This is a genomic window from Pseudomonas sp. A (genome assembly GCF_056270345.1).
The window spans coordinates 5,236,178-5,293,848 of record NZ_CM149873.1 but is presented as its reverse complement, the minus strand read 5'-3'; the positions used below and the strand labels follow the sequence as shown (position 1 = coordinate 5,293,848).

The following is a 57,671-nucleotide window of genomic DNA, read 5'->3' as shown; positions in this document are numbered from 1 at the left end:
GCGTCGGCTGGCATCCTTGCAGCAGACCAGCATCACCGCGTCGAGGTACTTGTGCAGCACATGCTCACGCAGCAGCACGATGTAGCCGTCGGGCAGGAAGTCGTGGGTGGCGCGCACCGACGCCTCCCACACCCGCACCAGTTCGGGGTAGTCGCTCAGGTGGGGCGTTTGCAGCGTGACGGTGGGCGACATCCTGTGATCCTCGGGGTCATTGAGGAAAACATAGATGTAAAAGGCTGCCCCGCCAGTGGGCTGATGCCAGTCAGTTAGCGCTTCATCGCACTTATTGGGGCTGCTTTGCAGCCCTTCGCGGGTAAACCCGCTCCCACAGGATCGCGCAAACGCTGAATCGAGCGCTGTACTTGTGGGAGCGGGTTTACCCGCGAAGGGTCGCGCAGTGACCCCTATTGGCTTAACTGACTGGCATTAGCCAGTAGGCGGGGTATCTTCAGGCGAGCATCGATCAGACGGGCTCGGCCCACATGTCGTACTCGTCGGCATCGACGATGCGGCAGCGGACCTTGTCGCCCGGCTTGAAGCCGTGGTCGCCGTCGATGAACACGCTGCCGTCGATTTCCGGCGCGTCGAAGAAACTGCGGCCGACCGAGCCCTGCTCCTCGACTTCGTCGATCAGCACCTCGATCTCCTTGCCGATGCGCTGCTGCAGGCGCGCGGCGCTGATCGCCTGCTGGTGCGCCATGAAGCGATCCCAGCGCTCCTGCTTGACGTCGTCCGGCACTTCATCGAGGCCCAGGTCGTTGGCCGGGGCGCCTTCGACCGGCGAGTACTGGAAGCAGCCGACGCGGTCGAGCTGGGCTTCGCTCAGCCAGTCGAGCAGGTACTGGAAGTCCTCTTCGGTCTCGCCGGGGAACCCGACGATGAAGGTCGAGCGGATCACCAGCTCAGGGCACTGCTCGCGCCAGCTCTTGATGCGTGCCAGGGTGCGGTCTTCGAAGGCCGGGCGCTTCATCGCCTTGAGCACCTTGGGGCTGGCGTGCTGGAACGGGATGTCCAGGTACGGCAGGATCTTGCCGGCGGCCATCAGCGGAATCACGTCGTCGACGTTCGGGTACGGATAGACATAGTGCAGACGCACCCAGGCACCCAGGCTGCTCAGGGCCTCGCACAGCTCGAGCATGCGGGTCTTGACCGGGCGACCGTTCCAGAAGTCGGTCTTGTACTTGACGTCGACGCCGTAGGCGCTGGTGTCCTGGGAGATCACCAGGATCTCCTTGACGCCAGCCTTGACCAGGCGTTCGGCCTCGCTCAGCACTTCACCGACCGGGCGGCTGACCAGCTTGCCACGCATCGACGGGATGATGCAGAAGCTGCAACTGTGGTTGCAGCCTTCGGAAATCTTCAGGTAGGCGTAGTGGCGCGGGGTCAGCTTGATGCCTTGCGGCGGCACCAGGTCGATCAGCGGGTTGTGGTCCTGGCGTGGCGGCACCACCTCGTGCACGGCGTTGACCACCTGCTCGTACTGCTGCGGACCACTGACCGACAGCACACTCGGGTGCACGTCGCGGATATTGCCTTCCTCGACACCCATGCAGCCGGTGACGATGACCTTGCCGTTCTCCTTGATCGCCTCGCCGATCACTTCCAGCGACTCGGCCTTGGCGCTGTCGATGAAGCCGCAGGTGTTGACCACCACCACGTCGGCGCCATCGTAGGTAGGCACGACTTCATAGCCTTCCATGCGCAGCTGGGTCAGGATGCGCTCGGAATCGACCAGGGCCTTTGGGCAACCCAGGGAAACGAAGCCGACCTTTGGGGTGGCGGGAGTGGTGGACATGGCTAACCTCGGTATTGAATACAGGTCGCCCGGCTGGAATCGCGGGCGATCTTGACGGGCGCTTTTTGGCGCCTCTGATCAAAAAGTGCGCAATTCTAGCGAGCGCAAGGTCGCTTTACCAGCAGAAATACGACGAACGCTGCGCTATGCTTCGCGCCGTTGCGCCGGGGCTTCCGGGATGGCCCGGCGCGGGTAGGAATTCAACCGGTCTAGATGGCCGTCTGCGGGAGTGGTCGATGGTTCAGGCAAGCAGTCACGCCGAAGGCGGGCAGGGCGCGGCACGGCCGCTGGGCCTGTTGGTGGCCGCCGTGGGGGTGGTCTATGGCGATATCGGCACCAGCCCGCTGTACACCCTCAAAGAGGTCTTTACCGGTGGTTATGGCGTACAGGTCAACCATGACGGGGTGCTGGGCATCCTGTCGTTGATCCTCTGGTCGCTGCTGTGGGTGGTGTCGTTCAAGTACGTGATGTTCATCCTGCGCGCCGACAACCAGGGCGAGGGCGGCACCATGGCCCTGACCGCGCTGGCGCGGCGGGCCACGGCGCAGTACCCGCGCTTGCGCATGCTGATGGTCGGCTGCGGTCTGGTCGGCGCCTCGCTGTTCTACGGCGACAGCATGATCACCCCGGCGGTGTCGGTGTTGTCGGCGGTTGAGGGCATGGGCCTGGCCTTCGAGGGCATCGACCACTGGGTGGTGCCGATCTCGCTTGTGGTGCTGGTGGCGCTTTTCCTGGTGCAGAAGCACGGTACCGAGAAGATCGGCAAGCTGTTCGGCCCGATCATGGTCACCTGGTTCGTGGTGCTGGGGGCACTGGGGGTACACGGCATCTCGCAGAGCCCGGAAGTACTCAAGGCCTTCAACCCGGGCTGGGCGCTGAATTTCTTCATCGTTCATCCGGGCATGGGCGTGGCCATTCTCGGTGCCGTGGTGCTGGCGCTGACCGGCGCCGAGGCCCTGTACGCCGATATGGGCCACTTCGGCCGCAAGCCGATCGCCCGCGCCTGGTTCGCCCTGGTGCTGCCAGCGCTGGTGCTCAACTACTTTGGCCAGGGGGCGATACTGCTGCAAAACCCGGAGGCGGCGCGCAATCCGTTCTACTTGCTGGCGCCGAGTTGGGCGCTGCTGCCGCTGGTCGGGCTGGCCACCATGGCCACGGTGATTGCTTCCCAGGCGGTGATCTCGGGGGCCTTCTCCCTGACCCGCCAGGCCATCCAGCTGGGCTACGTGCCGCGTATGCAGATCCAGCACACCTCCAGCGACGAGCAGGGGCAGATCTACATCGGTGCGGTGAACTGGGCGCTGATGGTTGGCGTGGTGCTGCTGGTGATCGGCTTCGAGTCGTCCGGCGCCCTGGCCGCAGCCTATGGCGTGGCGGTGACCGGTACCATGCTGATGACCACCATCCTGGTCTCGGCGGTCATGCTGCTGCTGTGGAAGTGGCCACCGGTGCTGGCGGTACCGCTGCTGGTGGGCTTCCTGTTCGTCGACGGGCTGTTCTTCGCCGCCAACGTGCCGAAGATCGTCCAGGGCGGTGCCTTCCCGGTGTTGGCGGGGATCGTGCTGTTTGTGCTGATGAGCACCTGGAAGCGCGGCAAGCAGATCCTGGTCGAGCGCATCGACGAGGGCGGATTGCCGTTGCCGGTGTTCATCGGCAGCATCCGCGTGCAGCCGCCGCACCGGGTCGAGGGCACCGCGGTGTTCCTCACCGCCCGGCCTGATGCCGTGCCCCATGCGCTGCTGCACAACATGCTGCACAACCAGGTGTTGCACAGCCAGGTGGTGCTGCTGACGGTGGTCAGCGAAGACCGGCCACGGGTGCCGGAGCAGGAGCGGTTCGAGGTGGAGGCCTATGGCGACGGGTTCTTCCGGGTGCTGCTGCACTTTGGCTTCATGGACGAGCCGGACGTGCCGGCGGCGCTGAAACTGTGCCACCTGGACGAACTGGACTTCAGCCCGATGCGCACCACCTACTTCCTCAGTCGGGAAACGGTGATCGCCTCGCGCCTCGAGGGCATGTCGCGCTGGCGCGGGAACCTCTTTGCGTTCCTGCTGAAGAACGCCAACGGCAATCTGCGGTTCTTCAACCTGCCGCTCAATCGGGTGATCGAGTTGGGGACGCAGGTCGAGATTTGAGGGGCACCCCTTTCAAGGTTCTTGCGTTTTTTGGGGGTATGACCGCTCCAGTTCAAGATTGCCGGGGCTGCTTTGCAGCCCATTCGCGGCACAAGGCCGCTCCTACAGAGGGACGAGGTCGCCTGTAGGAGCGGGCTTGTCCCTTTTCCTATCATTTCTCAGCGACGTTGGCCTTTCCCTGGCGGGTCTCGATCTCGCCGATCAGGCGCTTGGCCAGCGCCGGGTAGTTCTCGTCGAAGTGATGGCCGCCCGGCAGCTTCATGCGCTCGCCCACGGCGGTCTTGTCGGTGCAGCCGCTTTCGTCGGTCTCTTCCACACCGTAGATGCACACCACCTTCGCTGCCGGCAGCCTGGCCATCTCCGGCCCGGTCGGCGCCTCCTGACCTTCCTTGCCCAGCCAGCCCTCGACCTCGATCTCGAAGCTGCCGCTGCGGGCGAAGGCCAGCAGGATCACCGCGTCGATGCGCTTCTGGTCTTCCTCGGAGAGGCGGTTGTAGATGGCCGGCAGCACGTCGGCGCCGAACGAGTAACCGGTCAGCACGAAGCGCTTGGTGCCCCATTTCTGGCGGTAGTGCTGCATCAGTTCAGAGAGGTCGGCGGCGCTCTGTTCCGGAGTCTTGTGCTGCCAGTAGTAGCGCAGGGTGTCGATGCCGACCACCGGGTAGCCGAGTTTGGCCATCTCGCCGGCCACGTCGCGGTCCAGGTCGCGCCAGCCACCGTCGCCGGAAAGGAACAGGGTCACGGTGTCGGTGGTCTGCCCAGCCGGGACTTCCACCACCGGAATCGCCAAGGCGTTGCCGTCGTGGCCGACCAGGGCCTGGGTCAGCTGGGCCTTGAGCACCTGGGGCAGGTGGATGTCGTAGTCGGCGATGCTGGTCTCGGCGTTGGCCTGGTCGCGCACGAAGGCGGCGCTGGCGTCATCCGGGTTGTCGTTCCAGGCCACGTTCCAGTGGCCGTGGGCGGCGGACTTGGGCAGGGCGGCCTGGCAGCCGGGTTGCTCGAGGGTGAAGTCCACCGAGATCGCCCGGGCCTTGTCGTCGCCCTGCGCGGCCAGCCAGCGCCAGGCCTGGGCTGCGCCCGGGCCGATGCCGGCGACCAGAGTCGGCTTGTCGGCCAGGCGGGTGAGGGCCTGGTCCATCGCCGCCTGCTGCTTGGCGCAGTCGGCGGGCGGCAGGATCACCTGCACCAGCTGGGCCTCGCCGGCCTGGCTCAGGTCGAGCAGCTGCTTGTCGGTCAGGGCCTGGTCCTGGGGCACGCCGATGGCCACCCGGGCCTTGGCATGCACGCCGGGGGTGGCGCGGGTCAGGGCGCTGCCGTCGTCGAGGGTGAGGTGTTCCAGGCGCGCCTCGGGCGCCGGCCGGGTCCACAGCCAGAAGGCCGCGCCGCCGGCCAGCACGGCCAGCAGCAGGGGAATCAGTACGTACAGCCAATAGCGTCGGATCATCAACGTTTCACCAATCCAGTCAGGCCGCCAGCGATCAGGGCGGCGGTGTCAGCCAGTGCCACCAGCGGGTCGAGCCCGGCCGGCACGGCCATGTAGCGGGGTTCCCAGTCCGGCTGGAACTTGTCCTTGAAGCGCCGCAGGCCCTGGAAGTTGTAGAGCTGCTCGCCGCGCTGGAACACCATCGAGCCCAGGCGCTGGGTCAAGGGGGCGCCACGGCGCGGCTGCAGCCCGGAGAGGGGGACCATCCCCAGGCTGAAACGGCCATAGTCATGGCTCTTGTAGTGCAGGATCAGGCCGACCATCATGAATTCCATGGTCAGTTTCGGCGCCTCCGGGTGCGCGCGCATCAGGTCGAGACTGGCCAGCTCGTTGCTGTGGGTTTCCAGCAGGTTGGCGAAGGCCACCGGACGGCCCTGGAAGCGGATCAGCGCGATGCGGAAATGCTGCAGGTATTCGGGGCTGAAGCGGCCAAGGGAGAAACCTTTCTCGCGCACGTTCTTGCCGCCGAGCCAGGCGTCGGAGATTTCCTTGAGCTCGGCCAGTGGCGCCTGGCCGGGTTCATGGATCTCCAGGCTCAGGCCGTCGCGTCCGCCTCGGTTCCAGGTGTAGCGCAGGTCCTTCATCTCCTTGCCCTTGGCATCGATGTCGAAGCGCCGCAGGTCGACCCGGGCCTCTTCGCCGAGCTTGATCGCGGTCAGGCCGATGTCCATGTAGAACGGCAGGTTCTCCGCGCGCACCTGGTAGAACACCGGGCGCGCATGGTGCAGGTCGCACAGGTCGCGGAACTGCCAGATCATCTCGGCGCGCTCCTGGGCCGGGCCGATCGGATCGTACAGGGCCACCAGACTACGACCGCGGCGGGCATACATGAGGAAGGCGTTGTCGTTGGGGTGGAACAGCAGCGCCTTGTCGCCGGTCAGGGCCAGGCCGCCATCGGGCTGGTCGGAGGCCAGCAGGATGCGGTTGGCGCGTTGCAACTCGTCCTCGGTCGGCAGGTGGATGACCGGGCGGGCGGTGCGCAGTAGCCAGGTCAGGGCGACGATCACCAACAGCACGGCGCTGCCGAGGGCGGCACGCAGGCCGCGCGGCGCGTCGGCGTCGAGGGTGAACTGCCACCACAGCTTGTGGGTATAGGGCACGTCCTGGTAGGCGAACAACAGCAACCACACCGAGGCGCCGACCACGCAGGCGCTGGCCACCAGGTACACCGGCGAGAACGGCAGCTCCAGCAGGCGGCTGGGGCGGTAGAACGAGCGGCGGAACAGGGCGAGCAGGGCAGCGGTGAAGCACATTAGGCTGGCTTCTTCCCAGTCGAAGCCCTTGAGCAGCGACAGCACCGCGCCCACCAGCAGCAACACCGTGGTCAGCAGCCAGGCGGCCGACAGGCGCCGACGCAGACCCTGGGCGAGCAGCAGGCAGAGCACGCCGATCAGGCTGGCGCCGAAGTGCGAGGCATCGATCAGGCGGTGCGGAATCAGGAAGCCCATGTGTTCCAGGCGGCTGTCGATTTCCGGGGTGGCGCCGGAGAACAGCAGCACCACGCCGGAGAGGAACACCAGGATCGCCAGCACCGGCGCGGCCAGCCCCGAGGCGGCGCGGATCGCCTGTTGGGTGACCATCAGGCGGCGGGCCTCGTTGGCCAGCAGCAGCACACAGGCCACCAGCAGCGGCATGACCACATAGATCAGCCGGTACAGTAACAGTGCGGCCGCCAGCGGCGCGGCACCCAGCTGGTTAGCGAAGGCTGCCAGCAGGATCGCCTCGAACACGCCGACGCCGCCCGGCACATGGCTGAGCACGCCGGCGGCGAGGGCGAGCAGGTAGACCAGCACGAAGGCGCCGAACGGCGGCGCTTCTGGCAGCAGCAGGTAGAGCACGGTGGCGGCGGCGGCGACATCCAGCGCGGTGATCAGCAGTTGCAGCGCGGTCAGGCGCGCACCCGGCAGGCGCAGGGTGCGTCGGCCGAATTGCACCATCAGGTTGTCGGCCAGCGGTTGTTCAGGCAGGCGCCGGCGATACAGGCCCATCACCAAGGCGGCGGCGGCGACCAGCACGGCGATCGCGATACCGCCCAGCAGCGGAGCGGGCAGACGCAGCGCGGTCGCCGCCGCAGACAGGTCGCTCAACGTGGCCAGTGCCGCCAGTGGCGGGAGAGCGCAGCCCAGCGAGAGGCTGGCGAATACGGTCATGCGCGCGACTTCCGCGGCGCCCAGACCCTGGCGCGCATAGAGGCGATAACGGACCGATCCGCCCGACAGCATCGACAGGCCAATGGCGTTGCCGATGGCGAAGGCGCTGAAGCCGCCCAGCACCAGGGTGCGGGGCGGCAGTTGCACGGCCGCGTAGCGACTGGCCGACCATTCATAGCCCAGCAGGATCACGAAACCGACCATGGTGGCCAGGACCGCGCCGAGCAGTGCATTGGCCGGCACGCTGAGCATGGCCTCGTGCAGGGCATAGATGTCCAGTTCGCTCAGCAGGTGGCGACAGGCGATCAGGCCCATGGCGAACAGCACCAGGGTCACTGCCAGCCCCAGTGGTTGGCGGTACTTGCTCAGGCGCTCCAGCCAGGGCAGGCGCTGGGCAGCCGTGGGCAGGGCCGCCGTCAGCGGTGCCTGGGTTTCGGGAGTGGGGGCGGTCATGGGGTGCCTCGTGCGGTCAGCGCGAGGTGCAGGCAAGGTACGGCCAAGTGAAAGTCCCTTTGGAAAAACGTATCCGAATATTACTCCGGGCCGACGGCTTAATCTGTTTCAGGATAGTTAAAGATAGTTCATTCAGCCGCAGGGGCGCGGCAAGGGAGGCAGGTAGCGGGGAAGGGGCAATTGGCTTTTACGGGGCCGGAATGCAACAAACCCCGCACTATCTTGCGATAGGCGGGGCTTGTTCTGACGAATATGGTTGCGGGAGCCGGATTTGAACCGACGACCTTCGGGTTATGAGCCCGACGAGCTACCAGGCTGCTCCATCCCGCGCCTGTGGGATCGAATTCTACGGATTTCGTACTGAGTGTCAAGCGTTACTATTTGATTTCTCGAAAGTTTTTACTGATCGAGAATCTAAAGGCAATAAAAAAGGCCACTGTCGAAACAGTGGCCTTTTCTTGAATCTGGTTGCGGGAGCCGGATTTGAACCGACGACCTTCGGGTTATGAGCCCGACGAGCTACCAGGCTGCTCCATCCCGCGCCTGTGAGATCGAATTCTACGGATTTCCTTCGTGGTGTCAAGTATTTAGTTCAAAAAAACCTTTTTTGTTCAAACCCTTAGCGCTTCAGATCGGGGTGCGCCTCAGTCGCGACGGGGCTTTCAGGCCGATCGTCCTGCACAGACTGTTTAGTGGTGGGGGCATGGGATACTATCTGTATGAATTTACAGTAGTGGCTGTCGTCCATGTCCCTGCGCAAGATCATCCATATTGATTGTGACTGTTTCTACGCCGCCATCGAGATGCGTGACGACCCGCGCCTGGTCGGTCGCCCCATGGCGGTGGGTGGCCAGCCGGGGCAGCGCGGGGTGATCGCCACCTGTAACTATGAAGCGCGTGCCTATGGCGTGCGTTCGGCGATGGCGTCCGGACATGCCATGAAATTGTGCCCGGACCTTGAGATCGTCAAGCCGCGCTTCGAGGCCTATCGCGAGGCGTCGCGGGAGATCCACACGATCTTTCGCGATTACACCGAGTTGATCGAGCCGTTGTCCCTGGATGAAGCGTACCTGGATGTCAGTGACAGCCAGTGGTTTGCCGGCAGCGCCACGCGGATTGCCGAGGACATTCGTCGGCGGGTGGCCCAGCAACTGCACATCACGGTGTCCGCCGGGGTGGCGCCGAACAAGTTCCTGGCCAAGATCGCCAGTGACTGGCGTAAACCCAACGGGCTGTTCGTCATCACTCCGGATCAGGTGGAAGAGTTTGTTTCCCACCTGCCGGTGGCGCGCTTGCACGGGGTTGGCAAGGTGACGGCGGACAAGCTCTCGCGCCTGGGGATCGACACCTGCCTGTCGCTGCGCGACTGGTCGCGGCTGGCGCTGGTTCGCGAGTTCGGCAGTTTCGGCGAGCGGCTGTGGGGGCTGGCGCGGGGGATCGACGAGCGTGCGGTACAGAACGACAGCCGGCGGCAGTCGGTGAGTGTCGAGAACACTTACGACCAGGACTTGCCTGATCTGAACAGCTGCCTGGAAAAACTGCCGGAGCTACTGGTCAGCCTGAACGAGCGGATAGCGCGGATGGACAGCAGCTATCGGCCCGACAAGCCCTTCGTCAAGGTCAAGTTCCATGACTTCAGCCAGACCACGATGGAGCAGGCGGGGGCGGGAAGGGATCTGGAGAGTTATCGGCAGTTGCTCAGCCAGGCGTTTGCCCGGGGTGGCAAGCCGGTGCGGTTGCTGGGGGTGGGGGTGAGGCTGCGTGATCTGCGCGGGGCGCATGAGCAGTTGGAGTTGTTCGACGATAAATAGAAGAGGGGCCGCCTTGCGGCCCATCGCGGGGCAAGCCCGCTCCTACAAAGCCAACACAGGACCTGTAGGAGCGGGCTCGCCCCGCGATGGGCTGCAAAGCAGCCCCTTTTCTGTTTACTGCACGCCCGGATCGGCTACCAGGCGCCCGGTGGCCTTGGTCAGGGTCTGCAGGAATTCCTGCTGCAGTTCCGGATCGTTGCGGGTCAGCTCGATCAGGCTCTGCTCCAGTTCACTGGCTTCTTCTTCCAGTCCCAGCTCCGACAGGCGCTTGACCCGGTGCACCCACTGGCCGACATCATCGTCCTCGAGATCGTCGAAGATCAGCTCGTGAGCCTCGAGCAGCTTGCCACGCAGGTTGCCACTGACCAGCAGGCTGGCGTCGCCGCGCACCTGGTTTTCCTCGTCGGCCACCTGCAGGTGCAGGGTGCCGATATGGTTGAGGTTCTGCTCGGAGAACGGGCTGTCGAGCAGGTTCAGGCGCAGCACACCGTTCTTGTCGGTGGTCAGCTCGTGGGTCATCTTGCCGGCTTTGACCTCAACCAGGCGCTCGTTCCACGGCAGGCTGATGGACTCCTCGCGCTTGCCCTTCTCGACCTCGTCGATACCGGCCAGGTTCTGCTGGGCGCGACCGTTGGACGGCACGTTCATGAACGGGTTGACGCCTGCCACGCCATAGCTGAGCCAGTCGTGGGTGACGCTGTCCGGCAGGTTGCCCAGGGCGAACACGTTGACCACATTGGCGCCGATACCGGCCACCACCGCTACCGCGCCAAGCGGGATCTCGTAGATCTCCCGCCAGGGTTGGTAGGGGGTGTAGCGGTCGTAGCGGCGGGTCACCTCGAACTCGGTGACCTCGAAGCGCTTGAGTTCATGGATGCGTACACGCCGTTGCGGAAGCTCCATCACCTTCGGCTCGCCGACGTCGATCTGCAGACTGTGCTCGAGCAGCTTGCGCTCGACGCGCTCCTCGTGGTCGCTGCGCTGGGACATCTGGTTGGCGCAGCCGCTGAGGAACAGGGCGCCGCACAGTGCGGCGCCCCCCAGGGTGTAGGTACTTCGCTTGGACATGATCACTCGCGTAACGGGTTATCAGCGGCGGATTTGGGCCTGCAGGAAGGACAGCGCGTCCGCGAGCGGCAGTGCCTGGGCCTCCGATTCGGTGCGGTGCTTGTACTCCAGGTTGCCTTCGGCCAGGCCGCGGTCGCTGACGACAATGCGGTGCGGAATGCCGATCAGCTCCATGTCGGCAAACTTGATGCCGGGGCTGGTCTTCTTGTCGCGGTCGTCCAGCAGCACTTCGAAGCCGGCAGCGGTCAGTTCGGCATACAGCTTGTCGGTGGCTTCGCGGACCACATCGGTTTCGTAGCGCAGCGGTACCAGAGCGATCTGGAACGGTGCCAGGGCGTCGTTCCAGATGATGCCTTTTTCGTCATAGCTCTGCTCGATGGCGGCAGCGACCACGCGGGACACGCCGATGCCGTAGCAGCCCATGGACAGCACGACAGGCTTGCCGTTCTCACCCAGCACCTGGCACTTGAGCGCCTCGCTGTACTTGGTGCCGAGCTGGAAGATATGGCCGACTTCGATGCCGCGCTTGATTACCAGGGTGCCCTGGCCGTCCGGGCTCGGGTCGCCTTCGACCACGTTGCGCAGGTCGGCAACTTGTGGAACCGGCAGGTCGCGCTCCCAGTTCACACCGAAGTAGTGCTTGTCGTCGATGTTGGCGCCGATGCCGAAGTCGCTCATCAGGGCGACCGAGCGGTCGATGATGCACTCCAGCGGCAGGTTCAGCGGGCCGAGGGAGCCTGCGCCGGCACCGATGGCGGCGCGCAGCTCGGCGTCGGACGCCATCACCAGCGGGTCGGCGACCTGCTCCAGCTTGGCGGCCTTGATCTCGTTGAGTTCGTGGTCGCCACGGACGATCAGGGCGACCAGCTTGCCTTCCTCGGCGCCATGCACGATCAGGGTCTTGACGGTCTTCTCGATCGCCAGGCCGAAGTTTTCCACCAGTTCGGCGATGGTCTTGGCATTCGGGGTGTCGACCAGGCGCAGCTCTTCGGTCGGGGCCGGGCGCACGGTTTCACGCGGGATGGCCTCGGCCTTCTCGATGTTGGCGGCGTAGTCGGAGCTGTCGCTGAAGATCACGTCGTCCTCGCCGGAGGAGGCGAGCACGTGGAATTCATGGGAGTAGCTGCCACCGATGGAGCCGGTGTCGGCCTGCACCGGACGGAAGTCCAGGCCCAGGCGGGTGAAGATGTTGGAGTACGCCAGGTGCATGCGGTCGTAGGTTTCCTGCAGGGAAGCCTGGTCGGCATGGAAGGAGTAGGCGTCCTTCATGATGAACTCGCGGCCGCGCATCAGGCCGAAGCGCGGACGGATCTCGTCACGGAACTTGGTCTGGATCTGGTACATGTTCAGCGGCAGCTGCTTGTAGCTGGACAGCTCGTTGCGCGCCAGGTCGGTGATGACCTCTTCATGGGTCGGGCCGACGCAGAAGTCGCGCTGGTGACGGTCTTTCAGGCGCAACAGCTCGGGGCCGTACTGCTCCCAGCGGCCGGATTCCTGCCACAGTTCGGCCGGCTGGATGCTCGGCATCAGCACTTCGAGGGCACCGGCGGCGTTCATTTCCTCGCGGACCACGGCTTCGACCTTGCGCATCACCCGCAGGCCCATCGGCAGCCAGGTGTACAGGCCGGAGGCCAGTTTGCGGATCATGCCGGCACGCAGCATGAGCTGGTGGCTGATGACCACTGCATCGGCCGGGGTTTCTTTCTGGGTGGCGAGCAAATATTGACTGGTGCGCATGGTGGGCCGTGTCGATTGCCTGAATGTGAAATGACCCCGCATTGTACGGGGGCGAAACGAAAGCGTACAGAATGCAGCAGTCAGGCCTTTCTGTCAGCCAGGAAAAAGCCCGGCAATTGCCGGGCTTCTTCATTTGCGGAGCAATGCAAGCGCGGGCTTACAGGATGCTCAGCGGGTACTCGACGATCAGGCGCAGTTCGTCCAGCGAGTTGGAATAGACCGCGTCGGAGGAGCGATAGGTGGCCTGGCGGACACGGAAGCTCAGGTCCTTGGCAGGACCTTCCTGCAGGACGTACTTGACGTCCACGTCGCGTTCCCATTCCTTGCCGTCGTTGGTGTCGGCAGTGTGGGCGCCGGTGCCGCGGACGTAGCGGGTCATGAAGGTCAGGCCTGGCACGCCGAATTCGGCGAAATTCAGGTCGTAGCGGACTTGCCAGGATTTCTCGCCTTCGGCGTTGAAGTCCGAGCGGGCCACCGAGTTGGCCAGGAAGATACTGCCGCCACCGTCGATGCCGTATGCATATTCGCCGTCACCGGTGACTTTCTGGTAGGCCAGGGTGAAGGTGTGGGCGCCGATGTTGTAGGCGCCGGAGAAGCTGTAGGCGCGGTTGTCGAGCTTGTCGCCATCAGCGGCGGCGCGGTACAGGTTGTCGCCTTCGCCCTTGGTGTCATAGATGTTGAAGTCAAAGACCAGGCCTTGCTTGTCCGAGATCGGCAGCGCCCAGTTGACGTTGGCGTAGTACTTGCGCCAGTAGTCCTCGACCTTGGAGTAGTAGAGGCTGGTCGACAGACTGTCGGTGAAGGCGTAGGAGCCACCGAATACGTCAGCTTCCTTCAGGCCGCGGCGGCCGAGGCCGTCACTGATGCTGTCGCGGTCAGTTTCGGACTGGGCGGTCATGCTGGTGAAACGGCCGGCGTGCAGGGTCAGGCCCTTAATCTCGTTGCTGGTCAGCAATGCGCCTTCTGCGGTTTCAGGCAGCAGGCGGCTGTCGTCGGTGGCGAAGACCGGCAGCGCGGTGAACTGGTCGCCGACTTTCAGCACGGTGTCGGAAATGCGGAACTTGATGGCGGCGCCGCCCTTGGAGTAATCGTCCTGGGAGCGACGGTCTTCACCGGTAGGGAACAGGCCAGTGCCCGAGTAACCGCGGCCGCTGTCAAGTTTGAGGCCCAGCAGGCCGATGGCGTCGACGCCGACACCGACGGTGCCCTGGGTGAAGCCCGACTCGAAGGTGCCGATGAAGCCCTGGCCCCATTCGCGCTGATCGTGCCGCACGTTGGCCAGCCTGTTGGCGTTCGACTCAGTGTTGCGATAGTCACGGCTGAAGTACAGGTTACGCATCTTGACATTCAGCTTGCTGTCTTCGACGAAACCTTTCGATTCATCCTGCGAAGAGGCGACAGCCAGTTGCGAGGTCCCTGCCGCTACGGCCAGGGCGATCATGCTCCACTTCATCACGCGCATCGTGATTTGCTCCTTTGGTTTTTAGGAAGAGTACCGCCGCACCCGGGTATTTTAATTATGGGGCCGGCTCTTTCTTGTTATGTCGGCGAAAATGTATATCACGCGGACTATTCTTGGCGATATGGGCAGAAACAACCTTTCGGTAACTTTATGGCCATGTCGCTGTTGGTTGTCTCCATGTCGCAAATCACGCCTGTCATATAAGGGCGTACAACTCCAGCGCTGTCTCGAAACCGTCATATTTGTATAAATACAAAGTACGGCTTGTGAAACTCCCTGGTTTATCCGATGCCGCTGTTGTTATTTGTCGCGTTCACCCTGCGATGCAGGGGTCGTGCCGACTTGGCGTGAAGCGAATGCAACAAGCGTGCTCAAAATCACGAACGCTTGATGAAATTTTCACATTTGCCTCGAAAAGACTTGGGAAACCTCCGCAAACACGGGCTGCGGCCGGTATGTCGGTGGGGTGCGATCCTCCCTTGCGTTTGCGTGTGAAGCTGCCTTCCAAGTCAAGGTGTTACCGTCGATTGTTTATCCTGGCTGTTTTATGTGAAGGATGTGTGGCGCTGGCCTGACGAGCGGCATCATTTTGGTGCGAAAAGTAGCGCAGTGTTACCGAAGCGGGGCGTTGATGTTGTCATTCGCGTGCCACAAATGCCCTGGGTCGACGTCGACGGGTGTGGCAGCGGTCGAAGCGGAGTATCCTTGCGCGCCTGTGCCCGACCGCTCGGAAGGGCTGAATCGCTTGTAAGGAGGTTTGCCGTGTTTACCCTCGATTCGCGTCTGCAGGAGGATTCCCTGGTGCTGGGCGACCTGCCGCTGTGCCGCCTGCTGCTGAGCAAGGATGCCAACTACCCCTGGTTCATCCTGGTGCCACGTCGCGCCGATATCAGCGAAGTGTTCGAGCTCGAGGACACGGACCAGCAGCAGCTATGGGTCGAGACGACTGCCTTGGCCGAAGCGCTGAAGGATGCCTTCGCCGCCGACAAGATGAATGTCGCGACCCTGGGCAACGTGGTCAGCCAGCTGCACATGCACGTGATTGTGCGTCGCCAGGGCGATGCCGCCTGGCCTGCCCCGGTGTGGGGCAAGGTGCCGGCCATCGGCTACACCCAGGAGCAGATCGACGGTATTCGCCAGCGAGTGCGCAAGCTGCTGGGCGAAAGCTTCAAGGAGACGTGAGGATGTCACAGGAGCTGGAAATGCGCATGATCGAGCTGGAGACCCGCCAGGCGTTCCAGGATGACAGCTTGCAGGCGCTCAATGATGTGATTGTCGAGCAGAGCCGGGCGATCGAACGCTTGCAATTGCAGATGGCGGAGCTGATCAAGCGCTACGAGGAGATGGCCGGCCAGCAGGGCGGCGGGGGAGAGGAAGCGCCGCCGCCTCATTATTGAGCACGGCGGCGGCAAAGGGTCAGCGGCGCGCGACGGCGACCACGTCTTCGGCCTGCAGGCCCTTGTCGCGGTGCATCACCGAGAACTCCACGCGCTGGCCTTCGACCAGGACCCGGTGGCCCTCGCCGCGGATGGCGCGAAAGTGCACGAAGATATCGTCACCGGAGTCGCGGGAGATGAAGCCGAAGCCCTTGGAGGTGTTGAACCACTTCACGGTGCCGGTATCGCGATTGCCTGCGTCATGCGAGGTGCCCTGGGTGGAGCGGGCCTTTCGCGTGCCGCGAACGAAGCCGGCAATCAGGTGCAGGACGCAGGCCAGGACAGCACAGGCCAGGGCTGGCAGGTTGCCCAGCTCCGGGCGGGCCAGCAGGGTGACGGTCTGCAGCACCACGGCCAGCACCAGCAGCAGGCTGGCGGCGTGTTGCAGTTGCTGGCGCAGGCCTTTGTAGTACTGCGGCAGTACCGGGGCGATGACCAGGTTGATGAGCCCGAGCAGCGCCAGGTAGACGGCCTCGGGTTGTTGCAGGAAGGGTGTTGCGTCAGCTTTCAGGCTAGGTATGAGCGATAGCAGCAACGCCGCCAGGCCCGTCACCAGATGGACGATCTTGAACATTGGTTTGGCTCACATTGATAAGGCCGATCACAGGATGAGCTGGTCGCACGGTGCGCGTGAACGAGTAGGCGCGAAAACGTGGCGGGCCAGCCTATGCACCCGGCACTGACAATCCGCACGGGTGGCACAGTGCCTATTTAACAGCAAAGACGCAGGCTTCTCAAACCGGCTGGCACGGGCGGTCCTGTGCCGCATGCGCCAGCCGGAAACTCTTGTTAGAGTGTTTACTGCCCGCTTGATGATCAAGCCTTATGGAAAGGGGAGCTTCATGGCAATCGATATCGGTATCAGTGAAGAAGATCGCAAGTCCATCGTCGATGGGTTGTCCCGCCTGTTGTCGGATACCTACGTGCTGTATCTGAAAACCCATAACTTCCATTGGAACGTCACCGGTCCGTCGTTCCGCACCCTGCACCTGATGTTCGAGGAGCAATACAACGAACTGGCCCTGGCGGTCGATTCGATTGCCGAGCGCATTCGCGCCCTGGGCTTCCCGGCGCCGGGTTCCTACGCCTTCTATGCCCGCCACTCCTCCATCAAGGAAGAGGAGGGGGTGCCGCCCGCCGATGAAATGATCCGCCAGCTGGTGCAGGGGCAGGAGGCGGTGGTGCGCACCGCGCGCAGCATCTTCCCGGTGGTGGACAAGGTCAGTGACGAGCCGACCGCTGACCTGCTGACCCAACGCATGCAGGTCCACGAGAAAACGGCGTGGATGCTGCGAGTCCTGCTCGACGGGAACTGATTGCCGGTTGCTTGTCGTTCTACCCAGTGAATCCGGGCCCGATACCGCCAGCGGTATCGGGCCCGCGTGTTTGCGGGGAAGGGTTTGCCGCTGCTATCGGCCTGGCCGGTGGCGCTTCATGACGGTCATGGACCCATTCGGCTGACGAACGGGGTGTGGTTTCGTGACGATGGAGCGGTGCGATGGGCGATCCGATGCGTGGTATCGATGGTAATGCAAGGCAGGGGGGTGGCAACCCTCGTCTCGACCCGTTCAGGCGGGATTTCGACATGGCCCAGGCCGGGCCCGTGTCGCGCTCGGTGCGGCTCAACGGCTTTGCCACCTGCCTGCGCCTGGAAGTGGTGTACTGGCGCATCCTGGAGCGTATCGCCCAGGCCAACCGCTGTTCGGTGAGCGCCGTGTTGTCCTATGTGGATCGCGAGGTGCACCTGCGCCATGGCGGGGTGAGGAATTTCAGCGGCCTGGTCCGGGTGATCTGTGTCACTTGGCTGCAGGAAGCGCGAGACGCGCACTGATCGCCGGGCTGCGCTGCTCTCCTTTACCATATATAATCCCGCTCTTTGCTGCCTTGGGCAGCGTGCGATGTGGTTGACGAGAGACACCCATGCCCCTGTACGACTATCAATGTGCATCCTGCGAACACCAAATGGAGGTGTTGCAGAAGATCAGTGCCGCGCCGCTGACCGATTGCCCGGCGTGCCAGGCGCCGGCATTGAAGAAGCTGCTGTCGGTCCCCGGCTTTCGCCTGAGTGGCAACGGCTGGTACGAGACCGACTTCAAGACCGGGGCGAAAAAGAATCTGGCAGGCGGCGACAAGGCCGACTGAGTTGAATTGCACCCGCCAGGTCTTGCAGTATTAGCCCCTTGGGCGGCCAAGACCTCCACCGAACACACGAATCACGAGAAGCGAAACCACGATCATGATGCGCAGCCATTATTGCGGCCAACTGAACGAGTCCCTGGACGGCCAGGAAGTCACCCTTTGCGGCTGGGTCCATCGTCGCCGCGACCACGGCGGGGTGATTTTCCTCGACATCCGTGACCGCGAAGGCATGGCCCAGGTCGTGTTCGACCCGGATCGCGCCGAAACCTTCGCCGCCGCCGACCGCGTGCGCAGCGAATATGTCGTGCAGATCACCGGCAAGGTACGCAAGCGCCCTGACGGCGCGGTGAACGCCAACATGGCGTCCGGCGCCATCGAGATCCTCGGCTACCAGTTGAAGGTGCTCAACGAAGCGGAAACCCCGCCGTTCCCGCTGAACGAATACTCCGACGTCGGCGAGGAAACCCGCCTGCGCTATCGCTTCATCGACCTGCGTCGTCCGGAAATGGCCGACAAGCTGCGCCTGCGTTCGCGCATCACCAGCAGCATCCGTCGCTTCCTCGACGAGAACGGCTTCCTCGACGTCGAAACGCCGATCCTGACCCGTGCCACCCCTGAGGGCGCGCGTGACTACCTGGTGCCGAGCCGCACCCACGCTGGCAGCTTCTTCGCCCTGCCGCAGTCGCCGCAGCTGTTCAAACAGCTGCTGATGGTCGCCGGCTTCGACCGCTACTACCAGATCGCCAAGTGCTTCCGTGACGAAGACCTGCGCGCCGACCGCCAGCCGGAATTCACCCAGATCGACATCGAGACCAGCTTCCTCGACGAGTCCGAGATCATGGGCCTGACCGAAAGCATGATCCGCAAGCTGTTCAAGGAAGTGCTGGACCTGGAATTCGGTGAGTTCCCGCACATGACCTTCGAAGAAGCCATGCGCCGCTACGGTTCCGACAAGCCGGACCTGCGTATTCCGCTGGAACTGGTCGACGTCGCCGACCAGCTGAAGGATGTCGACTTCAAGGTCTTCGCCGGTCCCGCCAACGATCCGAAGTGCCGCGTCACCGCCCTGCGCCTGCCGGGCGGCGCCAGCATGCCGCGCAGCAAGATCGACGAGTACACCAAGTTCGTCGGTATCTACGGTGCCAAGGGCCTGGCCTACATCAAGGTCAACGAGCGCGCCAAGGGTGTCGAGGGTCTGCAGTCGCCGATCGTCAAGAACATCCCCGAGGCCAACCTCAACAACATCCTCGACCGCGTGGGCGCCGTGGATGGCGACATCGTGTTCTTCGGTGCCGACAAGTTCAAGATTGTCAGCGAGGCCCTGGGCGCGCTGCGTATCCGCCTGGGCCACGACTTCGAGCTGCTGACCTGCGAGTGGGCGCCGATGTGGGTCGTCGACTTCCCGATGTTCGAAGAGAACGAAGACGGCAGCTTCACCGCGCTGCACCACCCGTTCACCGCGCCGAAGTGCACCCCCGAAGAGCTGGAGGCCAACCCGGCCACCGCGCTGTCGCGTGCCTACGACATGGTCCTGAACGGCACCGAGTTGGGTGGCGGTTCGATCCGTATTCACCGTAAAGAGATGCAGCAAGCGGTATTCCGCCTGCTGGGCATCGAGGCGGCGGAACAGGAAGAGAAGTTCGGCTTCCTGCTCGACGCCCTGAAGTTCGGCGCGCCGCCTCACGGTGGCCTGGCCTTCGGCCTGGATCGCCTGGTCATGCTGATGACCGGCGCCCAGTCGATCCGTGAAGTGATCGCCTTCCCGAAAACCCAGAGCGCCGCGTGCGTCATGACTCAGGCCCCAGGCCTGGTCGATGCCAAGGCCCTGCGTGAGCTGCACATCCGTCTGCGCGAGCAGACCAAGGTCGAGTGATCGACCGGGGCGCCTCGGTCACGGGGTGCCCCCGCGCTTGAGGCGCAGGATTCTTCACGTTCCGCCCTTCGGGGCGGAACCTGTTTCTGTTTCAAGGATTCGGAGTCGTTATGGCTGGTCATTCCAAGTGGGCGAACATCAAGCACCGCAAAGAGCGCCAGGATGCAAAAAGAGGCAAGATCTTCACCAAGTGGATCCGCGAGCTGACCGTCGCGGCCAAGCAAGGGGGCGGTGACCCGGCCTCCAATCCGCGTCTGCGCCTGGCGCTGGACAAGGCCCTGGGTGCCAACATGAGCCGCGACATCATCGATCGCGCCGTGGCCCGTGGTGCTGGCACCAACGAAAGCGACAACGTCGAAGAGCTGAGCTACGAGGGCTATGGCCCGGGCGGCGTGGCGATCATGGTCGAGGCCATGACCGACAACCGCAACCGTACCGCCGCCGCCGTGCGTCATGCCTTCACCAAGTGCGGTGGCAACCTGGGCACCGACGGCTCGGTGGCCTACCTGTTCGAGCGCAAGGGGCAGATCAGCTTCGCCGCTGAGCTTGCGGTCGACGAGGACGCACTGATGGAAGCCGCGATGGAGGCCGACGCCGACGACGTGGTGGCCAACGACGACGGCTCCTTCGAGGTGTTCACCTCGTTCAACAGCTTTTATGCCGTGCGCAATGCGCTCGAAGAGGCTGGCTTCAAGGCCTCGGACGCCGAGATCGTGATGCAGCCGACCACCAGTGCCGAGCTGGACAAGGATGGCGCGGAGAAGGTGCTCAAGCTGATCGACATGCTCGAGGACCTGGATGACGTGCAGAACGTCTACTCCAATGCGCAGATCTCCGATGAGATCATGGAAAGCCTCGGCTAAGGTGTTCTGGCGATCCTTGCCGGTTCTTTGAATTTGTCAGCGCCTGTCCCGGCCCTTTCGCGGGTAAACCCGCTCCCACAGGTACTGCACCGACTCTGAACGTGGTGCAGTACCTGTGGGAGCGGGTTTACCCGCGAAGGGGCCGGCACAGTTTGCCGAGATGCATCAATTTTTCCACAGGCACTATGACTCTGATTCTTGGTATCGACCCCGGCTCGCGCATCACCGGCTTCGGCGTGGTCCGCCAGACCGCCCGTGGTTGCGAATATGTGGCCTCGGGCTGTATCCGCACCGGCGGCGGCGAGCTGCCCGAGCGACTGCAGATCGTCTTTCGTGGCGTGAGCGAGATCATCCGTGAGCATGGCCCGGTGACCATGGGCATCGAACGGGTGTTCATGGCGCGCAATGCCGATTCGGCGCTCAAGCTGGGCCAGGCCCGGGGCGCGGCTATCGTTGCCGCGGCCGAGGCGGGCCTGGAGATCGCCGAGTACAGCGCCAGCCAGGTCAAGCAGGCCGTGGCCGGTACCGGCGGGGCCAATAAGGAACAGGTGATGATGATGGTCATGCACCTGCTCAAGCTGACCCAGAAGCCGCAGATCGACGCCTCCGACGCCCTGGCCATCGCCCTGTGCCATGCCCATACCCGTTCCAGCCTGATTCCCCATGGGCTGGCGACGGCGCGGCGGCGCGGCGGGCGCTTGCGTCTGTAACCGCTTCATGCGCTGATACACATTTTGTCCGGGTGGCGCGCGCTCCCGGCGCATTTGCTGATAGGGTGGACCGGTTTTCGACCGGCGCCCGAGAGGAAGGAACGGAACGTGATTGGACGTTTGCGTGGCACCCTGGCGGAAAAACAGCCGCCGCACCTGATTATCGACGTCAACGGCGTGGGCTATGAGCTCGAAGTGCCGATGACCACCCTGTACCGCCTGCCCAAGGTCGGCGAGGCAGTGACCGTGCACACCCACCTGGTGGTACGCGAAGACGCCCACCTGCTCTATGGTTTCGCGGAAAAGCGCGAGCGCGAGCTGTTCCGCGAGCTTATCCGCCTGAACGGCGTAGGGCCGAAGCTGGCGCTGGCGCTGATGTCCGGCCTGGAAGTGGACGAGCTGGTGCGCTGCGTGCAGGCCCAGGATGCATCGGTCCTGGTGCGTGTGCCCGGTGTCGGCAAGAAAACCGCCGAACGCCTGCTGGTCGAGCTCAAGGACCGCTTCAAGGCGTGGGAAACCTCCCCGGCGATGTTCACCCTGGTCTCCGACGGCCCGCTGCCGGCGGCCAGTGAGTCCTCGGCCGAGGCCGACGCGGTCAGTGCCCTGGTCTCCCTGGGCTACAAACCACAGGAAGCGAGCAAGGCGATTGCCGCGATCAAGGACAAAGCCGGCCTGAGCAGCGAGGAATTGATCCGTCGCAGCCTTAAAGGGATGATTACCAAGTGATCGAGACCGACCGCCTGATTGCCGCCTCCGGACGTGACCGCGAAGAGGTCCAGGACCGTGCGATCCGCCCGCTGCGCCTGGACGAGTACATCGGCCAGCCGGTGGTGCGCGAGCAGATGGCGCTGTTCATCCAGGCCGCGCGCGGGCGCAACGAGTCTCTCGACCATACGCTGATCTTCGGCCCGCCCGGCCTGGGCAAGACCACCCTGGCCAACATCATTGCCCAGGAGATGGGCGTGTCGGTCAAGAGCACCTCGGGCCCGATCCTCGAGCGCCCGGGCGACCTCGCGGCAATGCTGACCAACCTCGAACCTCATGACGTGCTGTTCATCGACGAGATCCACAGGTTGTCGCCAGTGGTCGAGGAAGTGCTCTATCCGGCGATGGAAGACTTCCAGCTGGACATCATGATCGGCGAAGGCCCGGCCGCGCGCTCGATCAAGCTCGATCTGCCGCCGTTCACCCTGGTCGGCGCCACCACCCGTGCCGGCATGCTGACCAATCCGTTGCGTGACCGCTTCGGTATCGTCCAGCGCCTGGAGTTCTACAGCAACAAGGACCTGGCAACCATCGTCAGCCGTTCGGCTGGTATTCTCGGGCTGCCGATGGACGACAAGGGTGCCTTCGAGATCGCCCGTCGGGCGCGGGGCACGCCGCGGATCGCCAACCGCCTGCTGCGGCGGGTGCGCGACTTTGCCGAAGTGCGTGGCAAGGGCGAGATCACCAAAGCCGTGGCGGACATGGCGCTGAACCTGCTGGATGTCGACGAGCGTGGCTTCGATCACTCCGACCGGCGTCTGCTGCTGACCATGATCGAGAAGTTCGACGGCGGTCCGGTGGGGCTCGACAACATTGCTGCGGCGATCGGCGAAGAGCGCCACACCATCGAGGACGTGCTCGAGCCCTATCTGATCCAGCAGGGCTACATCATGCGTACCCCGCGGGGCCGCGTGGTGACCCGACACGCCTACCTGCATTTCGGCCTGAACATCCCCGGGCGCTTCTGCGAAGGTGGCGAATATGCCGCCCAGGACGACGAATGACAGATCGAATCGGGAATTTCGTGGTCCTAGCGCTGGCACGCCGCAGGCTCGCTGGCAATAGGACATTATTGATGAAAAAACAGTTACCGCGGCGGATTGGCAAGTTCAGGAGTAACCACTAGAGTATGCGCGCGCAAAATGGGCTGGAACCGTTCGCACACCGCTGTCGCGTCTATTACGAGGATACCGACGCCGGTGGCGTGGTGTATTACGTCAACTACCTGAAATTCATGGAGCGCGCCCGCACCGAGCGGCTGCGTCACCTGGGGTTCTCCCAGGCCCAGCTGGCGCAGGACAACCTGCTGTTCGTGGTCCATTCCAGCGAGGCGCGCTACCACGCGCCGGCCCGCCTGGACGATGAGCTGCGGGTGACCGCGCAAGTGCTTGAACTGAATCGTGCCAGCCTGCGCTTCGTGCAGCAGGTGTGGCGAACACAGGATGAAGTGCTGCTCTGCGAGGGGCAGTTCCTGGTGGCCGCCGTGCGCGCCGACACTTTCAAACCCCGGGCCATTCCCCCAGAACTGCGCGACGCATTCCTGGCGGACGGCGCGGGTACTCAATCGAACGCAGGAGAATAAGCGTGGAAGCAAACGTCGTCGACCATACCTCCATGTGGAGCCTGGTCGCCAATGCCAGTGTCGTGGTTCAGCTGGTAATGCTGACCCTCGTGGCAGCCTCGGTGACCTCTTGGATCATGATCTTCCAGCGCAGCACCATGCTGCGCGCCGGTCGTCGTGCACTGGACGCTTTCGAAGAGCGCTTCTGGTCGGGCATCGACCTGTCCAAGCTGTACCGCCAGGCAGGTAGCAACCCCGATCCGGACTCGGGTGTCGAGCAGGTGTTCCGCGCCGGCTTCAAGGAATTCTCGCGTCTGCGCCAGCAGCCGGGTGTTGATCCGGACGCGGTCATGGAAGGTGTCGGTCGCGCCATGCGCGTGGCGATCTCCCGTGAGGAAGAAAAGCTCGAGCAGAGCCTGCCGTTCCTGGCCACCGTCGGTTCCACCAGCCCGTACATCGGCCTGTTCGGTACCGTGTGGGGCATCATGAACTCGTTCCGCGGCCTGGCCAGCGCCCAACAGGCGACCCTGGCCACCGTGGCTCCCGGTATCGCCGAGGCCCTGATCGCCACCGCGATCGGCCTGTTCGCCGCGATCCCGGCCGTTATCGCCTACAACCGTTTTGCCGCGCGCAGTGAAGTGCTGATTGGCCGCTACTACACCTTCGCCGACGAGTTCCAGGCGATCCTGCACCGCAAAGTACACACCAGCGAAGAGTGATCAGGTAGAAACCCATGGCCCGAGTTCGCCACAAACGCAAGCCGGTCGCCGAGATGAACGTGGTGCCCTACATCGACGTGATGCTGGTACTGCTGGTCATCTTCATGGTGACCGCCCCCATGCTCAACCAGGGCGTGAAGGTGGATCTGCCCAAGGTTTCCAGCGAAGCCCTGCCGCAGGACAACAACGTCCAGGTCCTGACCATCTCGATCAAGGCCGACAAGACCTACTACTGGAACCTTGGTAGCGAAGTAGACACCGACAAGCAGATGGACAAGGCCATGACCTTGCCGGAAATGACCGGTGCGGTGACCAAGATCATCGCCGCCGGCCGTGACCAGGGCAAACAGACCCAGGTCTTCATCCGTGGCGACAAGGCCGTCGACTACGGCGCGGTCATGGGCGCCATGGGCGGGTTGCAGAAGGCCGGTGTCGGTAACGTTGGCCTGATTACCGAGGCGCCCTGATGCAGCAGCGAGAGCCATCCGCCTCGGAAAGCTACTTCTGGCCCAGTGTCTGGGCCATCGGCCTGCATGTGCTGGTGTTCGGCATGCTGTTCGTCAGCTTTGCCATGACGCCCGAGCTGCCGCCGTCCAAGCCCATCGTCCAGGCCACGCTCTACCAGCTCAAATCCAAGAGCCAGGCGACCACCCAGACCAATCAGAAGATTGCTGGGGAAGCGAAGAAAACCGCCTCGCGCCAGACCGAGGTCGAGCAGCTGGAGCAGAAGAAGGTCGAGCAGGAGGCCGTGAAGGCCGCGGAACAAAAGAAAGCCGACGCCGCTCAAAAAGCCGAGGAGGCTCGCGAAGCCGCCGAGGCGAAGAAGGCTGAGGCCGCCGAGCAGAAGAAAGCCGCCGAGGCCAAGAAAGCCGAGGAAGCGAAGAAGGCCGCTGAAAAGCAACAGGCTGACATCGCCAAGAAGAAGGCTGAGGAAGAGGCCAAGAAACAGGCCGACGAAGAAGCCAAGAAACAAGCTGCGGAAGAGGCGAAGAAGAAAGCCGCCGAAGACGCGAAGAAAAAAACTGCCGAGGACGCCAAGAAGAAAGCGGCGGCCGAGGACGCGAAGAAGAAGGCAGCTGAAGAGGCCAAGAAAAAGGCCGCGGCAGACGCCCAGAAGAAAAAGGCACAGGAAGCGGCCCGCAAGGCGGCGGAAGACAAGAAGGCCCAGGCGCTCGCCGAGCTGTTGTCCGACACCACCGAGCGGCAGCAGGCGCTGGCCGACGAGCAGGGTGACCAGGTGGCCGGCGACTTCGACGACCTGATCCGCATGCGCGCGGCCGAAGGTTGGGCGCGTCCGCCATCTGCGCGCAAGGGCATGACGGTAGTTCTGCAGATCAACATGCTGCCGGACGGCACCATCACCAACGTGAGTGTGGCCAAGTCCAGCGGTGACGGTCCGTTCGACAGCTCGGCCGTGGCCGCGGTGAAGAACATTGGTCGGTTGACCGAAATGCAGGGCTTGAAGCCGAGCGATTTCAATCCGTATCGTTCATTCAAGATGACATTTACACCTGAGGATCTAGCGTTGTGATTAAACGTCTGAGAGGACTCCTGGTCTTGCTCTGCTGCGTGGCAGGCATGGCCATGGCAGAGGAAAAGAACATCCTGGTCACCAGCGGTAGCGACCGGGCAACCCCCATTGCGGTAGTACCGTTCGGCGTGCAGGGCGGCAGCGTGCTGCCCGAGGACATGGCCGACATCATCAGCAACGACCTGCGCAACTCCGGCTACTATGGGCCGATCCCGCGGCAGAACATGATCAGCTTGCCGACCCAGGCCAGCGAAGTGATCTTCCGTGACTGGAAAGCCCTGGGCGCCCAGTACGTCATGGTTGGTAGCATCGTCCCGGCAGGCGGCCGCCTGCAGGTGAGCTACGCGCTGTTCAACGTCGCCACCGAGCAGCAAGTGCTGACCGGCAGCGTTGCCGGCGGCGTCGACCAGTTGCGCGACATGGCCCACTACATCGCCGACCAGTCGTTCGAGAAGCTCACCGGCATCAAGGGTGCGTTCTCGACCCGCATGCTGTATGTGACCGCCGAGCGTTTCTCGACCAACAACACCCGCTACACCCTGCAGCGTTCGGACTACGACGGTGCCCGTGCAGTGACCCTGTTGCAGTCGCGTGAACCGATCCTGTCGCCGCGTTTCGCGCCGGATGGCAAGCGCATCGCCTATGTCTCGTTCGAGCAGAAGCGTCCGCGCATCTTCATCCAGCACATCGACACCGGTCGTCGCGAGCAGATCACCAACTTCGAGGGCCTGAACGGCGCTCCGGCCTGGTCGCCTGACGGCACCCGCCTGGCGTTCGTGCTGTCCAAGGACGGCAACCCGGACATCTACGTGATGAATGTGGCCTCGCGCCAGATCACCCGCGTGACCGCAGGCCCGGGCATCAATACCGAGCCGTTCTGGGGCAAGGATGGCAACACCCTGTACTTCACCTCCGACCGTGGCGGCAAGCCGCAGATCTACAAGCAGTCGGTTGGTGGCGGTGGCGCCGAGCGCGTGACATTCGTGGGTAACTACAACGCCAACCCGAAACTGTCGGCGGACGAGAAGACCCTGGTGATGATTCATCGCCAGCAGGGTTTCACCAACTTCAAGGTGGCCGCTCAGGACCTGCAACGTGGAAGTGTAAAGATTCTCACCGAGACCAGTCTTGATGAGTCTCCCACTGTTGCGCCAAACGGCACCATGCTAATCTACGCCACCCGCCAGCAGGGCCGGGGAGTCTTGATGCTCGTGTCGCTTAACGGCCGCGTGAGGCTCCCACTTCCTACCGCTCAAGGCGAAGTCAGAGAACCGTCCTGGTCCCCTTACCTGAACTGATTGCGGCGTAACACGTTTTGCTTAACACACTGGGGTTTCATTAGGAGTTTCACGATGGAAATGCTGAAGTTTGGTAAATTCGCTGCGCTGGCTCTGGCCATGGCTGTAGCTGTAGGTTGCTCCTCGAAAGGCGGTGACAACGCTGGTGAAGGCGCTGTTGACCCGAACGCTGGCTACGGTGCCAACACTGGCGCTGTTGACGGCTCCCTGAGCGAAGAAGCTGCCCTGCGCGCAATCACCACCTTCTACTTCGAATACGACAGCTCGGACCTGAAGCCAGAAGCCATGCGCTCCCTGGACGTTCACGCCAAGGACCTGAAGTCCAACGGCAACCGCGTTGTCCTGGAAGGCAACACCGACGAGCGCGGCACCCGCGAGTACAACATGGCTCTGGGTGAGCGTCGTGCCAAGGCCGTTCAGCGCTACCTGGTTCTGCAGGGCGTTTCCCCTGCTCAGCTGGAACTGGTTTCCTACGGCGAAGAGCGTCCAGTTGCCACCGGCAACGACGAGCAGTCCTGGGCTCAAAACCGTCGCGTAGAACTGCGTAAGTAAGTTCTTATGCGTATGTGCCGTCGTGCTGTAACCGTCCTCGCACTCAGCCTGCCCCTTTCGGCGTGGGCTGCGGTTCCCGTAGTAGATGACAACGCGGGTGGCTATCCACCTGCGGGTTATGGCACGAGCGGCGCCTATGCCGGAGCAGGGGCTTCGGCCCCTGCTTCTGCAAATGGCCAGCTGTTCATGCAGCTGCAGCAGATGCAGGACCAGATTTCCCGCCAGCAAGGCATCATCGAAGAGTTGCAGAACGATGTGTCGCGCATGAAGCAGGAAAACCTCGAGCGCTACCAGGATCTCGACCGCCGCCTCAGCAGCGGTGCCGCGCCTGCCGCGACTCCAGACAATTCCTCCACCGGTGGCGCGAACAACGCAGCCACGGGTGCCGCTGCCGGCGCCAGCGCCGCGCAGCCACCGGCCGCCAGCAGCGAGCCGGGTGATCCGGCGAAAGAGAAGCTGTATTACGACGCCGCTTTCGACCTGATCAAGCAGAAGGACTTCGACAAGGCCAGCCAGGCCTTCAACGCCTTCCTGCGCAAGTACCCCAACAGCCAGTACGCCGGCAATGCCCAGTACTGGCTTGGCGAGGTCAACCTGGCCAAGGGCGACCTGCAAGGCGCCAGCCAGGCCTTCGCCGAGGTCGGCCAGAAGTACCCGAAACACAGCAAGGTGCCGGATTCGCTGTACAAGCTGGCCGATGTCGAGCGCCGCATGGGCCACACCGACAAGGTCAAGGGCATCCTGCAGCAGGTCATCACCCAGTACCCCGGCACTTCCGCCGCACAACTGGCCCAGCGCGACCTGCAGAAGCTCTGAGCGACCCGTTGATGAAGAAACCCGCGCCTGTCGCGGGTTTTTTCGTTAGAATCACTGCCCTTTTTTCTTAAACACGCTGCCGCGGATAACGCCATGTCGAGTCCGCGACAGTGCCTGACGGAGGCGGACAGCCTGTTCAGCTGTCACGCCCGTGGCGATCATGCAAGACACATTACGCATCACCGAAGTGTTTTACTCGTTGCAGGGTGAAACGCGAACGGCCGGGCTGCCCACGGTTTTCGTGCGCCTGACCGGTTGCCCCCTGCGCTGCCAGTACTGCGACAGTGCCTACGCCTTCAGTGGCGGCACTATTCGCACCCTCGATTCGATCCTCGAGCAGGTTGCCGGCTTCAGGCCGCGCTACGTCTGCGTGACCGGTGGCGAGCCACTGGCTCAGCCCAATGCGCTGTCGTTGCTGCAGCGCCTGTGCGATGCCGGTTACGACGTGTCGCTGGAAACCAGCGGCGCCCTCGATATCAGTGGTGTCGACACCCGGGTCAGCCGCGTGGTCGACCTCAAGACCCCAGGCTCGGAAGAGTCCCATCGCAACCGCTACGAGAACATCGAGCTGCTGACCGGCAATGACCAGGTCAAGTTCGTCATCTGTTCCCGCGAGGACTACGATTGGGCGGTTTCCAAGCTGATTCAGTACAACCTGGCCGAGCGCGCCGGGGAAGTGCTGTTCTCGCCCAGCCACCATCAGGTGAGCTCCACCGACCTGGCCGACTGGATCGTCGCCGACAACCTGCCCGTGCGTTTCCAGCTGCAGCTGCACAAGCTGCTGTGGAACGACGAACCCGGACGTTGAGGAGAAAAAAGACATGACTGACAAACGCGCGGTAATCCTGCTGTCCGGTGGCCTGGACTCGGCCACCGTGGTGGCCATGGCCAAGGCCGACGGCTACCAGTGCTACACCATGAGCTTCGACTACGGCCAGCGCCACCGCGCCGAGCTCAATGCCGCAGCGCGGGTGGCCCGTGACCTGGGCGTGATCGAACACAAGGTGATCGGCCTGAACCTCGACGGCATCGGTGGCTCGGCCCTGACCGACAGCAGCATCGATGTGCCCGAGGCGCCGAGCGAGGGGATTCCGGTCACCTACGTGCCGGCCCGCAACACCGTGTTCCTGTCCCTGGCCCTGGGCTGGGCGGAGGTGCTCGAAGCCCGTGACATCTTCATTGGTGTCAACGCCGTGGACTACTCCGGTTATCCGGACTGCCGCCCGGAATTCGTCGAGGCCTTCGAGCGCATGGCCAACCTGGCCACCAAGGCCGGTGTGGAAGGGCAGGGCTTCCGTATCCAGGCGCCGTTGCAGAACCTGAGCAAGGCGCAGATCGTCCAGGCGGGCATCGCCCGTGGCGTGGACTACAGCCTGACCGTCTCCTGCTACCAGGCTGATGACGACGGGCGTGCCTGCGGCAAGTGCGACAGCTGCCGTCTGCGTGCCGACGGCTTCAAGGCGGCCGGCATAGAGGACCCCACCCGGTATTTTTGAAAAATTTCGCGATGGGGTGTTGATTTCCTCTGAGAAATCAGTAATATACGCGCCATCCAACGGGTCGTTAGCTCAGTTGGTAGAGCAGTTGGCTTTTAACCAATTGGTCGTAGGTTCGAATCCTACACGACCCACCATATGCAGTACGAAAGAGCCCGCCTTCATGGCGGGCTTTTTCATGCCTGTCGAAAAGTGCCCTGGCCCACTGTCAACGATTCAACCGCCGCGCATCGAAGGCATCACGCGCCTGGTAGGCAGTGTAGGTGGCCTGCGCGGCCACCAGGCCGGCCAGGCCGAAGGTACGGTCGAGGCCGAACTGGCTGAAACCGCTCGGGATCGGCAGGCGACGGGCGATGGCGTCCGCCAGCACTTCGCCGGCGACCGTGGTCGGGGCCATGCCGTGGCCGCCGAAGCCAACCGCGTGCCAGATGCCATTGTCGTCCTGGCCGATCTGCGCCATCTGGTGGCGTCCGTAGCTCATCAGGCCGCCCCAGGAATACTCCAATTCCACGTCCTCGAGTTGCGGGTAGACGCTTGCCAGGTCGGCCTTGAGCAGCCTGGCGATGGCCTGCGGCCCGCGATCGAGAATGGAGATGCGTCCCCCCCAGAGAATTCGGGTGTCTTTCAGCGGGCGGTAGTAATCGAAGGCGAAGCGTGTGTCGTAGATGGCTGACTGGCAGTTGATGGCGTCCGACAGGCGATCGCCCAGTGGTGGGGTGGTCACCACGTAGGTGGCGATCGGCAGAACGGCGCGTTCGATTGGGGCGTAGACGCCGCGGGCATAGCCCCCTGCGCTGAACACCACCTCCTCGGCATGGACTTCGCCCTGGCCGGTGCGCACGATGTAGCCGCCGGCCTTCTTCTCGATGCCGGTCACCGGCGACTGCTCAAAGATCGTCACCCCGGCCTGGGACGCGGCCTGGGCGAGGCCGCAGACGTACTTGAGCGGGTGGAAGTGGAAGGCGTTGCGCTCCAGCAACCCGCCGTAATAGCGCTCGGTCCTGAGCTGTTCCTTCAGGTCTCCGGGTGCGATGTATTCCCAGTCGACGCCATAGGCCTGCTTCATCAGCTGGCGCGGTTTCTCCAGGCGCGACGGGTCGTTGAACCAGTTGGCGAGGATCACGCCCTGGTCGACCAGGTCGCAGTCGATGGTGTAGCGGCGGGTGCGTTCGCGGATCAGGTCGACGGCGTCGAGTGTCAGCCGATACAGCTTGCGGGCCTCGTTGGCGCCCAGCGCCGACAGCAGGTCGGCGTTGCCGAGGCTGTAGCCGCCGAAGACAAAGCCGCCGTTGCGTCCCGAGGCGCCATGGCCGACACGTTGCGACTCAAGGAGTGTCACATCGCTCACCCCGCGCTCGGCAAGCCCGATCGCGGTCGACAGGCCGGCCAGGCCGCCACCGAGGATGCATACGCGGGTATCGGTGCGGCCGCTTTGGGCGGGGTAGAAGGTTCTGCTGGCGGTGGCTTCGTAGTAGGAGTCGAAGGTGCTGTTCATCAGGGTCCCGGAGCAGTGATGGGCGGACCGGAGCGGGTCCGCCAATGGAGTGTTCAGGCGGGCTGCTGGCTGGCTGCGAGCGCATCGCCGGCGGGCTCTGCCTTGCTGCGTTCGGCCTTGCGCATCTCGATGCTGGAGAAGTCCATTTCCCTGTAGCGCACCACCCTGGAACCTGTCATCAGCTTGTGCCCGAACCAGACCACCACGAACAGCACCAGACCGACGTAGGTGGCGAAGGCGCCGATCCAGTCGATCTGCCCGCCGATGAATGCCTGGTAGTTCTGTCCGAGCATCACCACCATGCACAGGCCGAAGGCGAACAGTGGGCCGAACGGGAAGTACTTCGACACATACGGCAGTTTCGCCAGGTCGTTGCCATGGAACAGGTAGCCGCGGCGGAAGCGGTAATGGCTGATCGCGATACCCAGCCAGGCGATGAAGCCAAGCATGCCGGAGGTGTTCAGTAGCCACAGGTAGAGCTTGCCGGGGCTGAACAGGAAGCTCAGCAGGCACAGGCCGGCGACTGCGGCGGTGGCCAGCAGCGCCCAGACCGGCGTGCCGCTGCGAGTTACCCTGGCGAAGATGGCCGGCGCCTTGCGCTCCAGTGCCAGGCTGTAGAGCATGCGCGAGGAGGCGTACATGCCCGAGTTGCCGGCGGACAGCACCGAGGTCAGGATCACCGCGTTCATCACGGCGGCGGCGGCAAGCATGTCGGCCTTGGTGAAGATCAGGGTGAACGGGCTAATGGTGACGTCCGACAGTCCGTCCTTGAGCAGCCGTGGGTCGGTGTAGGGGATCAGCAGGCCGATCACGACGATGGTCAGCACGTAGAACAGCAGGATGCGCCAGAAGATCTGGCGTACGGCCTTGGGAATATTGCGCCCCGGGTTTTCCGTTTCGCCGGCGGCGATGCCCACGAACTCGGTGCCCTGGAACGAGAAGCCGACGATCATCGCCACGCCGATCAGCGCTGGCAGGCCGCCGGCGATGGGCGCGTCGCCGATCTGCCAGAGATGGGCGCCGCCGTCCTGGCCGCCTTCGAGGATGCCCAGCAGCATCAGCACGCCCACGGCGATGAAGATGATGATGGTGATGACCTTGATCAGGGCGAACCAGAACTCGGCCTCGCCGAAGAAGCGCACCGAGGCGACGTTGAGGGCGAACAGCAGTACCAGGAAGGCCGCGCTCCAGATCACCCCGGGGGTGTCCGGGAACCAGTAGAGCATGATGATCTGCACGGCCACCAGGTCCACGGCGATGGTCACGGCCCAGGAGTACCAGTAGTTCCAGCCCAGGGCGAAGCCGAAGCTTTCTTCGACGTAGCGCGAGGCATAGGTGGAGAACGAGCCGCTGACCGGCATGCACGCGGCCATTTCGCCGAGGCTGGTCATCAGGAAGTAGACCATCAGGCCGATCACCGCGAAGGCCAGCAGCGCGCCGCCGGGGCCGGATTGGGCGATGGTGGCGCCGGAGGAGACGAACAGGCCGGTGCCGATGGAGCCGCCGATGGCGATCATGTTCAGGTGGCGGCTGGTGAGCGTGCGTTTGAGGTGTCCGGAAGGCGGGGTTGCGGCAGTCAAACTTGCGTTGTTGTTCGAATGGGTCATGGGCAACCTATTGGATCTGCATTCGGGTGAGTTGTTGTTTTTGTTGTGATCTGACCACTTCCAGTTGCAGTTGACGGGCGCGGTTTGGGCGCCGGTCGGCCGGCGGCTTCTCCAGTGCCGCGGCGGTCGCGATTGCATTGATTGAAATCAGTATTGGCGTTGAAAGGTGTTCGCAACAAACGACAATTAGTTGCTACATCATTCCGTTTTGGAATGTTTGATTTCGTCGTTTTGATGATGTGCCAATGCGGGTGTTTGCACGTACTCATTTGAATTGCCCATGATTACTGGGGTGTATTGACGTCATTGTGGAGTGGAATATTGTCGTTTTGTAATTGTCATGAAATGTACGAAACAATATGGCAGAAATTTATTCATCATTGATGCAGCAAAAAACCGATACCTGGGGGCCAGATATCGGTTCTTGGGGGGGCGTGTCCCTTCAAGCGGAGGGACTGGTGTGAGGGGCGGCCTTGTCGCGGGCTGTCAGCCTTCGTCAGGGCGAACCGTGCTGCTGCTGGCGGTCCGCTGTTGCTGTTTCGCCCGGGTGTCGGGCAGGTTGTCGAACGCGTGCAGCCCGTTTTTCGCGTACGGGTCGCCGATCCAGCGTGGGCTGGCGGTGAACGCTTCGTTGACCAGGCTCTTGGCCGGCTCGTAGCGGTCGTAGCTCAGGCCCGCCAGGTCGGACAGGGTGTGGATCAGGTGTGCGCTGCTATAGGGGCGGTTGGTCATCGACTGCAGGTCGCGCGGGTGCCCCGCCTGCCAGCTGGGCGAGGTCCAGAGCAGGAAGGGGATGGTGTACATCGGCCGGGTCGGGGCGGCCTCGTTGCGGCCGAGGCGATCATGATTGCCGGAGCTGTAGACGTCCTCGCCATGGTCGGAGAGGTACAGCAGGAAGCCGTTCGGTGTGCTGGCCGAATAGCGCTTGATCAGGTCGGACACGACGAAGTCGTTGTAGCGCACGGCGTTGTCATAGAAGTTGTAGGTTCGTACCTGGTCGGGGGACAGCGCCGCCGGCGCGCCGGTGTTGTCCTTGAAGTGGTCGAAACCGGCCGGATAGCGGTAGCGGTAATCCATGTGCGTGCCGAGCAGGTGGACGATGATCAGCTTCTTGCCGGCCGGGTCCTGCAGGGCTTTTTCGAAGGGCTCCAGCACCACGCTGTCGTACTGGCTGGCGTTCTGGTTGCGCTGGTTGTTCAGGTAGACCGGCACGTCCGTCTGCTGCGAGAAGGTGGTGAGCATGGTGTTGCGCTTGGTCATCGTCTGCTGGTTGGTGATCCAGAAGGTCTTGTAGCCGGCCTGTTTCATCAGGTTGATCAGCGATGGATCGGTGAGGAAGCGGTCGGGGTGCTGTTGATCGCCGAAGGTGAGGATCTGCTGCATCACCTCGATGGTGTACGGGCGTGGCGAGACGACGTTGCGGAACACGGTGAGGCCCTTGTCGCGGGCGGCCAGGGCATCGAGGTTCGGTGTGGTGTCGCGGTTGTAGCCGTACAGGTGCATGTGTTCGCGGGTGGTGGACTCACCCAGTACCAGCACCAGGGTGCGCGGCGCGTCGCCGCTGTTGTCCTTGAGGTCCTGCAGCGGCGGCAGGGCGGCATTCTGTTCCAGCAGGGCCTGCATGTTGTCGAGCTGCTGGCGGTACTGCCGGTAGCCGACCACCAGTTGCCAGGGCACCGCGGCCGCCATGCGCTGTTCGACCTTTTCCTGGGCGTCGGCGAAGCTGCGTTGCTGGGAGACCATCTGTTTGTAGAACGGGTAGCCCAGGGTCGCTGTCAGCAACAGGACGACCACCGGCAGGCGGCTGTACCGTGGCAGGGTGACCGGGCGTATGCGTCGCCACAGCAGCACGGCGATCGCGCTGTAGAGCAGCAGCCCCAGGCACAGCCAGATACTGAAGTACTGGCTGAAGTATTCCCCGGCTTCGGCGGTGTTGGACTCGAACATCACGAAGATGACGCTTTGCGAGAACTCCTGGCGGTAGATGCCGAAATAGCTCAGGCCGACCAGCGAGCTGGCCCACAACACCAGCCCGATCAGCGCGGCGAGGGGGCGGGTCAGGCGTGGCAGCAGCAGTACTGGGGCCAGCCACAGGCTGCTGAGGAACAAGGCGTCGCGAAAGCCGGCAAAGCCGGTGGTGCCGCTGAACAGCAGCAGGGCCTGGGTGACGCCGGAGAAGTACCAGAAGAACAGCAGGAGCCAGCCGAGGCCAGACCAGTCGATGGATTTGCTAGCGGGGGGAGTTGTACGGGACACGTGTGCCTCAGAGAGCGGTTGCCTGCCGGATCGGTTGGCAGGCGACGCTAAAGGGGGGAGCGTGAAAAGATCGTCAACAATTCATGAAAGTCCCGGAGAGACCGACGAGTGAGATACAAGTAACTTGCTCTTGTTGTTCGCTCTTGTTGTTCGCTCTTGTTGTTCGCTCTTGTTGTTCGCTCTTGTTGTTCGCTCTTGTTGTTCGCTCTTGTAGTTGCTGTTTGCTTTTGCTTCTAAGCGCGCGGTAGATCAGGCAACACCAATTGCGACTTCAGGAGGCCGAGCGGAGTTCTTGCGAAGGGAGGTGACGGGCATGGATGCCCGTCAAGCGCTGCGCCCCAGGATGGGGCGTTCAGCGCGGTCCTCCCGGGAGCAAGAACGGAGCGAGGGAACCCCGGAGCGAAGCGTAGGGGCCGGATGATGGAGCGAGGATTTTTTGGTTCCTTTTTGATCCTTCAAAAAGGGACCCGCCGTAAGGGCGGAAAGGTGACTATGCGTCACCATCGCAAATGAATGCGCATATAGATTTCAAAACAGACTATTTAAAAGTCAAAGTCAAAGTCAAAGTCAAAGTCAAAGTCAAAGTCAAAGTCAAAGTCAAAGTCAAAGTCAAAGTCAAAGTCAAAGTCAAAGTCAAAGTCAAAGTCAAATGCGGTCGGCGTCGGTTTTAATAGTTGTAAGTGCATTCATTTGCGATGTCGACGCATAGTCACCTTTTCGCCCTTACGGCGAGTTCCTTTTTGAAGGATCAAAAAGGAACCAAAAAATCCTCGCTCCATTCATCCGGCCCTACGCTTCGCTCCGGGTACCCTCACTCCGGCCTTGCTCCCGGGAGGGCCGCGCTGCAGGGCCCATCCTGGGCCCCAGCGCTTGACGGGCATCCATGCCCGTCACCTCCCTTCGCAAGGCCTGCGTTCGGCCTCCTGAAGTCGCGAAGTTACGGGCGGCGCCTGGGCTGACGCAGCTGTCGCTAGTGGGGAAGGGGTTAACCTTGCGATCAAGATCAAGATCAAGATCAACCAACGGCTACACTCGGAACTGCTCCATCAATACCTGCTGCTGGTTGGCCAAACGGTTCAGTGCCTGGCTGATCCTCGCCGATTCGTCGGCCTGACCTGCCAACGACTCGGTCACATCACGTATCCCCGCCACGTTACGGTTGACCTCCTCGGCCACGGCGCTCTGTTCCTCGGCCGCCGAGGCGATCTGCAGGTTCATGTCGGTGATCACCGCCACCGCCTCGCCGATCCGCTGCAGTGCCGGCAACGTCTGCTCCATCTGCGCGGCGCTGTCCTGGGCCTGACGCTGGCCGGCGTGCATCGCGCCGACCACGTCCTGGGTACCTTGTTGCAGCCCCTCGATCACCTGGCGGATCTCCTCCACCGAGACCTGCGTACGCTGGGCCAGGTTGCGCACCTCGTCAGCGACCACCGCGAAACCACGCCCGGCTTCGCCCGCGCGGGCAGCCTCGATGGCGGCGTTGAGCGCCAGCAGGTTGGTCTGCTCGGCGATGGCGCGAATCACCTCGAGCACCGAGCCGATCTGCTCGCCACGGCTTTCCAGGGCGCGGGCCTCGTCCATGGCCGCATTCATGCCGCCGGCCAGCTCGCCGATCGCCTCGCGGGTGGCGGACACTCGCGCCAGGCCATCACGGGTTGCCTGGTCGGCGCCGCGCGCCGCTTGTGCCGCCTGGGCGGCATTGTGGGCGACGTCGTGGGCTGTGGCGCTCATCTCGTTGGCGGCGGTGGCCACCTGCTCGATCTCGCGGTGCTGTAGCTGCATGCCGTCACTGGTCTGGCTGGCGATCAGCGCCGACTGGTCGGCGGTGCCGCGGGCCTCCTGCAAGGAGCCCTTGAGCTGGGCGATCACCGGCTGGAGCTTGTCGAGGAAACGGTTGAACCAGCCGGTCAGCTGGCCCAGTTCGTCGTTGCGGGCGTAGTCCAGGCGCCGGGTCAGGTCGCCTTCGCCACTGGCAATGTCCTTCAGGCGCGCGGCCACGGCCAGGATCGGCCGGGTCACGCCACGGGCGGTCAGCCACACCAGCAGCAGCCCCAGCACGGCAGCGCCCAGGCCGATCAGCAGGCTGACCAGGTTGGCGCTCTGGTTCTGGCTGTCCAGGCGTTGGTTGAGGGCGACGGCGGGGGCCTGCAGCACCTGTTCGGGCAGCTCGAGCAGGACCTGCCACGGCGCCGCGCCGGGGGTCGGGGCGAAAGGCCGGGAAATGCGCATGGTGCCGCCGTCCAGACGCTCGACCGCCTGCCCGGCGCGCAGCGAGTCGGCCAGGGCGGCGGCGCTGGCGCCGAAGGCCTGCTGCACGGTCTTGCTCAGCTGGCTGGCGTCCTGGCTGTGGCCGGCGAGCAGGCCTGAAGGGCTGACGATGCTGACCTGGCCCTGGCCATCGAACAGCTCCTGGCGGCCGGCCAGGCTCAGTCGCTGCAGATTGTCCAGGCCGATGTCCAGGCCGACCACGCCCACCACCTTGCCGTTTTCCAGCAGCGGCAGGGCGATGCTGGTCATCAGCACCTGGTGGCCGTTGACCTCGTCGAAGTACGGGTCGAGCACACAGGCCTTGGCGGTCTCCAGCGGGCAGGTCAGCCAGCGGTTGTAGGGCGAACCGTTGGCGCCGATGCTGGTGTCGGCGAGCATCGACTCGGGCATCGCCTCCATCTCGAGGTTGCCGGTGCCGGGCTGCGACCAGTACAGGGAGAAGCGGCCGCTGTCGTTGCTGCCGTTGTCGACCTGGCCGACGAAGCGAGCGTCCTGCTGGTCCAGGGCGTTGGGCTGGAATACCAGGTACAGGCCGATCAGGTCGGCGTTGCCAGCCAGGGCGGCGCGCGCCTCGCGGCTGAGTTCCGCGCGCAGGTCGGCGCCGCCGCGGGCCTTGAGCGCCTGCACCAGGCGGGCGAAGCCGTTGCCGTACTGGTAGGCGTCCATGAAGTAGCGCTGGATACGCAGGGCCTGGGTCTCGCCGTGGGCCTGCAGGCGCAGGCGGGCGCTGTGGTCGAGCAGCTCGGTGTTGGCCTGGAACACCTGCTCGGCGCTGCGCCGGGCCTGGGTGAGCGAGGTGGCCACCAGCAGGGCGACGATGGCCAGCAGGCACAGGCCGGCAAGCAGGGTGATCTTCCACTGGATGGAGAGACGGCGCAGCAACATGGGCTTTTCCTTCTCGGGCAAACAGGACGCCCGCGGTCAGGCGGGCGTCGGCGGGGTCAGTCGGCGATGCAGTTCGGTGGCGCTACCCTGAAGGCCTTGGTCAGCCAGGCCAGGTAGAGCACGCCAAGCAGGGCCCAGACACCGCCGAACAACAACGAGTGTTCGTTCAGGTCCAGCCACAGCGAGACGATGATGCAGAAGCCTATCGTCGGCGCCACCAGATACTTGAGGTTGTTCGTCAGGCCCTTGTTCCGGCCCTCGCGGATGTAGCAGTGGTTGATCACCGACAGGTTGACGAAGCTGAAGGCCACCAGCGCGCCGAAGTTGATCACCGAGGTGGCGGTGACCAGGTCGAAGAAGATCGCCGACAGCGAGATCAGGCCGACCACGGCAATGTTCAGCACCGGGGTCTTGTAGCGCGGGTGCAGGCGGGCGAATACCCCGGCCGGGATCACGTTGTCGCGGCCCATCACGTATAGCAGGCGCGACACGCTGGTCTGCGAGGCCAGGCCCGAGGCGATGGTGTTGATCACCGTGCAGGCGATGAACACCGATTGGAACAGCTTGCCGCCGACGTACAGGGCGATTTCCGGCAGGGCCGCTTCCTGGTCATGGAAGCGCGCCATGGTCGGGAAGTAGGCCTGGATGAAGTAGGACACGCCGATGAACACCACGCCGCCGATCAGCGCGGTGAGGAAGATCGCCCGCGGGATGGTCTTGCCCGGGTCGCGAGTCTCTTCCGACAGGCAGGTCACCGCGTCGAAGCCCAGGAACGAGAAGCACAGGATGGTCGCGCCGGCGGCCAGGGCGGCGAACTGGGTCTGGTCGTCGGCGAACGGTACCAGGCTCCAGGCGGTGCCCAGCCCTTCGCCGTGGTCCAGGCCACGCCAGCACAGGTAGATGAATACACCGATGATCGCCACCTGCACGGCGACGAACAACAGGTTGAAGTGCGCCACCAGGTTGACGCTGCGCATGTTGATCAGGCTGATCAGGGTGACGAAGCCGGCCACCCACACCCAGGCCGGCACCTCGGGGAACATCGCCGAGAGGTAGAGCTTGGCCAGCAGCGCGTTGACCATGGGCAGCAGCAGGTAGTCCAGCAGCGACGACCAGCCCACCAGGAAGCCCACGTGCGGGTTGATGGCGCGCTGGGTGTAGGTATAGGCCGAGCCCGATTGCGGGAAGCGCCGCACCAGGGTGCCGTAGCTCACGGCGGTGAACAGGATACCGGCCAGGGCCAGGAGGTAGGCGCTGGGCACGTGCCCGGCGGTGATGCCGGAGACGATGCCGAAGGTGTCGAACACGGTCATCGGGGTGAGGTAGGCCAGGCCGATGATCACCACATGCCAGAGACGCAGGGACTTGCGGAATTGGGCGTTGCCGGGGGCGCTGTGGTCAGGCTGCATGCGGGCGCTGCTCCTTGATCGAAACAACGGGCACGGCGTATGACGGGCACGACAAGGTCGAGCGGATGGGCTCCATGTTGTTCACCTTTTATGTTGGAGCTGCGGGGTGCGCGAAATAAACAACGATGGTCGTTTGAGTGTCAAGTTAAACATGACAGAGTGCCAAGTGGATGGAAGGTGAATCGGTTTATTTGGCCGTTATGCATTGCTTTTGGCCGATTGAGCAGATCGTAAGTCGATTTTGATGTTCGTAAAAATTGACAATTTTTCTTTGGCAAACCAAGTGCCCGGCTGTGCGTCGACACACAAAATGCCTCACGCATTACCGCGTGGGCCGGGTGCCAATGGTATTCTTGCCATCTGCGTGCGGCCTCGTTTCCGTGGACCGCTCAAACGACCTCCTTATGGACAGCAATCGGTTCTATTCATGAAGAAATCAGTAGGCATCCTTTCCGGTCTGGCCGTGGCCATCGCCGTCGCAACCACCGCTGGCGCCTGGTACACCGGCAAGCAGTTGCCCGCGGAGCTGGAGCGTTCCGTCGCCCGCGGCAACGAAGAGCTGAAGAAAGCCCTGGCCGGCAACGGCGGCAGCATGACCATCGAGCTGGTCTCGCTGGACCAGCACTTCTTCACCAGCACCGCGCACTACCGCCTGAAGGCCGAGAATGTGCAGCTCGGCGAAGCCGAGGCATTGAACTTCCAGGTGGGCGTGACCGACCAGATCGAGCACGGCCCGTTCCCCTGGTCGCGGGTCAAGGCCTTCAAGTTGATGCCGGTCATGGCCACCAGCAACAGCACGCTGGACAAGGATGACTTCACCAGCGGTTGGTTCGCCGCCGCCGGCGACAAGCCGCCGGTCACCGCCCAGGTCAGCCTCGGCTATGGCGGCAGCGTCGACAGCGACATCCGCCTGGCGCCAGTCACGCTCAAAGAGGACGGCGGCAATGTCCTGGACTTCTCCGGCCTGCAGCTCGCGCTGCGCGGCGACCGCGAAGGCAAGGCAGTGGAGATCCACAGCAGCGCCGAGCACCTCGAGCTGAACTTCGTCGACGAGCAGCAGGCGCCGGTGAAGATCCTGCTCAACGGCTTCAAGGCCGGTGGCAAGCTCACTGAGACCGCCCACGACATGGTCTATGTCGGCAACTTCGACCTGGCCCTGGCCGACACCCAGGTGACCTTCGGGCCGAAGCAGGAAGTGCTGGTGCTCAAGGGCCTGCAGCAGAACAACTTGTACAACGCCGAGGGCGAGGCCAAGGACAAGCTGGCCGGGCGCCTGGAATACAAGGTCGACGACATCAGCTACGCCGGCCGCAAGGTGGGCAGCGCAGAGATGGTCCTGACCATGAAGTCCATCGACATTCCGGCCATGCAGGCGCTGATGGAGTGGTACCAGACCCAGCTGCCGCAGATGCAGCAGGCCGCCGCTGATGGCGAGGCTCCAGCGCTGGAGATGAGCCCCGAGGAGCAGGCCAAGGTCCAGGGCGACCTGCAGAAGCTGCTGGTGGCCAAGCCGCAGGTGGCGGTGGAGAAGCTGGCGTTCAAGACCGCCAATGGCGAGAGCCACTTCAATCTGGCGATGGATTTTGCCAGCCCGAGCTCGTTCGACCTGCCGCCTGACCAGTTGGGCAAGCAGCTGCTGACGCAACTGAAGGCCAAGCTCAGCGTTTCCAAGCCGATGGTCGCCGACCTGGCCACCTTGCAGGCGCTGCTCGAGGGCGAGACCGATGCCCAGGCCATCGCCCAGCAGTCCAGCCAGGCCGGTGAGATGGTCGGCATGATGGCGCTGCAGAGCGGCATGGCCACGGTGCAGGGCAGTGATGTGGTGTCGAGCCTGCAATACGCCGACGGCATGGTCGACTTCAACGGCAAGAAGATGACCGTCGAAGAGTTCGCCATGCTGATCAGCGGCCACCTGGCGGCACTCCAGCCGCAGGGCTGATTGCTGGCTCGCGGTCCCTTTCGCGGGGCAAGCCCGCTCCCACGAAGTCGCCATGAACTGGATGGCTTCGTGGGAGCGGGCTTGCCCCGCGACTGCATTGGGGCGGCCAACGCAAAAACCCCTTTTGCATCCCTCCGATTGCCTGTAGCCTTCGCGTCCGATAAGAATCCGCGCCCGCAGAGGGGCCGAGACGCTGGCCGTCCGGCACCATTAGCCGATCTGCCAGGGCCGGGTGATACACTCGACTGACGCGCTCAAGCGCCCCGCAGGTCCAGCGATCATGACCCAGATTTCCGAACGCCTGTTGGTCCAGGCCCACCTCGATGCCAAGCAGCCCAACCCGCTGACGCCCGCGCAGGAGGCCGAATACCGTGCGGCCATCGCCGCCGAGCTGAAAAAGCAGAACGCCGTGCTGGTGGCCCACTACTATTGCGACCCGGTGATCCAGGCCCTGGCCGAGGAAACCGGCGGCTGCGTGTCCGACTCGCTGGAGATGGCGCGTTTCGGCAAGAACCATCCGGCGCAGACCGTGGTGGTGGCGGGTGTGCGTTTCATGGGCGAAACCGCGAAGATCCTCACCCCGGAAAAACGTGTGTTGATGCCCACCCTGGAGGCGACCTGCTCCCTCGACCTGGGCTGCCCGGTCAAGGAGTTCTCGGATTTCTGCGACCAGCATCCCGAGCGCACCGTGGTGGTTTACGCCAACACTTCCGCGGCGGTGAAAGCACGGGCCGACTGGGTGGTGACCTCCAGCTGCGCCCTGGAGATCGTCGAAAGCCTGATGGACAACGGCGAGACCATCATCTGGGGGCCGGACCAGCACCTGGGCCGCTATATCCAGAAGCAGACCGGTGCCGACATGCTGCTGTGGGACGGTGCCTGCATCGTTCACGAAGAGTTCAAGTCGCGCCAGCTGGCCGACATGAAGGCGCTGTACCCGGACGCGGCGATCCTGGTTCACCCGGAGTCGCCGGAAGCGGTGATCGAACTGGCCGACGCGGTGGGTTCCACCAGCCAGCTGATCAAGGCGGCGCAGACCCTGCCGAACAAGACCTTCATCGTCGCCACCGACCGCGGCATCTTCTACAAGATGCAGCAGCTGTGTCCGGACAAGGAATTCGTCGAGGCGCCGACCGCCGGCAACGGCGCGGCCTGCCGCAGCTGCGCGCATTGCCCGTGGATGGCGATGAACACCCTGGAACGCACGCTCGACTGCCTGCGCAAGGGCAGTAACGAGATCTTCGTCGAGCCTGCGCTGATTCCCAAGGCGATCAAGCCGCTGAACCGCATGCTCGACTTCACCCAGGCGGCGCGGTTGAAGTTATCAGGCAACGCCTGACATCACCTTGTAGGAGCGGCCTTGCGCCGCGAAAGGGCCGCAGAGCGGCCCCAGGATGTTCAGGGTCACGCAAAAAACAGGGGCCGCTCTGCGGCCCTTTCGCGGCGCAAGGCCGCTCCTACAGGGTTATCGGTTCTGACGCCTAGCGGCCCATCATCTCCTTGACCATCCGCTGCTGCTCCATGATCTCGCGCTGGCGCTGGTCGATCTGCGAGGCCAGCGGGAAGTTGCTGCCCGAGCGGCGCTTGGCGTAGTCGAGCTGCTGGATCGCCTGGTCGAAATCGCCGACCAGGGTGAAGTACTCGGCGCGGGCGCGGTGCAGGCCGATGGTGTTGCCCGACAGCCCTCGCACTTCGGCGACGTCGTACCACACGTCCGGGTCGTCCGGGCGGTTCTTGACCAGGTCGTCCAGCACCTTCTCCGCCTCGGCCGGCTTGTTCTGCTTGATCAGCAGGTCGGCGCGCACCTGTTTCAACGGATAGTTGGCCGGGTACAGCGCCTGCATGCGCTGGGCGCGTTGCTGAGCGTCGGCCAGGCGGTTGTTGGTGATGTCCAGGTCGATCTGCGCGAGGTTGTAGGTAATGTCGTTGGGCGCCTTGGCCAGCAGCGGCTTGAGGTTCTCCCGCGCTTCGTTGAGCTGGCCACCCTTGATCTGTGCCAGCGCCAGGCCATAGCGCGCGGCGTCCATCTGGGGATTCTCGTCGAGCTGGGCGCGGAAGCGCTTGGCGGCCAGGCCCGGGGTGCCTTCATAGGTGAGCTGTACCCGTGCACGAATCAGCTGGTAACGCAGGCTGTCCTCGACGCCCCCCTTGGGTGCCTGCTCGGCACGGTTACGGGTATCGGCTACCCGCGACTCGGTCACCGGGTGGGTAAGGAGGAATTCAGGCGGCTTGGCGTCATAGCGGTACTGGCGCGCCAGGCGTTCGAACATGCTGGGCATGTTGCGTGGGTCGTAACCGGCCTTTTCCAGGTTCTGGATACCAATACGGTCGGCTTCCTGTTCGTTCTGTCGGGAGAAGCGCCGCTGCTCCTGGATCGCCGCCGCCTGGGTGCCGGCAATCACACCGATGCCGGCATCGCCGCCACCGCCGGCGGCCAGGACGATACCGGCAAGCAGCGCGGCCATCATGGGCAACTGCATGCGCTGCTGGGCTTCGACGCCACGGGCGAAGTGGCGCTGCGACAAGTGCGCCAGTTCGTGAGCCAGCACCGAAGCATACTCGCCTTCGGTCTGCGCATTGAGGAATAGACCGCCGTTGACCCCGACGATGCCGCCGGGCGCGGCGAAGGCGTTGAGTTCCTTGCTGTCGATGAGGATGAACTCCAGGCGCCGGTCCTGCAGCTGGCTGGTCTCGGCCAGTTTGTACACGCTGGTCTCGACGAAGTCCTTGAGCTGCGGGTCGTTCAGCTGGTTGACCTGGCCGCGCAACAGGCTCAGCCAGGCGCGACCGAGCTGGTGTTCCTGTTGCGGCGAGACGATCGCGGAGCTGGCGTCGCCCAGTGACGGCAGGTCGTCGGCGTGGCCGGGAAGGGCCATCAGGCAGGCCAGCGTCAACAGGGTAGGGCGCAGTAGATTCATGCAGAAGCTCGCGTCGGTCAAAAGCCTTACTGTAGCCGGGTCGCGCGATGCCGACCAGTGGCGGTATCCTACCAGACCTTTCTGTCCATACCCCGGAGACGCGCCCGATGAGTGACACCCCGACCAGCGACGCCGAGCTCGACGCCAGCGGGCTGAACTGCCCGTTGCCGCTGCTCAAGGCCAAGATGGAACTCAATCGCCTGGCCAGTGGCGCGGTGCTCAAGGTGATCGCCACCGACGGCGGCTCCCAGCGCGACTTCCGCACTTTCGCCCAGCTGGCCGGTCATACGCTGCTGCACGAAACGGCCGAGGCCGGCGTGTACACCTACTGGCTGCGCAAGGCCTGAGTCTTTCCCAAGGATCGTCAATGTTCAAAGTGCTTCGCGACTGGATGCAGCGCTACTTCTCCGACGAGGAGGCCGTGGTGTTGGCGGTCCTGCTGTTCCTGGCCTTCACCGTGGTGCTGACCCTGGGCGGCATGCTCGCGCCGGTGCTGGCGGGCATGGTCCTGGCGTTCCTCATGCAGGGGCTGGTCAATGCCCTGGAGCGTTTGAGGGTGCCCTCCAGGCTGGCGGTCTGGATGGTGTTCGCCCTGTTCATGGGCGCCCTGGCGGTGTTCATGCTGGTGCTGGTGCCGCTGCTCTGGCATCAGCTGATCACCCTGTTCAACGAACTGCCGGGGATGCTCGGCAAGTGGCAGTCGCTGTTGCTGCTGCTGCCCGAGCGCTATCCGCACCTGGTGTCGGACGAGCAGGTGCTGCGCGCCATCGAATCGGTGCGCGGCGAGATCGGCAAGTTCGGCCAATGGGCGCTGACCTTCTCGCTGTCGAGCCTGCCGTTGCTGGTCAACGCCATGATCTACCTGGTGCTGGTGCCGATCCTGGTGTTCTTCTTCCTCAAGGACCGCGAACTGATCGGGCGCTGGGTCAGCGGCTATCTGCCGCGTGAGCGCACGCTGCTCAACCGGGTGGGCGATGAGATGAACCGGCAGATCGCCAACTATATCCGCGGCAAGGGCATCGAGATCCTGATTTGCGGGATCGCCACCTATATCGCCTTCATCAGCCTGGGCCTGAACTATGCCGCCTTGCTGGCGCTGCTGGTGGGCCTGTCGGTGGTGGTGCCCTATGTCGGCGCGGTGGTGGTGACGGTGCCGGTGACGCTGATCGCGCTGTTCCAGTGGGGCTGGGGCGACCAGTTCATCTACCTGATGGCGGTGTACGCAATCATCCAGGCGCTCGATGGCAACGTGCTGGTGCCGCTGCTGTTCTCCGAGGCGGTGAGCCTGCACCCGGTGGCGATCATCTGCGCGGTGCTGCTTTTCGGCGGGCTGTGGGGGTTCTGGGGGATCTTCTTCGCGATCCCGCTGGCGACGCTGTTCAAGGCAGTGCTGGACGCGTGGCCGCGGCAGGAGTCGTCGGTCGCGCCGATGCTTTAGAAATGAGGTGTCTTCTTCGCGGGTAAACCCGCTCCCACAGGTTCAGTGATATCCCTGTGGGAGCGGGTTTACCCGCGAAGAGGCCCCTGTGGACTTCAGGCCTTGCTCAGGGCCTGCGCCGCCACCAACACCGCATCCACATGCCCCGGCACCTTCACCCCACGCCATTCCTGGCGCAGCACACCGTCCTTGTCGATCAGGAAGGTGCTGCGGTCCACGCCCAGGTATTCCTTGCCGTACAGCTTCTTCAGCTTGATCACGTCGAACAGTTGGCACAGCGCCTCGTCCTTGTCGCTGATCAGCTCGAAGGGAAACGCCTGCTTGGCCTTGAAGTTCTCGTGCGACTTGATGCCATCGCGCGACACGCCGAACACCACGGTGTTGGCGGCCTGGAACGCCGCGTGCTGGTCGCGGAAACCCTGGCCTTCGGTGGTGCAGCCCGGGGTGCTGTCCTTGGGATAGAAGTACAGCACCACCTGCTGGCCCTTCAGGTCAGCCAGGCTGACGGTCTGGCCGCTGGTGGCCTGGACCTGGAAATCGGCAACGGGTTGGTCGAGTGCTACGGCCATGGGGGTTTCCTTACATGGGGTTCTGTGGGCGCCACGGTTCGATCAGCGCGTCCAGGTTCAGAGCGTCGGCGAAGTCGAGGAACTGGTCGCGCAGCCAGCTGATCTGGGTGCCGGCCGGCAGGATCACGGTGAACTGGGCGTTGAGCATGCTGCTGCCGGTTTGCGGCGCGAGGTAGGTGTCGCAGGTCATCGCTTCGAGCTCGACGCGGTGGTCGAGGAAGAACTGGCACAGCTCGTTGATGATGTCCGGGCGATAGGCGGCGCTGACGTAGGCCACGTAGGGCAGGGCCTGCGGGCGCACTTCCTGATCGGCGCTGCGCACCACGTCCAGGGTCAGGCCGTGCTTCTTGCCCAGGCCCGGCAGGGTGGCTTCGAGGCGGGCCAGGGCATCCCAGCTGCCGCCGACCTGCAGCACCAGGGCGCTGGTCTCGCCGTGGCGCGACAGGCGCGAGGTGACCACCGCACAGCGGTTGTCGAAGGCCGCGCGGCTGAGAACGTTGGCCAGCTCCATGGGGTTGGGGCCCAGGGCGCTGATGACGAGGAATTGTTCGCGAACGGTGGGGGTGGACATGCAGCATTCCTAAAGCGATGAGCGGTCGATGCAGGACGGGGGCAAAGCCTCCTTTTTCAGCAGGGCCCGGGCCGGTTTTGGCGGCTGTGGACGCAGGCCGGGAGCACTGTCGACGGCCCGGCGGGCCGTGCTGCACCGATCAAAGGATCAAGGGTAGCGAAAAGCGGCGCGAAGGGGAATGCTCCGCCCGCCTGCTTCGCTTGTGCAAGGCCGATGGCGCCAGTACCATTACCGCTCTCTTTTTCCGGCAGGAGCAGTTACATGATTGCGGGCAGTATGGTGGCATTGGTCACTCCCATGGATGCACAAGGGCGTCTGGACTGGGACAGCCTCGACAAGCTTGTAGACTTCCACCTGGAAAACGGCACCCACGCGATCGTAGCTGTCGGCACCACCGGCGAGTCCGCCACGCTGGATGTCGAAGAACACATCCTGGTCATCAAGCACGTGGTCGAGCGGGTCAAGCACAGCAAGAAGCGGATCCCGGTGATCGCCGGTACCGGTGCCAACTCCACTGCCGAAGCCGTGCACCTGACCAAGAACGCCAAGAATGCCGGCGCCGACGCCTGCCTGCTGGTGGTCCCGTACTACAACAAGCCGACCCAGGAAGGCCTGTACCAGCACTTCAAGCACATCGCCGAAACCGTCGACATCCCGCAGATCCTCTACAACGTGCCCGGCCGCACCTCCTGCGACATGCAGGCCGACACCGTGATCCGTCTGTCGAAGGTCAAGAACATCATCGGCATCAAGGAAGCCACCGGCGACCTGGTCCGTGCCAAGGCCATCCTGGACGGCGTCGACAAGGACTTCATCGTCCTGTCCGGCGACGATCCGACCGCCGTCGAGCTGATCCTGATGGGCGGCAAGGGCAACATCTCCGTCACCGCCAACGTCGCCCCGCGCGAAATGGCCGACCTGTGCGAGGCCGCCCTTGAGGGCAATGCCGAGAAGGCCCGCGCGATCAACGAAAAACTCATGCCGCTGCACAAAGACCTGTTCTGCGAAGCCAACCCGATTCCGGTGAAATGGGCGCTGGTGCAAATGGGTCTGATGCAGCAGGGCATTCGCCTGCCACTGACCTGGCTGAGCGAAGGCTGTCACGAAAAAGTCCGTACTGCCTTGCGCCAGTCCGGCGTACTGGTTTAATCGAGGAAGTACACCGCATGAAGCGACTGGCTGGTCTTTCCGCTCTCGCCCTGATCATCTCCAGCACCAGCGGGTGCGGCTGGCTGTGGGGCGAGGATGGCTATTTCCGCGACCGTGGCAGCGACTACCTGCAGGCGCAACCGACCGCGCCGATGCAGCTGCCGCCGGACGCCAGCAACGTCAAGCGCCTGGATCCGCTGCTGCCGATCCCGCGCAACGTGGCCGATGATCGCGCCACCGGCGAATTCGAGGTACCCCGTCCACAGCCGCTGTCGGCCACCGCCGACATCAGCGATTTCAGCCTGCAGCGCAGCGGCAACAGCCGTTGGGTGCTGGCCCAGCGCTCGCCCGCCGAAGTCTGGCCGGTGACTCGCCAGTTCTTCGAGGACAACGGTTTCCGCATTGCCGAAGAACGTCCGCAGACTGGCGAATTCAACACCACCTGGCAGCGTTTCGACGAGCTGTCGGCCTCCCTCGGCCAGCGCCTGGCCAGCACCTCCAGCAGCCCGGACAGCGAAGTCCGTGTGCGGGTGCGCATGGAGCCCGGCGTGCAGCGCAACACCTCCGAGGTGTATGTGGTCAGCGTCGAGCGTCCGGCCGGCAGCACTGCCGAGCCTGACTTCCCGTCCGCCTCCAGCAACACCGGCACCGACGCCCTGCTGGTCGACGAAATGCTCGCCAGCATGAACCGCAGCGCCGAGAAGGGCGGTTCGGTCTCGCTGCTGGCCGCGCGCGACTTCGATGCCCCGAGCCAGGTCAGCCTGAGCGAGGACGGCAGCGGCAACCCGGTGCTGTTCCTGGGTTCCGACCTGGACCGCGCCTGGTCCGGCGTCGGCCGCGCCCTGGAGCAGGGCGAGTGGCGTGTCGAGGACATCAACCGCAGCCTGGGCCTGTACTACATCAACCTGTCCGAGAAGCCTGACGACAAGCAGAAGGAGCCTGGCTTCTTCAGCCGCCTGTTCGGCAGCGAGCCGAGCAAGGAAGAGCGTGAAGCCCGTGCCGAGCGCTACCAGGTTCGCCTGAGCAAGGTCGGCGACAACGTCCAGGTGACCGTCGAGAAGAACATCAACACCGTGGCTCCGGCCGATGTCGCCCGCCGCGTGCTGAGCGCGATCCAGGACCACCTGGGCTAAGTGCGCTTCGCGGTTCTAGGAAGCGGTAGCCAGGGAAACGGCACGCTCGTCGCCAGTGGTGATACCTTCATCCTGGTCGATTGCGGCTTTTCCCTGCGCGAGACCGAGCGGCGCCTGGCGCTGCTCGGGGTGTCGGCCACGCAATTGAGCGCGGTGCTGGTGACCCACGAACATGCCGACCACGTGCATGGGGTAGGGTTGCTCTCGCGCCGCTACAATGTACCGGTCTACCTCAGCCAGGGCACGTTGCGCGGCATGCGCAAGCCGGTCGAGGTGGCCGGTTTTCTCGGTTGTGGCGATGAACTGCAGATCGGCGATCTGCAGGTCAGTGCGGCACGGGTCGAGCATGATGCCTACGAGCCGCTGCAGTACGTGATCAGCGATGGTCGTCGGCGCTTTGGCATGCTCACTGATCTGGGCAGTTACGACGCGCGGCTGTTGGAGCGCTATCAGGGGCTCGATGCCCTGCTGATCGAGGCCAACCACTGCCGTGACCTGCTGGCCCGTGGGCATTACCCGCACTTTCTCAAGCTGCGGGTCGGCGGCAGCCAGGGACATTTGAACAACCACCAGGCCGCGAGCCTGGTGGCCGAGTTGGGCTGGCAGAACCTGCAGCACCTGGTGCTGGCCCACCTCAGCAGCAAGAACAACCTGCCACATCTGGCCCGCCAGTGCTTCGTCGACGCCCTCGGGTGCGACCCGGACTGGCTCCAGGTGGCGAATCAGGATCATGGGCTCGACTGGCGCCAAATCGCCTAGCCCACCCACTCAAGCAAGCGGAGCCCATCATGGAAAAACGCGACGAACTCTACCGCGGCAAGGCCAAATCGGTTTACCAGACCGACGACGCCGACCGCTTGATCCTGCTGTTCCGTAACGACACCTCGGCGTTCGACGGCAAGCGCATCGAACAACTCGACCGCAAGGGCATGGTGAACAACAAGTTCAATGCCTTCATCATGCAGAAGCTCGAAGAAGCTGGCGTGCCGACCCAGTTCGACAAGCTGCTGGGCGACAACGAGTGCCTGGTGAAGAAGCTCGACATGATCCCGGTCGAGTGCGTGGTGCGTAACTACGCCGCCGGCAGCCTGGTCAAGCGCCTGGGCGTGGAGGAGGGCATCAAGCTGGAGCCGTCCACCTTCGAGCTATTCCTGAAGAACGACGAGAAGGGTGATCCGTTCATCAACGAATCCCACGTTGTCGCCTTCGGCTGGGGCACCGCCGAGCAACTGGTCGAGATGAAGAAGCTGTCGCTGAAGGTCAACGAAGTGCTGAGCAAGCTGTTCGACGACGCAGGCCTGCTGCTGGTCGACTTCAAGCTGGAGTTCGGCGTGTTCCACGGCCAGATCGTCCTGGGCGACGAATTCAGCCCGGACGGCTGCCGCCTGTGGGACAAAGAGACCCGCAAGAAGATGGACAAGGACCGCTTCCGCCAGGGCCTGGGCGACGTGATCGAAGCCTACGAAGAAGTTGCCAAACGCCTGGGCGTGCCGCTGTAAGCGGCGCGTTCACGCAAGCGCCTGATACCACGCGAATTTTTTTCAAAAAAGGTTTGCCAGAAACGAAATCGCTGGTATGATGCGCGCCATTGGAGAGATGCCGGAGTGGTCGAACGGGACGGATTCGAAATCCGTTGTACTGGCAACAGTACCTAGGGTTCAAATCCCTATCTCTCCGCCATACGCGAAGTAGTCGAAGCCCCTGAAAACGTTGAGTTTTCGGGGGCTTCGTCGTTTATGCTGCGAATTATTGCCACCCCCTGGCAGCACGCAGTCACGCAATTTTCTTGACGTCAGATTTTCTGCTCAATTAGTATCTCGGCGCCGTGATGGCGCAATGATATCTAATGGGGTCATGTCGCTTCACTACCTCGCGATGAGGTTGCGCTTTTCCCCTCGACACCCTCGAATCAAGGTCGCCGACAGCCTGTCCCCGGGGGATCGTCTGTGTCTGGCCGCCAGCGCCACTTTTGCCTGTTCCCTGGAGCGCCCGGGCGTGAGCCGAGCGCTGATCGCCCACCTGTTACGGCTGGAGCTGTTGTAGCAAGCACTGCTACTGCTGACGCGAGACTACGACATGGATGCCCGTCAATTCGTTTTCCTGACCCGACTGCCTTCGGCGACTGTGCAATCGCGCGGATCTTTTTGCGGTATTTCCAAGCGCGCGCTGGCGTTCCTGCTGGTGAACGTCATGTTTTGGCAGCCGCTGTGGGCCCAGGCCGAAGGCATCGCGGTCAGCGCGCCGGGCACGGGGCTGGCTCAAGCGGGCAATGGCGTGCCGATCGTCAACATTGCCACGCCGAATGCCAATGGCCTGTCGCACAACCAGTTCAAGGACTACAACGTCGATGCCCAGGGGCTGATCCTCAACAACGCCATCGAGCGCACGCAGGCCACCCAACTGGGCGGGATCATTGTCGGTAACCCGAACCTCAATGGCCGGGCCGCCGACATCATCCTCAACGAAGTCAATGGCGCAAACCCCAGCCAGTTGCGTGGTTACACCGAAGTGGCGGGCAAGTCCGCGCATGTCATCGTCGCCAACCCCCACGGGATCAGCTGCGACGGTTGCGGTTTCATCAACACGCCCAACGTCACGCTCAGCACGGGCAAGCCGGTGATCGAAAACGGCCAGTTGAGCCGCTACCAGGTCGATCAGGGCACGGTGTCCATCCAGGGCGCGGGGCTCAATGCGAGCAATGTCGACCAATTCGAAATCATTACCCGCGCCACGAAGATCAATGCGCGGATCCAGGCGAACAAGCTGGACATCGTCGCAGGCCGCAACGATGTCGATGCACGCACCTTGACCGCTACCGTCCGCAGAGGCGACGGTAGCCCGACGCAGGAGCTGGCGATCGACTCATCGGCGTTGGGGGGCATGTACGCCAACACCATTCGCCTGGTAGGTACCGAGGCGGGCGTCGGGGTTCGGCTGGCGGGCGACATGGTCGCTGGTGGCGATATCCACATTGATGCCAACGGTAAGCTGGACCTGGGACAGGCCTCTGCGGGCGGCACGTTGGTCGCCAAGGCGCAGGGTATCGATGTGCAGGGGCCGGTCCATGCCGCCAAGGACCTGGCGATCACCAGCCAGGGTGATCTGCGCAACCAGCGGAGTCTGGCCGCCGGCGATAGCCTGCGCCTGGACAGCGCCGGTCGGGTGCTCAATCAGGGCATCGTCGAGGTCGGGGTCAGCGCCGACGGCAGTCGCAATCGACAGGGCGATCTGCAGGTGACCGCGCAAGCCGTCGACAACAACGGGCACACCCTGGCTGCCAGCCGCGACCTCGCTATCAACACCAATGATCTGGCGAACCAGGGCGGCACCCTGAGTGCCGGGCGCAGTGCCCGGATCGACGCGCAGCAGTTGGACAACCAGAATCGGGGGCGTGTCCTGTCCGCAGGGAACCTTGGTGTCAACAGCCAGACCCTGCTCAATGGCCAAGGTGGCTTGATCGCCGGCAGTGGTGCGCTGGACGTCAACAGCAGGACCTTGATCAACCGCAAGGGTGAGCTGTCCAGCCTGGGTCAGGTGACGCTGCGCGTGGCCTCGCTGGACAACGTTGCGGGCCTGGTTTCGGCTGGCCAATCCCTCGACTTGCAGGCCGCTGGTCTGCTCGACAACCGTGGTGGGCAGGTCAATAGCGCGCAGCAACTGACGGCCAGCATCGGCAGCCTGGACCAGCAGGGGGGCGGGCGCCTGCACAGTGACAGTGGCCTGCGCCTCGACGTGCGCCACGGTCACCTGGACAACCGTGGCGGGGTGATCAATGCCAATGGCCAGCTGGTCCTGGAGCATCTGGCCAACGTCGACAACCGCCAGGGCGAGATCTCCAGTAATCGCGCGTTCAGCGTGGTGGCGAGTGGCCTCGACAACGGTGCCGGCAAGTTGCTGAGCGACCAGGCCTTGACCCTGAGCATCGCCGGGGCACTGGGTAACAGTGCCGGCCTGATCAGCGCCCAAGGCTTGTGGATCGATGCCGCCAGCCTGCTCAACGATCAACGGGGCATGGTTTCCAGCCAGGGTGGTCTGGGAGCCCGCGTCGCGGGTTCGCTGAACAACCATGACGGCAACCTCAGCGCGCAGGGCGACCTGCAGGTGGCGGTGGGCAGCCTGGACAACAGCGCCGGGCGCATGCATGGCCAGTCGGGCCTGAGCCTGGACCTCAATCACGGCGCTTGGAACAACCAGGGCGGGCTGCTCACGGTGCCTGGCCCACTGCAGTTTCTCAACCTGGCGGCGGTGAACAATCAGGCTGGGGAAATTTCCAGCGCACTTGGCTTCGAACTGCGCGGCGACCATCTGGACAACCGCGGCGGCAAGCTCAAGAGCGAGGGTGGTCTTAGCCTGGTGGTCGGTGCCGGGCTGGACAACCGGGACGGTGAGGTGCAGGGAGCGGATGTCAAGCTCGGCCTGGGCGCTTTGGACAACCGCAATGGGCGGATCCAGGCCAGCACAAGCCTGCGCCTGGACAGTGCCGGTATCGATAACGGCCACGGTGTCCTGGCTGCGGGCTCCGCGCTGGCGCTGACGGCCACTGGCCTCGACAACGCGTTCGGCAAGCTCACCAGCGGTGCCGACCTGACGGCCACGCTGGCCGGCAACCTGCTCAACCAGAGCGGCCTGTTCAGCGCCGGAGGCAACCTGCAACTGACCGGCGCCGACCTGGTCAACCACCAGGGGCAATTGCTGGCGGGTGCGACCTTGCAGCTAGGTGCCGGGCAACTGGACAACGGCACTGCCGGACGCATTTATGCCCGTGATGTAAAGGCCAGTGTCAGTGGCCTGAGCCAGGTTGGCGGCGGGCAGCTCTACAGCCAGGACAGTCTGACCCTCGACCTGAACAACGGCCATCTGGACAACCGCGGTGGCCTGATCAACGCGCCTGGCCAGTTGCTGCTGAGCAACCTGAACGGGGTCGACAACCAGGGGGGGGAGATTTCCAGCCGGCAGGCTTTCACCGTGGCGGCCTCCAGCCTGGACAACCGAGGTGGCAAGCTGCTTGCGGACCAGCAACTGACCTTGCGTATCGCGCGCGCCCTGGACAACACCCTGGGTCTGGTCAGGGCTGCGGCGCTGCATGCCCGCGTGGCTTCCCTGGCCAACCGTCAAGGCACCCTGGAAGCGCGCAACGGCCTGAAGCTGACGGTGGACGGAGCGCTCGACAACCATCAAGGGCGAGTGAGCAGCGACGGTACCCTGGACCTCGCCGTCGCCGGGCAACTGCTCAACCAGGGCGGCGTACTCGGCGCGGTGGGCACGTTGCAACTGAATGCAGCCGGCCTGGACAACCGGCTGGGTGGGCGGATTGCCACGCAGGGCAACCTGACCCTCGAGGCGACCCAGATCGACAACCGTGGCGGCGAAATCAGCAGCGTTTCCGACCTCACTGTCAACGGCGGCCACCTGGACAACAGCGGCGGCGGTCGGGTGGTCGCCAACGGCAACCTGGCACTGACCCTGGCCCGTCTCGATAACCAGGCCAAAGGCATCATCTCCGGCCAGCGCACGGTCACCCTCGTCGCCGGGCAGTTGGACAATAGTGCCCAAGGCAGCCTGTATGCCAAGCAGGGGCTGTCGTTGCTGCTGCGCGACGGTAACGGCGCCAATGGGCAACTGGACAACCGCCAGGGCGTGCTGCGCAGTGACGCCGACCTTGGCCTCGACCTGGTCAACCTGCTCAACGACAGTGGCCGGGTGAGCGGGGCGGGCAACCTGACACTGACGGCGGGGCAGGGTGTTGGCAACGCCGGCGGGCAACTGCTCGCCGGTGGCGCCTTGACCCTGGCCAGCCTCTCGCTCGACAACAGTCGGGGGCGCATCGCCGCCGATGCCGGATTGCGTGTGACCACTGGTGGCTTGAGCAATCAGGCCGGCTACCTCACCAGCGGCGACCGCCTCGACCTCAGCGCCGGCCAGGTCGACAACCACGGTGGGCGGATCGCCAGTGACAAGGCGTTGAGCGCCACGCTGGCCGGGCTCGACCAGCATGGCGGTGGCCAGTTGTACAGTGCCAGTGCCCTGACCCTGGACGTGAGCCAGGGGCTGCTGGACAACAGCGATGGCCTGATCAACGCGGTTGGGCCATTGCGGCTGCGCAACCTGTCCACGGTGATCAACCGGTCCGGCGAGATTTCCAGCGAACAGGGCTTCAGCCTGGTCGCCGAGCACCTGGACAACAGCCACGGTGATCTGCTCAGTGGCCAGGCCATCGATCTGCGCATTCGCCAGGCTCTGCTCAATGTCGGCGGCCAGATTGCCGCCGCCGGCCTGACGGCCGAAGCGGCCAGCCTGGATAACCACGACGGGCTGTTCAGCAGCTCCGCCAACCTGGACCTCACATTGGCCGGCGCGCTGCTCAACGAGGCGGGCGAAGTATCCGGCGCCGGCATCAGCACGATCAGGGCGGCCAGCCTGGCCAACGGCCAGGGCCAGGTGATGAGCGACGGCAGCCTGGACCTGGGCGTGACGGGGGCGCTTTTCAACCAGGGCGGGACCCTGGGTGCCGGCCATGCGTTGAAGGCTGCTGCCACGAGCCTCGACAACCGCAGCGGTGGCAGTCTGGTCAGTGACGGTAGCCTGTCGCTGGCACTCAGCGGTCTGCTGGACAACCAGGCCGCAGGTGCCGTGCTCGCCAAAGGCACCATGGAACTGCTGGTCGATCGCATCGACAACCGTGCGGGGCGTCTGTCCGGGCAGGGCAGCCTGAGCCTGCGTGGCACCTCATTGGACAACCGCGGTGGTGTCGTGCGTGGCAATCAGGACCTGACCTTGCGCCTGGCATTGCTCGACAACCGTGAGGGCCTGCTCAACGGTGCGGGCAAGCTGGATCTCGACAGCGGTGAACTGCTCAACCAGCAAGGCCTGGTCAGTGCGGGTGGCCAGGTTCTGCTGCACGCCGACACCGTCAACAATGGCAAAGGGCGCATCGCCAGCCAGGGCGATCTGCTCGCCACCGTTAAAACACTCGATCAACAGGCTGGCGAGCTGGTGGCACAGGGTGGCCTGAGCCTGATCGGCGGCCGGCTGGACAACCGCGCGGGCGGCTTGGTGGGCAGCACGAAAGCGCTGAAGATCGAGGTGGATTCCGCTGACAACCGCGGTGGTGAAATTTCTGGCCAGCAAGATGTCGGTGTCAGTGCAGGGCAGTTGGACAACAGTGGCGGCAAGCTGTTGGCCGGCACCCGCCTGGACATGACCGTGGCCAAGGTCATCAACCAGGCGCGCGGCCTGTTGTTCGGCCAGGATGTCAGCCTGATCGGCGGGCATCTGGACAACACCCAGGGTACGCTCTCGGGGCGGCGCTCGCTGCAGGTTCGTCTCACCGCACAGCCGGCGGCGCTGCTCGATGGCCACCTGTTGAACGGCCAGGGCAAGCTTGTCAGTGAAGGCGCACTGAGCCTCGACGCTGAACAACTGGACAACCGCAGCGGCAGCATTTCCAGCGCCGGCCCGCTGGTGTTGACCAGCGCGGCTGGTTTGCTCAATCAGGGCGGTGTCGTCGAAAGCGCCCAGCACCTCAGCCTCTCCAGCGCCAGCCTGGACAACAGCGGGCAAGGCCTGATCAAGAGCCAGGGCGCTGCGAGCCTGGTCACCGGGCGTCTGGACAACCTGCTGGGTGGCCGGATCATCAGCGACACGACACTGAGCCTGCGTGCCGGCCAGGTCAGCAATGGTGGACGGATCGCCAGCAATGGCGTACTCGATGCCCGTATGGCGGGGCTGGTCCAGGATCATGGCGAATTGTTCAGCAACAGCCAGTTGACCCTGAACCTCGACCAGGGGGATTTGAGCAACCAAGGCTTGATCAACGCGTCGCAACTGGTCCTGAAGAACCTTGGCGTGGTCACCAACCGCGGGGGCGAAATCTCCAGCCAGAATGCCTTCACGCTTGCCGCACGCAGCCTCGACAACGGCGGCGGCAAACTGGTCAGCGACCAGGGCCTGGTCTTGCGCAGCGAGCAGGGGCTGGGCAACAGCCAGGGGCGGATCAGTGCCGCGAGTCTCGACCTGGGCAGCCTGAGCCTGGACAACCGCGATGGCCGTATCAGCAGCCGCGGCAGCCTGACGGTGAACGCCCGCGATGCGCTGGTCAACCAGGGCGGCACGCTGATCGCCGCTGGCGCGCTCACGGTCGCCAGCGCCAGCCTGGACAACCGCCACGGCGAGATCGCCGGC

The 57,671-nt window shown here is 63.9% G+C and carries 45 protein-coding genes, 4 tRNA genes and 2 pseudogenes (2 of these 51 running past the window's edge); 32 read left to right on the top strand and 19 right to left on the bottom strand.

Going from position 1 to position 57,671, the window contains the following annotated elements:
• On the bottom strand, positions 1 to 192 hold the start of the coding sequence (locus tag AC0MAZ_RS23540; protein WP_232856845.1) for a GNAT family N-acetyltransferase. It extends 267 nt beyond the left edge of the window; only the first 192 of its 459 coding nucleotides appear in the window; it begins with the start codon at positions 190 to 192; its stop codon lies off the left edge, out of view.
• 271 nt (positions 193 to 463) lie between these two features.
• On the bottom strand, positions 464 to 1,795 hold the full coding sequence (rimO, locus tag AC0MAZ_RS23535; RefSeq protein ID WP_234560206.1) for a 30S ribosomal protein S12 methylthiotransferase RimO: 1,332 nt from the start codon (positions 1,793 to 1,795) through the stop codon (positions 464 to 466).
• Positions 1,796 to 2,031: 236 nt separating this feature from the next.
• Here rimO and AC0MAZ_RS23530 point away from each other — a divergent pair, with 236 nt between their 5' ends.
• Positions 2,032 to 3,930: a potassium transporter Kup gene (locus AC0MAZ_RS23530; RefSeq protein WP_232856849.1), complete on the top strand. Its 1,899-nt coding sequence runs from the start codon at positions 2,032 to 2,034 to the stop codon at positions 3,928 to 3,930.
• Positions 3,931 to 4,081: 151 nt separating this feature from the next.
• Here the strand turns inward: AC0MAZ_RS23530 and AC0MAZ_RS23525 are convergent, their stop codons facing one another.
• The 4 genes from AC0MAZ_RS23525 to AC0MAZ_RS23510 all read right to left on the bottom strand — a co-directional run bounded on the left by AC0MAZ_RS23525 (position 4,082) and on the right by AC0MAZ_RS23510 (position 8,558).
• The gene (locus AC0MAZ_RS23525) at positions 4,082 to 5,374 is read right to left on the bottom strand and encodes a virulence factor family protein (RefSeq protein WP_186714639.1); all 1,293 of its coding nucleotides are present in this window, start codon (positions 5,372 to 5,374) and stop codon (positions 4,082 to 4,084) included.
• The gene (mprF, locus tag AC0MAZ_RS23520) at positions 5,374 to 8,016 is read right to left on the bottom strand and encodes a bifunctional lysylphosphatidylglycerol flippase/synthetase MprF (protein ID WP_475859373.1); all 2,643 of its coding nucleotides are present in this window, start codon (positions 8,014 to 8,016) and stop codon (positions 5,374 to 5,376) included. The genes AC0MAZ_RS23525 and mprF overlap by 1 nt, the downstream gene beginning before the upstream one ends.
• Before the next feature lie 253 nt (positions 8,017 to 8,269).
• A tRNA-Met gene (locus tag AC0MAZ_RS23515) sits at positions 8,270 to 8,346 on the bottom strand.
• A 135-nt stretch (positions 8,347 to 8,481) separates the two neighbouring features.
• A tRNA-Met gene (locus tag AC0MAZ_RS23510) sits at positions 8,482 to 8,558 on the bottom strand.
• Positions 8,559 to 8,768: 210 nt separating this feature from the next.
• On the opposite strand from AC0MAZ_RS23510, the gene dinB reads away from it, so the two are divergent.
• The gene (gene dinB, locus AC0MAZ_RS23505; RefSeq protein WP_203652607.1) at positions 8,769 to 9,827 is read left to right on the top strand and encodes a DNA polymerase IV; all 1,059 of its coding nucleotides are present in this window, start codon (positions 8,769 to 8,771) and stop codon (positions 9,825 to 9,827) included.
• 114 nt (positions 9,828 to 9,941) lie between these two features.
• Here the strand turns inward: dinB and AC0MAZ_RS23500 are convergent, their stop codons facing one another.
• From AC0MAZ_RS23500 to AC0MAZ_RS23490, 3 genes are all read right to left on the bottom strand, one after another.
• The gene (locus tag AC0MAZ_RS23500) at positions 9,942 to 10,895 is read right to left on the bottom strand and encodes a hypothetical protein (RefSeq protein WP_203651239.1); all 954 of its coding nucleotides are present in this window, start codon (positions 10,893 to 10,895) and stop codon (positions 9,942 to 9,944) included.
• Between the two features lie 21 nt (positions 10,896 to 10,916).
• Positions 10,917 to 12,632 carry a proline--tRNA ligase gene (locus tag AC0MAZ_RS23495; protein ID WP_203651240.1) on the bottom strand — a complete coding sequence of 572 codons (1,716 nt, stop codon included), beginning with the start codon at positions 12,630 to 12,632 and terminating at the stop codon, positions 10,917 to 10,919.
• Between the two features lie 157 nt (positions 12,633 to 12,789).
• Positions 12,790 to 14,094, bottom strand: a complete 1,305-nt coding sequence (locus AC0MAZ_RS23490; RefSeq protein WP_203651241.1) for an OprD family porin — start codon at positions 14,092 to 14,094, stop codon at positions 12,790 to 12,792.
• A 762-nt stretch (positions 14,095 to 14,856) separates the two neighbouring features.
• Here AC0MAZ_RS23490 and AC0MAZ_RS23485 point away from each other — a divergent pair.
• Both AC0MAZ_RS23485 and AC0MAZ_RS23480 read left to right on the top strand, forming a co-directional pair.
• Positions 14,857 to 15,276 carry an HIT family protein gene (locus AC0MAZ_RS23485; protein ID WP_475859372.1) on the top strand — a complete coding sequence of 140 codons (420 nt, stop codon included), beginning with the start codon at positions 14,857 to 14,859 and terminating at the stop codon, positions 15,274 to 15,276.
• Positions 15,277 to 15,278: 2 nt separating this feature from the next.
• Positions 15,279 to 15,491, top strand: a complete 213-nt coding sequence (locus tag AC0MAZ_RS23480) for a SlyX family protein (RefSeq protein ID WP_232857160.1) — start codon at positions 15,279 to 15,281, stop codon at positions 15,489 to 15,491.
• A 19-nt stretch (positions 15,492 to 15,510) separates the two neighbouring features.
• Here the strand turns inward: AC0MAZ_RS23480 and AC0MAZ_RS23475 are convergent, their stop codons facing one another.
• Positions 15,511 to 16,104, bottom strand: a complete 594-nt coding sequence (locus AC0MAZ_RS23475; RefSeq protein WP_324256554.1) for a cold-shock protein — start codon at positions 16,102 to 16,104, stop codon at positions 15,511 to 15,513.
• Between the two features lie 268 nt (positions 16,105 to 16,372).
• Here AC0MAZ_RS23475 and AC0MAZ_RS23470 point away from each other — a divergent pair, with 268 nt between their 5' ends.
• The 18 genes from AC0MAZ_RS23470 to AC0MAZ_RS23385 all read left to right on the top strand — a co-directional run bounded on the left by AC0MAZ_RS23470 (position 16,373) and on the right by AC0MAZ_RS23385 (position 29,990).
• Positions 16,373 to 16,846: a Dps family protein gene (locus tag AC0MAZ_RS23470; RefSeq protein ID WP_084854477.1), complete on the top strand. Its 474-nt coding sequence runs from the start codon at positions 16,373 to 16,375 to the stop codon at positions 16,844 to 16,846.
• Positions 16,847 to 17,028: 182 nt separating this feature from the next.
• On the top strand, positions 17,029 to 17,361 hold the full coding sequence (locus AC0MAZ_RS23465; RefSeq protein WP_203651244.1) for a ribbon-helix-helix domain-containing protein: 333 nt from the start codon (positions 17,029 to 17,031) through the stop codon (positions 17,359 to 17,361).
• 89 nt (positions 17,362 to 17,450) lie between these two features.
• The gene (locus tag AC0MAZ_RS23460) at positions 17,451 to 17,672 is read left to right on the top strand and encodes an FmdB family zinc ribbon protein (RefSeq protein WP_050704473.1); all 222 of its coding nucleotides are present in this window, start codon (positions 17,451 to 17,453) and stop codon (positions 17,670 to 17,672) included.
• Between the two features lie 94 nt (positions 17,673 to 17,766).
• Positions 17,767 to 19,542, top strand: coding sequence for an aspartate--tRNA ligase (gene aspS / locus AC0MAZ_RS23455; RefSeq protein WP_203651246.1), 1,776 nt, complete (start codon positions 17,767 to 17,769; stop codon positions 19,540 to 19,542).
• 110 nt (positions 19,543 to 19,652) lie between these two features.
• Positions 19,653 to 20,405 (top strand): YebC/PmpR family DNA-binding transcriptional regulator, encoded by a 753-nt coding sequence (locus AC0MAZ_RS23450; RefSeq protein WP_475859371.1) that lies wholly within the window; start codon positions 19,653 to 19,655, stop codon positions 20,403 to 20,405.
• 185 nt (positions 20,406 to 20,590) lie between these two features.
• The gene (gene ruvC / locus AC0MAZ_RS23445; protein WP_050704476.1) at positions 20,591 to 21,115 is read left to right on the top strand and encodes a crossover junction endodeoxyribonuclease RuvC; all 525 of its coding nucleotides are present in this window, start codon (positions 20,591 to 20,593) and stop codon (positions 21,113 to 21,115) included.
• A 108-nt stretch (positions 21,116 to 21,223) separates the two neighbouring features.
• Entirely contained in the window at positions 21,224 to 21,841 is a 618-nt protein-coding gene (gene ruvA, locus AC0MAZ_RS23440; RefSeq protein ID WP_232857161.1) for a Holliday junction branch migration protein RuvA, read from the top strand.
• On the top strand, positions 21,838 to 22,884 hold the full coding sequence (ruvB, locus tag AC0MAZ_RS23435) for a Holliday junction branch migration DNA helicase RuvB (protein WP_011535158.1): 1,047 nt from the start codon (positions 21,838 to 21,840) through the stop codon (positions 22,882 to 22,884). Before ruvA ends, ruvB begins: the two co-directional genes overlap by 4 nt.
• Positions 22,885 to 23,009: 125 nt before the next feature.
• Entirely contained in the window at positions 23,010 to 23,462 is a 453-nt protein-coding gene (ybgC, locus tag AC0MAZ_RS23430; protein WP_186733987.1) for a tol-pal system-associated acyl-CoA thioesterase, read from the top strand.
• 2 nt (positions 23,463 to 23,464) lie between these two features.
• On the top strand, positions 23,465 to 24,160 hold the full coding sequence (gene tolQ, locus AC0MAZ_RS23425; RefSeq protein WP_023628695.1) for a protein TolQ: 696 nt from the start codon (positions 23,465 to 23,467) through the stop codon (positions 24,158 to 24,160).
• A gap of 14 nt (positions 24,161 to 24,174) precedes the next feature.
• The gene (gene tolR, locus AC0MAZ_RS23420) at positions 24,175 to 24,627 is read left to right on the top strand and encodes a protein TolR (protein ID WP_011535155.1); all 453 of its coding nucleotides are present in this window, start codon (positions 24,175 to 24,177) and stop codon (positions 24,625 to 24,627) included.
• Positions 24,627 to 25,691 carry a cell envelope integrity protein TolA gene (gene tolA, locus AC0MAZ_RS23415; RefSeq protein ID WP_475859368.1) on the top strand — a complete coding sequence of 355 codons (1,065 nt, stop codon included), beginning with the start codon at positions 24,627 to 24,629 and terminating at the stop codon, positions 25,689 to 25,691. Before tolR ends, tolA begins: the two co-directional genes overlap by 1 nt.
• A gap of 47 nt (positions 25,692 to 25,738) precedes the next feature.
• A complete protein-coding gene (gene tolB, locus AC0MAZ_RS23410) occupies positions 25,739 to 26,989 on the top strand; it encodes a Tol-Pal system beta propeller repeat protein TolB (protein ID WP_050704479.1) in 1,251 nt (416 codons plus the stop codon).
• Between the two features lie 54 nt (positions 26,990 to 27,043).
• Positions 27,044 to 27,541, top strand: coding sequence for a peptidoglycan-associated lipoprotein Pal (gene pal / locus AC0MAZ_RS23405; RefSeq protein WP_011535152.1), 498 nt, complete (start codon positions 27,044 to 27,046; stop codon positions 27,539 to 27,541).
• A gap of 6 nt (positions 27,542 to 27,547) precedes the next feature.
• Positions 27,548 to 28,357 (top strand): tol-pal system protein YbgF, encoded by an 810-nt coding sequence (gene ybgF / locus AC0MAZ_RS23400; protein WP_050704480.1) that lies wholly within the window; start codon positions 27,548 to 27,550, stop codon positions 28,355 to 28,357.
• A 160-nt stretch (positions 28,358 to 28,517) separates the two neighbouring features.
• Entirely contained in the window at positions 28,518 to 29,165 is a 648-nt protein-coding gene (gene queE, locus AC0MAZ_RS23395) for a 7-carboxy-7-deazaguanine synthase QueE (RefSeq protein WP_475859365.1), read from the top strand.
• A 13-nt stretch (positions 29,166 to 29,178) separates the two neighbouring features.
• Positions 29,179 to 29,853, top strand: coding sequence for a 7-cyano-7-deazaguanine synthase QueC (gene queC / locus AC0MAZ_RS23390; RefSeq protein WP_475859363.1), 675 nt, complete (start codon positions 29,179 to 29,181; stop codon positions 29,851 to 29,853).
• 61 nt (positions 29,854 to 29,914) lie between these two features.
• A tRNA-Lys gene (locus AC0MAZ_RS23385) sits at positions 29,915 to 29,990 on the top strand.
• 71 nt (positions 29,991 to 30,061) lie between these two features.
• Here AC0MAZ_RS23385 and AC0MAZ_RS23380 read toward each other — a convergent pair.
• From AC0MAZ_RS23380 to AC0MAZ_RS23355, 6 genes and pseudogenes are all read right to left on the bottom strand, one after another.
• On the bottom strand, positions 30,062 to 31,348 hold the full coding sequence (locus AC0MAZ_RS23380) for an NAD(P)/FAD-dependent oxidoreductase (RefSeq protein WP_475859361.1): 1,287 nt from the start codon (positions 31,346 to 31,348) through the stop codon (positions 30,062 to 30,064).
• A 53-nt stretch (positions 31,349 to 31,401) separates the two neighbouring features.
• Positions 31,402 to 32,955, bottom strand: a complete 1,554-nt coding sequence (locus tag AC0MAZ_RS23375; RefSeq protein WP_203651272.1) for an amino acid permease — start codon at positions 32,953 to 32,955, stop codon at positions 31,402 to 31,404.
• Positions 32,956 to 33,441: 486 nt separating this feature from the next.
• The gene (locus AC0MAZ_RS23370; RefSeq protein ID WP_254463902.1) at positions 33,442 to 35,211 is read right to left on the bottom strand and encodes a phosphoethanolamine transferase CptA; all 1,770 of its coding nucleotides are present in this window, start codon (positions 35,209 to 35,211) and stop codon (positions 33,442 to 33,444) included.
• A gap of 1,026 nt (positions 35,212 to 36,237) precedes the next feature.
• Positions 36,238 to 36,744: pseudogene (locus tag AC0MAZ_RS23365) on the bottom strand (methyl-accepting chemotaxis protein); the annotation flags it as partial.
• A gap of 399 nt (positions 36,745 to 37,143) precedes the next feature.
• A pseudogene (locus AC0MAZ_RS23360) lies at positions 37,144 to 38,145 on the bottom strand (PDC sensor domain-containing protein); the annotation flags it as partial.
• 275 nt (positions 38,146 to 38,420) lie between these two features.
• On the bottom strand, positions 38,421 to 39,773 hold the full coding sequence (locus tag AC0MAZ_RS23355) for an APC family permease (protein WP_110739270.1): 1,353 nt from the start codon (positions 39,771 to 39,773) through the stop codon (positions 38,421 to 38,423).
• A 427-nt stretch (positions 39,774 to 40,200) separates the two neighbouring features.
• Between AC0MAZ_RS23355 and AC0MAZ_RS23350 the strand changes: the two genes are divergently transcribed.
• Both AC0MAZ_RS23350 and nadA read left to right on the top strand, forming a co-directional pair.
• Positions 40,201 to 41,712 (top strand): YdgA family protein, encoded by a 1,512-nt coding sequence (locus AC0MAZ_RS23350; protein ID WP_475859359.1) that lies wholly within the window; start codon positions 40,201 to 40,203, stop codon positions 41,710 to 41,712.
• A gap of 280 nt (positions 41,713 to 41,992) precedes the next feature.
• Positions 41,993 to 43,051 (top strand): quinolinate synthase NadA, encoded by a 1,059-nt coding sequence (nadA, locus tag AC0MAZ_RS23345; RefSeq protein ID WP_203651281.1) that lies wholly within the window; start codon positions 41,993 to 41,995, stop codon positions 43,049 to 43,051.
• 142 nt (positions 43,052 to 43,193) lie between these two features.
• On the opposite strand, the gene AC0MAZ_RS23340 is transcribed toward nadA, so the two are convergent.
• The gene (locus tag AC0MAZ_RS23340) at positions 43,194 to 44,630 is read right to left on the bottom strand and encodes a M48 family metalloprotease (RefSeq protein ID WP_203651283.1); all 1,437 of its coding nucleotides are present in this window, start codon (positions 44,628 to 44,630) and stop codon (positions 43,194 to 43,196) included.
• Between the two features lie 107 nt (positions 44,631 to 44,737).
• Between AC0MAZ_RS23340 and AC0MAZ_RS23335 the strand changes: the two genes are divergently transcribed.
• Together AC0MAZ_RS23335 and AC0MAZ_RS23330 are read left to right on the top strand one after the other, a co-directional pair.
• Positions 44,738 to 44,977, top strand: coding sequence for a sulfurtransferase TusA family protein (locus AC0MAZ_RS23335; protein WP_028692991.1), 240 nt, complete (start codon positions 44,738 to 44,740; stop codon positions 44,975 to 44,977).
• Positions 44,978 to 44,997: 20 nt separating this feature from the next.
• Positions 44,998 to 46,068 (top strand): AI-2E family transporter, encoded by a 1,071-nt coding sequence (locus tag AC0MAZ_RS23330; protein ID WP_475859357.1) that lies wholly within the window; start codon positions 44,998 to 45,000, stop codon positions 46,066 to 46,068.
• Between the two features lie 95 nt (positions 46,069 to 46,163).
• Here the strand turns inward: AC0MAZ_RS23330 and AC0MAZ_RS23325 are convergent, their stop codons facing one another.
• A complete protein-coding gene (locus tag AC0MAZ_RS23325; protein WP_475859355.1) occupies positions 46,164 to 46,637 on the bottom strand; it encodes a peroxiredoxin in 474 nt (157 codons plus the stop codon).
• A 10-nt stretch (positions 46,638 to 46,647) separates the two neighbouring features.
• Positions 46,648 to 47,208, bottom strand: a complete 561-nt coding sequence (locus tag AC0MAZ_RS23320) for a glycine cleavage system transcriptional repressor (RefSeq protein ID WP_028692994.1) — start codon at positions 47,206 to 47,208, stop codon at positions 46,648 to 46,650.
• Positions 47,209 to 47,469: 261 nt separating this feature from the next.
• Between AC0MAZ_RS23320 and dapA the strand changes: the two genes are divergently transcribed.
• The 6 genes from dapA to AC0MAZ_RS23290 all read left to right on the top strand — a co-directional run.
• Positions 47,470 to 48,357, top strand: coding sequence for a 4-hydroxy-tetrahydrodipicolinate synthase (gene dapA, locus AC0MAZ_RS23315; protein WP_475859353.1), 888 nt, complete (start codon positions 47,470 to 47,472; stop codon positions 48,355 to 48,357).
• A gap of 17 nt (positions 48,358 to 48,374) precedes the next feature.
• Positions 48,375 to 49,490 (top strand): outer membrane protein assembly factor BamC, encoded by a 1,116-nt coding sequence (gene bamC / locus AC0MAZ_RS23310; RefSeq protein ID WP_046856746.1) that lies wholly within the window; start codon positions 48,375 to 48,377, stop codon positions 49,488 to 49,490.
• A complete protein-coding gene (locus tag AC0MAZ_RS23305; protein WP_198744480.1) occupies positions 49,491 to 50,249 on the top strand; it encodes an MBL fold metallo-hydrolase in 759 nt (252 codons plus the stop codon).
• Between the two features lie 29 nt (positions 50,250 to 50,278).
• Complete coding sequence (gene purC, locus AC0MAZ_RS23300; protein WP_016392503.1) at positions 50,279 to 50,989, top strand: phosphoribosylaminoimidazolesuccinocarboxamide synthase; 711 nt, start codon at positions 50,279 to 50,281, stop codon at positions 50,987 to 50,989.
• 91 nt (positions 50,990 to 51,080) lie between these two features.
• Positions 51,081 to 51,170: transfer RNA gene (locus tag AC0MAZ_RS23295), tRNA-Ser, on the top strand.
• Positions 51,171 to 51,680: 510 nt separating this feature from the next.
• Positions 51,681 to 57,671 carry the start of a two-partner secretion domain-containing protein gene (locus AC0MAZ_RS23290; protein WP_475859352.1) on the top strand. The gene runs 8,706 nt beyond the window's last position, so only the first 5,991 of its 14,697 coding nucleotides appear in the window; the start codon lies at positions 51,681 to 51,683; its stop codon lies off the right edge, out of view.

Bases quoted from the DNA above. Each gene is read 5' to 3' on its own strand.
- rimO (WP_234560206.1), bottom strand. From the start codon at position 1,795: ATGTCCACCACTCCCGCCACCCCAAAGGTCGGCTTCGTTTCCCTGGGT.
- AC0MAZ_RS23530 (WP_232856849.1), top strand. From the start codon at position 2,032: ATGGTTCAGGCAAGCAGTCACGCCGAAGGCGGGCAGGGCGCGGCACGG.
- AC0MAZ_RS23525 (WP_186714639.1), bottom strand. From the start codon at position 5,374: ATGATCCGACGCTATTGGCTGTACGTACTGATTCCCCTGCTGCTGGCC.
- mprF (WP_475859373.1), bottom strand. From the start codon at position 8,016: ATGACCGCCCCCACTCCCGAAACCCAGGCACCGCTGACGGCGGCCCTG.
- AC0MAZ_RS23500 (WP_203651239.1), bottom strand. From the start codon at position 10,895: ATGTCCAAGCGAAGTACCTACACCCTGGGGGGCGCCGCACTGTGCGGC.
- AC0MAZ_RS23495 (WP_203651240.1), bottom strand. From the start codon at position 12,632: ATGCGCACCAGTCAATATTTGCTCGCCACCCAGAAAGAAACCCCGGCC.
- AC0MAZ_RS23490 (WP_203651241.1), bottom strand. From the start codon at position 14,094: ATGCGCGTGATGAAGTGGAGCATGATCGCCCTGGCCGTAGCGGCAGGG.
- AC0MAZ_RS23480 (WP_232857160.1), top strand. From the start codon at position 15,279: ATGTCACAGGAGCTGGAAATGCGCATGATCGAGCTGGAGACCCGCCAG.
- AC0MAZ_RS23475 (WP_324256554.1), bottom strand. From the start codon at position 16,104: ATGTTCAAGATCGTCCATCTGGTGACGGGCCTGGCGGCGTTGCTGCTA.
- AC0MAZ_RS23470 (WP_084854477.1), top strand. From the start codon at position 16,373: ATGGCAATCGATATCGGTATCAGTGAAGAAGATCGCAAGTCCATCGTC.
- AC0MAZ_RS23465 (WP_203651244.1), top strand. From the start codon at position 17,029: ATGGGCGATCCGATGCGTGGTATCGATGGTAATGCAAGGCAGGGGGGT.
- AC0MAZ_RS23460 (WP_050704473.1), top strand. From the start codon at position 17,451: ATGCCCCTGTACGACTATCAATGTGCATCCTGCGAACACCAAATGGAG.
- aspS (WP_203651246.1), top strand. From the start codon at position 17,767: ATGATGCGCAGCCATTATTGCGGCCAACTGAACGAGTCCCTGGACGGC.
- AC0MAZ_RS23450 (WP_475859371.1), top strand. From the start codon at position 19,653: ATGGCTGGTCATTCCAAGTGGGCGAACATCAAGCACCGCAAAGAGCGC.
- ruvC (WP_050704476.1), top strand. From the start codon at position 20,591: ATGACTCTGATTCTTGGTATCGACCCCGGCTCGCGCATCACCGGCTTC.
- ybgC (WP_186733987.1), top strand. From the start codon at position 23,010: ATGCGCGCGCAAAATGGGCTGGAACCGTTCGCACACCGCTGTCGCGTC.
- tolR (WP_011535155.1), top strand. From the start codon at position 24,175: ATGGCCCGAGTTCGCCACAAACGCAAGCCGGTCGCCGAGATGAACGTG.
- tolA (WP_475859368.1), top strand. From the start codon at position 24,627: ATGCAGCAGCGAGAGCCATCCGCCTCGGAAAGCTACTTCTGGCCCAGT.
- tolB (WP_050704479.1), top strand. From the start codon at position 25,739: ATGGCCATGGCAGAGGAAAAGAACATCCTGGTCACCAGCGGTAGCGAC.
- pal (WP_011535152.1), top strand. From the start codon at position 27,044: ATGGAAATGCTGAAGTTTGGTAAATTCGCTGCGCTGGCTCTGGCCATG.
- ybgF (WP_050704480.1), top strand. From the start codon at position 27,548: ATGCGTATGTGCCGTCGTGCTGTAACCGTCCTCGCACTCAGCCTGCCC.
- queE (WP_475859365.1), top strand. From the start codon at position 28,518: ATGCAAGACACATTACGCATCACCGAAGTGTTTTACTCGTTGCAGGGT.
- queC (WP_475859363.1), top strand. From the start codon at position 29,179: ATGACTGACAAACGCGCGGTAATCCTGCTGTCCGGTGGCCTGGACTCG.
- AC0MAZ_RS23380 (WP_475859361.1), bottom strand. From the start codon at position 31,348: ATGAACAGCACCTTCGACTCCTACTACGAAGCCACCGCCAGCAGAACC.
- AC0MAZ_RS23375 (WP_203651272.1), bottom strand. From the start codon at position 32,955: ATGACCCATTCGAACAACAACGCAAGTTTGACTGCCGCAACCCCGCCT.
- AC0MAZ_RS23355 (WP_110739270.1), bottom strand. From the start codon at position 39,773: ATGCAGCCTGACCACAGCGCCCCCGGCAACGCCCAATTCCGCAAGTCC.
- AC0MAZ_RS23350 (WP_475859359.1), top strand. From the start codon at position 40,201: ATGAAGAAATCAGTAGGCATCCTTTCCGGTCTGGCCGTGGCCATCGCC.
- nadA (WP_203651281.1), top strand. From the start codon at position 41,993: ATGACCCAGATTTCCGAACGCCTGTTGGTCCAGGCCCACCTCGATGCC.
- AC0MAZ_RS23340 (WP_203651283.1), bottom strand. From the start codon at position 44,630: ATGAATCTACTGCGCCCTACCCTGTTGACGCTGGCCTGCCTGATGGCC.
- AC0MAZ_RS23335 (WP_028692991.1), top strand. From the start codon at position 44,738: ATGAGTGACACCCCGACCAGCGACGCCGAGCTCGACGCCAGCGGGCTG.
- AC0MAZ_RS23330 (WP_475859357.1), top strand. From the start codon at position 44,998: ATGTTCAAAGTGCTTCGCGACTGGATGCAGCGCTACTTCTCCGACGAG.
- AC0MAZ_RS23325 (WP_475859355.1), bottom strand. From the start codon at position 46,637: ATGGCCGTAGCACTCGACCAACCCGTTGCCGATTTCCAGGTCCAGGCC.
- AC0MAZ_RS23320 (WP_028692994.1), bottom strand. From the start codon at position 47,208: ATGTCCACCCCCACCGTTCGCGAACAATTCCTCGTCATCAGCGCCCTG.
- dapA (WP_475859353.1), top strand. From the start codon at position 47,470: ATGATTGCGGGCAGTATGGTGGCATTGGTCACTCCCATGGATGCACAA.
- bamC (WP_046856746.1), top strand. From the start codon at position 48,375: ATGAAGCGACTGGCTGGTCTTTCCGCTCTCGCCCTGATCATCTCCAGC.
- purC (WP_016392503.1), top strand. From the start codon at position 50,279: ATGGAAAAACGCGACGAACTCTACCGCGGCAAGGCCAAATCGGTTTAC.